Below are 57671 nucleotides of genomic sequence, written 5' to 3'. Positions count from 1 at the left end.
TGGTCGGCACGGGCATCGAGTACCGCGCCGCGGTCGACGCCGGTGACGTCGTCACCGCCGAGGCCGCCGGAGTCGTCAAGGAGGTGTCGGCCGACCTGGTCGAGACCCTCAACGACGACGGCACCTACTCCTCCTACCGGATGGCCAAGTTCCGTCGCTCCAACCAGGGCACCTCGATCAACCAGCGCCCGCTGGTCTCCGAGGGCGACCGCGTCGAGGTCGGCTCGCCGATCGCCGACGGCCCCTGCACCGACGACGCCGAGATGGCGCTGGGTCGCAACCTCCTCGTGGCCTTCCTGCCCTGGCAGGGCCACAACTACGAGGACGCGATCATCCTCTCGCAGCGGCTGGTCCAGGAGGACCTGCTCACCTCGATCCACATCGAGGAGCACGAGGTCGACGCCCGCGACACCAAGCTCGGCCCCGAGGAGATCACCCGGGACATCCCGAACGTCTCCGAGGAGGGCCTGGCCGACCTCGACGAGCGCGGCATCATCCGCATCGGCGCCGAGGTCTCCACCGGTGACATCCTCGTCGGCAAGGTGACCCCCAAGGGCGAGACCGAGCTGACCCCCGAGGAGCGCCTGCTCCGCGCGATCTTCGGCGAGAAGGCGCGCGAGGTGCGCGACACCTCGATGAAGGTCCCGCACGGCGAGTCCGGCACCGTCATCGGCGTCCGCGTCTTCGACCGCGAGGCCGGCGACGAGCTGCCCCCGGGCGTCAACCAGCTGGTCCGCGTCTACGTGGCCCAGAAGCGCAAGATCTCCGTCGGTGACAAGCTCGCCGGTCGTCACGGCAACAAGGGCGTCATCGCGAAGATCCTGCCGATCGAGGACATGCCGTTCATGGAGGACGGCACCCCGGTCGACGTCATCCTGAACCCGCTGGGCGTGCCGCGACGCATGAACATCGGTCAGATCCTCGAGCTCCACCTGGGCTGGCTGGCCCGGCAGGGCTGGGACCTGAACCTGTCCGGCGCCCCGGACGACGCCGCCTGGAAGCAGCGCCTGCGTGGGATCGGCCTGGAGACCTCCGAGCCGAACACCAAGCTCGCGACCCCGGTCTTCGACGGCGCGCTCGAGGACGAGATCACCGGCCTGCTCGGCGCGACGCTGCCGAACCGGGACGGCGACCGTCTGATCGACGAGACCGGCAAGGCCAAGCTCTACGACGGCCGCTCCGGCGAGCCGTTCCCCGAGCCGGTCGCGGTGGGCATGAAGTACATCCTGAAGCTGCACCACCTGGTGGACGACAAGATCCACGCGCGCAGCACCGGCCCGTACTCGATGATCACGCAGCAGCCGCTGGGCGGTAAGGCCCAGTTCGGTGGCCAGCGGTTCGGCGAGATGGAGGTCTGGGCGATGGAGGCGTACGGCGCCGCCTACGCCCTCCAGGAGCTGCTCACGATCAAGTCGGACGACGTGCCCGGCCGCGTGAAGGTCTACGAGGCCATTGTCAAGGGCGAGAACATCCCGGACTCCGGCATCCCGGAGTCGTTCAAGGTTCTCGTCAAGGAGATGCAGTCGCTCTGCCTGAACGTCGAGGTGCTCAGCCAGGACGGCTCGCAGATCGAGCTCCGTGACGCGGAGGAGGACGTCTTCCGCGCCGCCGAGGAGCTCGGCATCGACCTGTCCCGCCGCGAGCCCAGCAGCGTCGAGGAAGTCTGAGCCGGTGAGGTGCCGGGCGGGTGAGACTCCCGCCCGGCACCACCCTCAGTCCCCTTCACCCAGCAACATTCCGTTCTAACGAAGGACATCAGCCACCGTGCTCGACGTGAACTTCTTCGACCAGCTCCGGATCGGCCTGGCCACCGCCGACGAGATCCGCCAGTGGAGCCACGGCGAGGTCAAGAAGCCGGAGACCATCAACTACCGCACGCTCAAGCCCGAGCGTGACGGCCTCTTCTGCGAGAAGATCTTCGGTCCCACCCGGGACTGGGAGTGCTACTGCGGCAAGTACAAGCGCGTGCGCTTCAAGGGCATCATCTGCGAGCGCTGCGGCGTCGAGGTGACCCGTTCCAAGGTGCGTCGCGAGCGCATGGGCCACATCGAGCTGGCCGCGCCCGTGACCCACATCTGGTACTTCAAGGGCGTCCCGTCGCGCCTGGGGTACCTGCTCGACCTGGCCCCGAAGGACCTCGAGAAGGTCATCTACTTCGCGGCCTACATGATCACCTCCGTCGACGAGGACGCCCGTCACCGCGACCTGACCTCCCTCGAGGGCAAGGTCGGCCTGGAGCGTGAGCGTCTCGAGCGCCGGCGCGACCAGTCCCTCGAGGACCGGGCCGCCAAGCTGGAGACCGACCTCGCGGCCCTCGAGGCCGAGGGTGCGAAGTCCGACCAGAAGCGCAAGGTCAAGGACGGCGCCGAGCGCGAGATGAAGCAGCTCCGCGACCGGGCGCAGCGTGAGCTCGACCGCCTCGAGGAGGTCTGGGACACCTTCAAGAACCTGAAGGTCCAGGACCTCATGGGCGATGAGCTGCTGTACCGGGAGATGAAGAACTGGTTCGGCAAGTACTTCGAGGGCCACATGGGCGCCGCGGCGATCCAGAAGCGCCTCCAGGACTTCGACATCGCGGCCGAGGTCGAGAACCTCCGCGAGACCATCGCGACCGGCAAGGGCCAGAAGAAGGTCCGCGCCCTCAAGCGCCTCAAGGTCGTCGACGCCTTCCGCAAGACCGGCAACCAGCCGATCGGCATGGTGCTCGACGCCGTCCCGGTCATCCCGCCGGACCTGCGTCCGATGGTGCAGCTGGACGGTGGCCGCTTCGCGACCTCCGACCTCAACGACCTGTACCGCCGCGTGATCAACCGCAACAACCGCCTCAAGCGGCTGCTCGACCTCGGTGCGCCCGAGATCATCGTCAACAACGAGAAGCGGATGCTCCAGGAGGCCGTCGACTCGCTGTTCGACAACGGTCGCCGCGGTCGTCCCGTCACCGGCCCGGGCAACCGGCCGCTGAAGTCGCTGTCCGACATGCTCAAGGGCAAGCAGGGTCGCTTCCGTCAGAACCTGCTCGGCAAGCGCGTGGACTACTCGGGCCGCTCGGTCATCGTGTCGGGTCCGCAGCTGAAGCTGCACCAGTGCGGTCTGCCCAAGCAGATGGCGCTGGAGCTGTTCAAGCCGTTCGTGATGAAGCGCCTCGTCGACCTGTCGCACGCGCAGAACATCAAGTCGGCCAAGCGCATGGTCGAGCGCGCCCGCCCCGTGGTGTGGGACGTGCTCGAGGAGGTCATCACCGAGCACCCGGTGCTGCTGAACCGTGCGCCCACGCTGCACCGCCTCGGCATCCAGGCCTTCGAGCCGCAGCTGATCGAGGGCAAGGCCATCCAGATCCACCCGCTCGTCTGCGGCGCGTTCAACGCCGACTTCGACGGTGACCAGATGGCCGTCCACCTGCCGCTCTCCGCGGAGGCGCAGGCCGAGGCCCGCATCCTGATGCTGTCGACGAACAACATCCTCAAGCCGTCGGACGGCCGTCCGGTGACCATGCCCTCGCAGGACATGATCATCGGCCTGTTCTGGCTCACCTCCGACCGTGGTGAGCAGAAGGGCGACGGCCGCGCCTTCGCGTCGCCGGCCGAGGCCGTCATGGCCTTCGACCGCGGCGAGATCTCCATGCAGAGCACCATCAAGGTCCGCCAGGACGACGTGGTGCCGCCGGAGGGCGTCGAGGGTCAGCTGGGCGAGGCGGTGGTCTTCCCGACCACGCTCGGCCGCATCCTGTTCAACGACCTGCTCCCGATCGACTACCCGTACGTCAACGGCGAGGTCGGCAAGAAGAAGCTGGGCCAGATCGTCAACGACCTGGCGGAGCGCTACCCCAAGGTCGTCGTCGCGGCGTCCCTGGACGCGCTGAAGGACGCCGGCTTCCGCTGGGCGACCTTCTCCGGCGTCACCGTCTCCATCGACGACGTCACGACCCCGGACGACAAGCCGGGCATCCTCGCGGGCTACGAGAAGCAGGCCGCGAAGGTGCAGAAGGACTTCGAGCGCGGTCTGATGACCGACGACGAGCGCCGTCAGGAGCTCGTGGAGATCTGGACCGAGGCCAGCCGCCGCGTCGGTGACGCGATGGAGAAGGCCTTCGACCCGACGAACCCGATCTACATCATGGTCCACTCCGGTGCGAGCGGAAACATGAACCAGATCCGTCAGGTCGGCGCCATGCGTGGTCTGGTGGCCAACCCGAAGGGCGAGATCATCCCGCGCCCGATCAAGGCGAACTTCCGTGAGGGCCTCTCGGTCCTGGAGTACTTCATCTCCACTCACGGTGCTCGCAAGGGTCTGGCCGACACCGCCCTGCGTACCGCGGACTCGGGCTACCTGACCCGTCGTCTGGTGGACGTCAGCCAGGACGTGATCATCCGCGAGGAGGACTGCGGCACCGAGCGCGGCCTGCCCAAGGTCATCGCCGAGCGCACCGAGTCCGGGGCCCTGGTCGCCACGGAGAACGTCGACACCTCGGCCTACGCCCGGTGCTCGGCCACCGAGATCACCCACCCCGAGACCGGCGAGGTGCTGGTCGAGGCGGGCGGCGACCTCGGCGACGTGAAGATCGACGAGCTCATCGCGGCCGGCGTGGAGAGCGTCAAGCTCCGCTCCGTCCTCACCTGCGAGGCCCGCACCGGTACCTGCGCGAAGTGCTACGGCCGCTCGCTGGCCACCGGCAAGCTCGTGGACATCGGCGAGGCCGTCGGCATCATCGCGGCCCAGTCCATCGGTGAGCCCGGCACGCAGCTGACCATGCGTACCTTCCACACCGGTGGTGTCGCGTCGGCGTCCGACATCACGCAGGGTCTGCCCCGCGTCGTCGAGCTGTTCGAGGCCCGGTCCCCCAAGGGCCGTGCCCCGATCACCGAGGCCGCCGGTCGGGTCGAGATCGAGGAGACCGACAAGGCCCGCAAGGTCCTGGTCACCCCGGACGACGGCTCGGAGGTCCAGGAGTACCCGGTCTCCAAGCGTGTGCGTCTGCTCGTCTCCGACGGTGACCACGTCTCCGTCGGCCAGATGCTCACCGTCGGTACCCCGGACCCGCAGGACGTCCTGCGCATCCTCGGTGTCCGTCGGGCCCAGGAGCACCTGGTGGGCGAGGTCCAGCAGGTGTACCGCTCGCAGGGCGTGTCGATCCACGACAAGCACATCGAGATCATCGTGCGGCAGATGCTGCGGCGCGTGACGGTCATCGAGTCGGGCGAGACCCACCTGCTCCCGAGCGACCTGGTCGACCGGACCCTCTTCGAGGAGGAGAACCGTCGCGTGGTCTCCGAGGGCGGCAAGCCGGCCTCGGGCCGTCCGGTCCTCATGGGCATCACCAAGGCCTCGCTGGCGACCGAGTCGTGGCTCTCGGCGGCTTCCTTCCAGGAGACCACCCGCGTGCTCACCGACGCGGCCATCAACGGCCGCAGCGACTCGCTGCGCGGTCTGAAGGAGAACGTGATCATCGGCAAGCTGATCCCGGCGGGTACCGGCCTCGAGCGGTACCGCAACGTCCGGGTGGAGCCCACCGAGGAGGCGCGTGCCTCGGCCTACTCGGTCACCGGGTACGACTCCTACGACTACGAGTTCGGCAGCACCGGCGGCCAGGCCGTCGCGCTGGACGACTTCGACTTCGGCTCCTACCAGAACTGACGTCACTCAGAGCGGCCCCGCTCCCACTCCGGTGGGGGCGGGGCCGTTCCGCGTCCGGAGCCCTGTGCGGGCGCGGACGTCATCCATCCGAGGGAGTGGACGTCCGCCCCGTCTGACGTCCCGCCCCGTATGACCTCCCGACTGGGGGCACCTGCCAGAATCGGGGGCGTGAGCAGCGCCGCCGTGACCGCCCGCCCCACCGAGACCGACGTGCTGGTGGTCGGGGCAGGTCCGGCGGGCTCGGCGGCGGCGGCCTGGCTGGCCCGCGCCGGCGTGGACGTGGTGCTCGCTGACGCGGCCACCTTCCCGCGGGACAAGACCTGCGGTGACGGCCTGACCCCGCGCGCCGTGCACGAGCTGGCGCAGCTGGGGCTCGAGGACTTCCTCCGCGGGCGCACCGTGAACCAGGGCCTGCGGGCGCACGGCTTCGGCCAGACCCTGCACCTGCCGTGGCCCGGCGGCCACCTGCCCGACTGGGGCAGCGCGGTGCCGCGCACCGAGCTCGACGACCGCCTGCGCCAGGTGGCGGTGGACGCGGGCGCGGTCGACGTCCAGGACGCCCGCGCCGTCGACGTCCGCATGAGCGGGAGCCGGGTGGCCGCGGTGGTCCTCGAGCGACGAGGGGACGGCGGCCGTGCCGAGGCCGAGCGCTTCGAGATCGCCTGCCGTCGCCTGGTGGTGGCCGACGGTGTCCGCTCGCCCCTGGGCAAGGTGCTGGGCCGCGAGTGGCACCGCGACACCGTCTACGGCGTGGCCGGGCGCAGCTACGTGACCAGCGAGAAGCACGACGACCCCTGGATCAGCTCCCACCTGGAGCTGCGCGACGAGCAGGGGCAGGTGCTCTCCGGCTACGGCTGGGTCTTCCCGCTCGGCACCGGGGAGGTCAACCTCGGCGTCGGCACGCTCGCCACGGCCAAGCGGCCCGCCGACATCGCGGTCAAGCCGCTGATGGCCTTCTACGCCGAGCAGCGTCGGGCGGAGTTCGGCCTCGGTGAGGAGCTGCGGATGCCGACCTCCGCCCTGCTGCCGATGGGCGGCGCGGTCAGCAACGTCGCCGGCCCGAACTGGGCGCTGATCGGCGACGCCGCCGGCTGCGTCAACCCGCTCAACGGCGAGGGCATCGACTACGGCCTGGAGACGGGCCGGTTCGTGGCGTCCCTGCTGGGCGACCTGGGCCCCGACGCCCACGGGCTCGCGTCGGCCTGGCCGGCGCTGCTGCGCGAGCACTACGGCGAGGCCTTCTCCATCGCCCGCCGCCTCGCCGGCTTCGTGACGGTGCCGTGGGTGCTGCCGCGGATGGGTCCGGCCGGCATGCGGTCCACGGCGCTGATGACCCTGGCCCTGCGCTGGATGGGCAACCTGGTCACCGAGGAGGACCGCGACGCCGCGGCCCGGCTGTGGCGAGTGGCCGGCAAGGGCTCCGTCCGCCTCGACGACCGTCCGCCCTTCTCCTGAGCCCGCGCGATGACCACACGAGCGGGCCGCACAGTGCGCGCCGACGCCTGCCCGGTCGCCGGCGGCCGCGCCGGCGGCGGTGAGCGGGTCTACGACGCCGTCACCCGCACCGGGCACCGCCTGCTGGGCTCCCTGGCGGTGCAGGAGCGCTGGACCGGGCTCGAGCACGTGCCCACCAGTGGGCCGGTGGTGATCGCCGGCAACCACCACGCGTTCCCGGACTTCGCCGTCGCCGGCCACGCGCTGCTCCAGCGCGGCCGCTACGCCCGCTTCCTGTGCCGGGGCTCGTTCTGGGGCTGGGCACCGCTGGGCCGGGCGCTGGACACGATGGGGCACGTGCCGGTCGACTTCGCCGCCCCGGCGGCCGCCCTGCTCGCCGCCCGCAGGCTCCTGGACGACGGCGAGGCGGTCGTCGTCTTCGGGCAGGCCGGGTTCGGCCACTCCTACACCGTCGAGCGGCTCATGCCGGGCGCCGCGGCGCTCGCGCGGCTCACCGGCGCCCCGCTGGTGCCGCTGACGCTGTGGGGCACCCAGCGCCTGTGGCCGGTCAAGCGGCACCCCGAGGACCGGCCGGCGCTGCCGCGTCCGCGCCGCCACGCCGTCGTCGACGTCGTGCTCGGGGAGCCCCTCGCACCCGGCGCCGACGACGCGGCCACCACCCGGGCGCTCGGCGCCGTGCTGGATGGCACCCTCACGCGGCTCCAGCGGCTGCCCTCGCACCGGCCGCGGCCGGGCGAGAGCGACCCGACCTACCCGGCCCACCTGGGCGGCGGCGGGCTCGGCCCGGCCGAGGCCACGCTGCTGGACCGTCGTCCGCCCGGGGTCGTGGACCGCGGGTGGGGCACGCGCTGACGCCCGCGCCCCGTAGGTTTGGGCGCGTGAGCGATCAGCAGCACGACGAGCCCGACGACCAGGGGCAGACACCGCCGCAGACGCAGCGCCTGGCCGCCTACGCCCTGGTGGTCCGCGACGAGCAGGTGCTGCTCAGCCTGGTCGCGAGCCACATCCGGCCCGACGACCTGTGGACGCTGCCCGGGGGCGGGGTGGAGCACGGCGAGCACCCCCGCGAGGCCGTGGTCCGCGAGGTCCACGAGGAGACCGGGCTGTCGGTGACGGTCGGGGAGACGAACCGGGTGATCAGCCAGCACCGGCCGGACGCCACCTGGGCCGACGGTCGGCGCAGGGACTTCCACCACGTGCGGATGGTCTTCGAGGGCTGGGTGCCCCGGGACTCGCCCGCCCCGCGCACGGTCGAGGTCGGGGGCAGCACCCGGGACGCGGCGTGGCTGCCGCTCGCCGACGTGCTGGCCGGCCGCGTGCCCGTGGACGCGCTGGTGCGCGAGGCGCTCGCCGGCCACGCCGTCGTCCGGCACCAGCGGCTCTCGGCCTACGCGCTGCTGCGCCGCGACGACCGGGTGCTGCTGACCCGCGTGTCCGCGCGCGGCGCGCACCCGGGTGCGTGGACGCTGCCGGGCGGCGGTGTCGAGCACGGGGAGGACCCGGCCGCGGCGCTGGTGCGCGAGGTGGGGGAGGAGACCGGCCTGGAGGTGGCGCCGGCGGGGCTGCTCACGGTGCACGACACCCACTTCACCGGCACCGCGCCGAGCGGGCGCACCGAGGACTTCCACGGCGTCCACCTCGTCTACGCCGCCACCCTCACCTCCGGCGACGAGCCCGCCGTCGCCGAGGAGGACGGCACCACCGACGAGGCGGCCTGGCACCCCGTCACCGACGTGCTCGACGGCGAGGTGGGGGTGCTGGACGTGGTGCTGGCGGCCCTGCGCGCCGACGCCGGGCCCGCCTGAGCAGACGCCGGGCCGCCGGTCAGAAGCGGGCCGCCGCGACCTCGCACAGGTTGAGGGCGGGGTCGGTGTCGTTGACGATCCAGTAGCTGGAGACGATCAGCGTCCGCACGGCCCCGTCCGCGTAGTACCAGATCCGCAGCATGCCGTTCTCGGGCAGCTGGACGGGCGGCACCAGCCCGGCGACGGGGTCGTACTCCGCCTCCTCGACGACCACGTGGTCGCGCACGTCGCCCTCGGCCTCGATCCGCTCGACGTAGGTGCCGACCCACGGGCCGTCGGTGTCGGGGTCCTCGTCGGCCAGCGCCTCGGAGATGGCCGCCGCGGTCTCCTCGGAGGGGTAGAAGGTGACCTCCTGCACCGGGTCGGAGCCGTCGACGGACTCGCGGCAGGTGAACCGGACGCTGCCGGCGGCGCCGAGGTCGACCACCTGCCGCCGCGGGGCGCCGTCGTCCTCGCCGTGCCAGGAGAGACCCAGCGCCTCGTCGGTGCGCGTGGTGACGGTGGCCTTGACCCGGCAGTACTGCCGCTTCACGTCCTTGCGGCGAAAACCCTCCCAGTACCACTCCAGGTAGAGGGACGAGACGGGCAGCGTGTTCGACCGGCCGACCGCGGCCTGGCGGCCACGCCGCTGGCTGATGACGCCGTGGGCGAAGCCGGAGGAGCGTCCCTCGACGGGCGTGGCCCGGTTGAGGCCCTCGTGGGACTGCTTGCCGGTGCCGCCGGTGCCGTCGTCGTCCGCGGTGGCGTAGCGGTAGATCCGCACGGTCTTCACCGCCACGGTGTCCTTGCCGCGCTTGTCCTGGTGCTTGGCCAGCCACATCTGCGTCTCGGGGCTGCGGTGGTAGGGCCGCAGCCGCAGGATGGTGTTGTTCGGCCGGCACACGGCGGTCAGGACGCCGATCCCGGGCACGGTCACGGAGTCCTGTCGCTCGCCCCGGTTGCCGCGCCAGCGCACGAGCAGGGTGGAGGTGCGCAGGTCGCGGCGCGCGGCGGTGCGGGCGGAGGCGCCGTCCGTGGCGCTCGCCGCCGAGGTGGCGTCGGTGGTGGCCTCGGACGAGGCGTGGGCCTGCGCCGCGGGGCTGAGCGTGCCGTCGGCGCCTGCCGCGGCGCCGCCGCCCAGGCCGCCGAGGAGCGGCAGGAGGACGGCTAGGACGAGCGCGACCAGCCCCGGCGCCGCGGGGCGGCGTCGGGGGTGGTCGGTGCAGCGGTGGTGCATCACGGTCGGGCGGGTCGGCTACTGGCCGGCCGACCCCGTCGCGGTCGCGGACGGCGAGGCGGTGGTCGTCGCCGAGCTGGTGGCGTCCGCGGCGGCCCCGTCGCCGGAACCGGACCCGGACCCGGTGGTGACGGTGTCGCCCTCGAGCTCGAGGTACTCCGGCTCCTCGCGGCCCGTCACCCAGCGGCGCTGGGTGGCGATCTGGTCGTCGGTGACGACGACGAGCTGCCCCGCCTCGTCCAGGCCCGTGTTCTGCTGGGTGGTCTGGAGGTCGGCCTTGGCGTTGTCGAGGTAGTACAGGAGGAAGTCCTGCACCTCCTCGCGCTCGAGGGAGCGCTGCGTGGTGGTGAGCAGGTACGGCCGCGACAGCGGGTACTCGCCGCTGGTGATCGTGACCGGGCTCGGGAACACGCAGTTCTCGGTGCCGTCGAGGGTCACCTCGAACGGGCGGAGCTCGTTCTCGAAGACCTGGTAGTAGGAGAACCCGAAGTAGCCCACGCGCCCGGTCAGGGCGTCGATCCGCTTCTGCGCGGCCTTGCTGACCGTGAGCTGCCGCGCCGCGGTGCGCTCCTGGGCCTTGAGGCTGAGCAGGGAGGCCTCGGCCTTGGCCAGCGAGCGCTTGGCCTCCGCCAGGCGCGCGCGGTCGGCGGCCCGGGTCTCGGCGTCGCGGCCGGTGCGGATGCCCTTCTTCACCTCGAAGCGGGCGGTGCGCAGCTCGGCACGGGCGTCACGGACGACGCCGGTCTGCTGCTTGATGTAGGTGGCCAGCTGCTGGCGCTGCCGGGTGTAGGTGCGCTCCTGCGAGGCGAGCCGCTCGTCGCGGTCGTTGCCGACGATGCTGAGCCGGGTCTCGCGGTCGGTGTCGTAGCTGACGTAGTCGGAGCGGACGGTGACCCTCGCCGGGTTGGTCGTGTCGAGCACCGCCTGGCCGAACCAGGTGAAGCGGGAGTCGCCGTAGGGGGCGCCCAGCGCGGTGAGGTCGACGTCGTCGAAGTTGTCGCCGACCTGGGCCCAGCTGGTCACCGGCGAGCCGGCCCGGTAGATCTCGGCCAGCTGCTCGAGGCTGACGCAGTCGCCGCCGACGTCCGTCTCGTTCTTGATGGCCACGACGAGGGCGTTGGCGGCGACCTCGATCTGGACCAGGTCCAGGCCGTTGGCCGCGCAGGCGTCGTACTGGGCCTGGGTGAGCGTCGTGTAGGAGTCGACGACGTCGATCTGGCCCGAGCAGAGCCGCTGGAAGGCCAGGTCGGTGTCGCTGACCTTGCGGTCGACGATGGTGTCGGTGTCGTTCTCGCCGCCGGTGTCGGTGTTGAACGCCAGCCGCTCGAAGTTCGTCAGGCCGTTGTCGATGCCCTCCACGGTGACCGTCTGGTCGGGCAGCGTCGGGAGCGCCTCGTAGGCGGCCTCGGTGGGGTTCACGGGCGTGGACGGGGCGACCGTCACGGTGGCGGTGGCCTGGGCGTCGGCGACGAGGTCGGTGCTGCCCGAGTCGGTCGAGCACGCGCCGAGGAGGCCGGCGCCGGCCAGGAGGGCGGAGGTGGCGGCGACGGTGCGGGTCGTGCGGCGGCGCATCAGTTGCTCCCGGCGGACTCGGTGGTGGACGCGTCCGCGGTGGCGGAGGCGGTGGCGCCCTCGGTGCCGGCCGCGGACTCCGCGACCTTCTCGGGGGTGGGGTAGCGGTACTTCTTGCCGACCGTGGTGACCTCGAAGTCGTCCAGGGTCAGGCCCTGGAGCTCCTGGCCGGTCAGCAGGTCGGCGGTGACGTCGCGCTGGGCGTAGAGCGTGGGCACCTCGGCCCGCTCGACGACGATCGCGCCGTAGGTGCGCAGCGCCAGGACCAGCGCGTCGGCGTACCGCTTCTGGTCCGCGGTGAGCGTGATCCGGTTGCCGTCGGCGTCGCGCGGGGCGCGGAAGGTGACGTCGCCCTTGAGCCGGATGCGCGCACCGATGGGCAGCGAGGCCGCGCGGCCGTTGCCGTCGGTGGACGAGGCGGGGCTGACGTAGAAGTCGGACGACGGGGCCGGCACCGCGATGGCGAGGGCGTGGTCGATCGTGCCCGTCTCCAGCTCGGCGGGCCGGATGAGGCCCGCGAACAGCGGCAGGCCCGAGCCGCGAGCGGAGACCTCGCCGGCGGTCTGCCAGCCGGAGCCGTCGAGGTTCCACTTCTTCATGTAGTGGTACGAGATCGACCCGTCGTCCTCGCGGCGTGCGCGCCACAGGTCGTAGGCCACCGAGTTCTGGGTGTCCAGGATCGTGTACCAGCCGTCGTACTCCGGGTAGGGGTCGACGTCCTCGGGGATGTCGAGCGTGATGGTGTCGTCCCCGTCGCCGCAGGTCTTCTGCCGGCAGGTGACCTCGGTGGGCGTGCCGCCGGCGACGACCGGGACGGTCCACTCGACGGTGTTGATCCACAGCGGGTCGGTGACCTCGTTGACGACGCGCACGAACTGGCCGTTGCGCTTCTCCTCCCAGCCGATGCGGGTCATCGCCAGGCTGAGCATCCGGTCGCTGCGGGGGTCGACCGCCAGGTCGTCGGCGCGGGTGTTCCACACGGAGGCGTCGTTGAAGAAGCGCTGCTCCGTGGTGGCGTCGCCGCCCGTGGTGTCGGAGTCGTCGCTGCTGGCCGCCGCGGTCACCGTGACGGTGGCGTCGGGGGAGGCAGCGGTGTCGGAGTCGCCGTCGCCGCAAGCGGCGGCGACGAGGGCCAGGGTCACGATCGCGGCGGCGGCGCCGGTGCGGCGGCCGGGGCGGGTGAGGGTCTTCATCGCTCCTCGTCCAGGTCGGTGGGGTCGAGCTGCTCCAGGTGCTCGGCGAACCGGGCGGAGACCGCGCCGAGGTGGCGCAGGGTGGCGTCGTCGGGACGCGGGCCGCGGACGGGTCCGCGGCGGGGGCCGTTGAGGAGCGCGTGCGCCTCCCGGCGGGCGTTCAGGCGGATGAGCTCGGCGTCGAGCTCGGCCTGCGCGGTGACCAGCTCGCAGCGGCGTGCCGCCTCGAGCTCGATGGCCTCCAGGTGGAGCTGGGTGGCCTGCTGGGCCGCCTGCATGCGGGCGATGACCGAGCGGGCCACGTCGTCGACGCTGACGTCGATGGAGGTCTCGCCCATCCCCAGCCCGGCCAGGGTCGCCGAGACGAACGCCTCGCCGGCGGCGGCCGCCTCCGCGGCGGCCTGGCGGCTCGCGCGGGTCGCCTCGCGCTGGGCCTGGCGGGCCTCGACCACGCTGTGGTGGGCCCGGGTCGGCTGCTGGGCGGCCGGGGCCGGCGGGGCCGGGTGGGCGGCCGGCGTCGCGGGGGCCTCGGGGGCGTCGGTGTCGAACGCGGCGTAGCCGGTGTCCTCGGCCTCCTCCCACGCGCCGTCGCGTGCCCCGTGGCCCGTGTCGTGGCCCGTGTTGTGGCCCGTGTCGTGGCCCGCCTCGTCGTCCACGGACCACCAGGGGTCGGCCTGGCCGGGCCGGGTGCGGGCGGTCTCGTCGAGCAGGGCGCCCCACGGGTCCGCCGGCAGCGGACGCTGGGCCGCGCGGCGGGTGTCCTCCCAGGTGCTGGGCACGGGGCGGAGGCGTCCGGCGGGTGCGGTCTCCTCGGCGGGCCGCGGGTCCCTGTGCTCCTCGTGGGTCCTGTGCTGCTCGTACACCGTGTGCTCCGGCGCCGGGACGCCCACGGGACGCTCGGTCGGCTGCTGGAACGCCTGCGCGTCGGTCCGGGCGGCGGCGCGCGGCGGCACCGGGCGGGCGGACGTGGCGGGGCGCTCCGCGGCGCGCGGTGCCGTGCCGGCGGGGGCCGCGGGCCAGGGCGCTCGGGGGCCGGCGGGGGCGGGCCGCGGCTGGTCCGTGCCGGGGCCGTGCTCGACCTCCGCCTGCACCTCGGTGGGGGCGGGCTGGGCGGTCTTCTGCGCGGCCGTGCGCTGGGCGGCGGAGCGGCGCAGGGCCGCGGCCGTCGGGGGCTTGACGTCGCCGGCCTCCACGGGCCGCCCGGCACGGGGCGCGGGACGGTACGGGTGCGCGACGCTCTGGGCCCGCGCGACCGCCTGACGGCGGTTCTCCTCGGCGAGCGCACGGCGCTCGGCCTCGGCGTCGTGGTCGACCGCGACCGACTTCGGCTCCGGCCGCGGGACCGGGCGGCGCGCGGCGCGCACGGCGAGGCTCGGGCGCTCGACCACCGGCACGGCGACCGGCGCGGCGACCAGGGTCTCGGCCTCCGGGGCCGGGACGGCCTCGAAGGACACCTCGGCAGCAGGCTCGACGGACACGTCGGCCTCCGTCTTCACCGTCTCGACCGACTCCTGGGCGGCCCGGGCGGCGGGCGCCCAGACGAGGTCCTCCTCGACGGCGGAGACCGGCTCGGGCGCGACGTGCTCGGCCACCGGCCCCGGCCAGGTGGCCGCCTCCAGGAAGTCGGCGGGCCCGGCGATCGCCAGACCCTCCGGCACGACACCGCTGCGGGGCGCCTCGACGGCCTCGACGGCCTCGGCCGCGGCCTCCACCGGCTCGACGGCCCCGACCGGCTCGGCGGCCGCGGTTCCAGCCGGCTCGACCGTGGCCGGCTCGGCCCGACGGGCCACCGGCGCGGCCTGGAACAGCACCCGCGCGGAGTCCTCCACGACGGACGCGGGGCTCGACGCGGGGCTCGACGCGGGGGCCGGGGCAGCAGCCTGCACGGACCCGGTCCGCTCGCCTCGTCCGCGACCCCGGCGCCGCTGCACCGTCACGGGCTCGGCGTCGACCGACACCTCGCGCGGCACCTCGGGCGAGGGGGCGGGGACCGCCACGGGCGCGGCGAAGAGATCCACGTCGGGGGCGTGGAGCAGCGGGCCGTCGGCCGGACTGGTGACGGGGCCGGCGACGGGCGCCGCCACCGCGACGGACCCGGCGGGCCCGGCGGGCTCGGCGACCTCGGCGTCGGCCACCTCGGAGGCGGCCTCGGCCTGCTCCCTCGCCTGGGCGAGGCGCAGGGTGAAGTCGACCTGACCGATGCGGTCCGCGCGACCCACGGACAGGATGTCCTCGAGGGTCGGCGGCGGCTGGATGCGGGCGCGGTTGTCGATCATGTCAGCTCCCGACGGTGGTCAGTCCGGTGAAGCCCTCGGGGACGGAGTACAGGCGGTACTCGTCGTTCTCGTGGTAGAGCGTCAGGCCCTCGAAGCCGACCTCGGAGTACTGCTCGGTGAGCAGGTCGTCGCCGTCGGTGGTGACCAGCAGCCAGTCGACGTCGGAGGCGGCGGGGTCGCGGGCGGCCTCGAGCCACGGGCCGTCGGACTGGTCGATCCGGTCGAGGAACAGCTCCGGCTCGCCGCTGAACAGCATCACGGCGTAGGTGGCGGCGTTGTCGGTGAGCACCGCGCCCTCCGGGACGTCGAGGTCCTGGATGAACTGGCCCATCTCCAGGGACGGGTCCAGGGCGACGGTCTGGCCGCCGCGGGTGGTGGCGCCCTCCTGGCTCTCGCCGGTCAGCACCGCGTCGGTGAAGACCATCTCGAGGGCCTGGTACTTGTAGGTGCGCATGCCCTGGAACGTCCACGGGATGCTGGCCACCAGCGCCAGGACGACGAGGCCGCTGATCGCGGTCACGCCCTCGCCGGCCGAGCGGGCCAGCCACAGCGCGCCGATCACGGACATCACCAGGATCGGGACGGCGTTCTCCATCGCCATCGGCGAGTCGGTGAGCCCGAGCAGCACGGTCATCGCCGGGGTCAGCACCGAGAGCGTCAGCATGAGCCCGAGCAGCACCGCGAACGGGTTGTTCTTGCTCAGGCCGACGAAGAACAGGGCCGGAAGCACCACGATGGCCAGCGGGGCGCCGTAGAGCACCAGCTCGCCGGTCCAGCGCAGCAGGCCGAGCACGGTGAACTGCTCGATCGCGTCGCTGGTCGGGGCCGCGGAGGTGATCCAGTGGATCGGGTTCTTCAGCAGCAGCAGGTTGAAGCCGGTCCACAGGGCGACCACGTAGATCGCCGGGGCCGCGAAGCCGACCATCGTGCCCTCGACCTCGTCGCCGTCCGCGCCGAGGTGGGCGAGGATGGCGCCGATGCCGATGGCGGCCAGCAGGAAGTACATCAGCGTCGTGTAGCCGGCCAGGCCGGCGACGGCGAAGCCCAGCCCGCCGATCATCACGAAGCGGACGTCCGCGGTGATGTACCAGGCGTAGACCGCGCCGACCGAGGCCAGCAGGAAGGCCAGCCACATCATGAGCGGCCCGCCGGTGGAGGCGTACAGCGCGAACAGCGGGTTGAGGCCGAGCGCGGCCAGGCCGCCAATGCGGAGCATGGCCGGGACGCCGGTGCGGCGCATCATCGTGTTCAGGAACATCATCAGCAGGCCCGCGAAGAACGCGGACGCCACCGGGATGACGGCCAGGAAGTCGACCCCGAACCGGTAGATCGCCAGGGGCGAGACCAGGAGGGTCTGCAGCGGCGGGTAGTCGAAGCCGATCGCGGAGAGCTTGGCCGGGTTGTTGTGCCAGATCATCAGCGCGCGGTTGAGGCGGTCGAGCACCTCGTAGCTGACGACGTGCTGCTGCGCGACGACGCGGAAGCCGAACCACGAGTAGACGATCGTGGTCACGGCGAGGACCAGGACGCTCTCCCACCGGCGGCGGGGGACGTCGAGGGAGCGGCGGCCGACGGCCTGCACGATCCCGGCGAGACGGGCGGCGTTCGTGACGATCGCCGGCTGCACGGTGGCGCTCATCAGTGCACCTCCTCCTCGTCGAGGCCGTGCTCGGTCTTCTCCCAGTAGAAGGGGTTGGTGAAGAGCTGGAGGAAGCCCTTCCAGGCCGCCCAGCTCATCAGGCCCCAGTACAGCGGCGAGAGCAGCGCGGTCCTGGTGATGCCGAACTCACCGCGCTGCAGCGAGCCGGCGAGGTTGAGGTAGATGAAGACGAAGTTGCCGACGAAGAGCATCGCCGAGGCCACGTAGAAGACCAGGCCGGGGAACAGGGCCTGGATGAAGCTGGCCTGGGTGAACACGAACAGCGTGGTCAGCGACCAGAAGATCGGGTTCATCAGCAGGACGTAGGCCGAGCCCATCGTCAGGTTGAAGGAGATGAAGTCCTTCAGGCCGATCTTGGCGATGAGGCCGATCGGGTTGCGCATGTGGACCAGCCACGTCTGGTAGTAGCCCTTGTTCCAGCGGCTGCGCTGGCGGATCCAGTTCGGCACCGAGGAGTTGGCCTCCTCCAGCGTCGTGGAGTCGATCATCGCCGTGCGGTAGCCCTCGCGGTGCAGGCGGATGCCGAGGTCGGCGTCCTCCGTGACGTTGAAGGGGTCCCAGGCGCCCAGCTCGCGCAGGATCGAGGTCTTGAAGTGGTTGGAGGTGCCGCCCAGCGGGATCGGCTGCTCCGCGGCGCCCATGGCCGGCAGGACGAGCTCGAAGTGCATCGAGTACTCGTTGGCGAACCACGCGGTCAGCAGGTTCTGGTCCTGGTTGAAGTGGTTCAGCTTGCCCTGCACGCAGGCGACGTTGTCCGCGGTCTGCCGGAAGGCGATGATCGCCTTCTTCAGCTGGTCGGGGTCCGGCCGGTCCTCGGCGTCGAAGATGACGCAGTACTTGCCGCGGGCCACCTGGAGGCCGAAATTGCAGGCCTTGGGCTTGGTCTTCGGCAGGGAGTCCGGCACCACCACGCAGTGGAAGTGCGGCGGCAGCTCCATGCTCTTGATCATGTCGATCGTCTCGACGTCGTCCTCCTCGCAGAGGAGCTTCACGTCGAGGCGGGTGCGCGGGTAGTCCAGGGCGTTCATGTCGCGCACGAGGCGCTTGACGATGTTGCCCTCCTTGTAGAGCGGCACCAGGATCGTGTAGATCGGCAGCGTCCGCTCGTCCAGCGCCGCGATCTCCTCCGGCGTGGCCTCGATCTCCAGGTGCGTGCCCAGGGCCCGCAGGGTCAGGCGGAACTTGTAGACCGAGACGACCAGGTAGATGGCGCTCGCGAGGCCCACCAGGGCGATCAGGGTGTTCATCGGGCTGACGACCATGAACACGGCGACCAGCACGAGGAAGCCGATGCCGACGACCTTCTGGCCCGTGGAGAACACCTTGTGCGCGGAGATCTCGGGCGCGTTCTCCATCAGGAAGGACGTGGCCAGCTCGGAGTAGTGGTCGCCGTGGACCTTCTGGATCAGCTCGTCCAGGTCGACGCGGTTGGCCAGCAGCTGGCGCACCGGCTGCTGGACGGCCTCCTCGACCTCCTCGAGCAGCTCGGCGTCCATGGGGCGCTGGACGGCCACGAGCAGCGTGCCGTCGGCGTCCGCCACCGGCAGCACCTGGTGGCGCTGGGCGATCGGCTCGGGCAGCCGGCGGGCCACCTCCATGTCGGGGGTGAAGTCGCGCAGGCCGACGCGCTGCATCTGGTGGATCTCGGAGAGCGCGGCCACGAGGATGTCCTCGGAGATGGCGCTGTTCGCGACCAGGATCTCGCCCAGGGCGTCGCCGCTGCGCGCGTGCTGGAGCATCGCGTCCTGCAGCTGCTCGTTGGTGATCAGCCCGCTGCGGGTGAGCATCTGGGCCATCTGGACGCGCGTGCGGCGCTCCTCGACCGTCTCCAGCTCGTCCTCGACGGGCGGGTAGGTCTCGTCGATGGCGGCGACGATCTCGTTGGCGGTGTGCCGCACGAGCACGACGGGGGCGTCGATGCGCTCGGAGACGACCTGGAGGGTGATCTCGTCGTCGGCGTCCGCGGCGGCGACGAGGACCTCGCCGTCCTGCGAGGCGTACGGCATGACGCGGAAGGTGCGGCAGATGCCCTCAGGCAGCAGGGTGGCCGCGGCGCTCTCGAGGCCGTCGGTCAGACGACGGCTCCCGGTGCGGTGGATGGAGGTGGTCACTGGGCACCCGCCCCGAACCCGGCGCCCACGCCGGAGCCGGCGGTCGACGTGCGGCCGGACCTCGCCTTCGACCTGGCCATGATCAGCGTGTGCACGAGGAGGGCCCCGAGCAGCATCGCGATCGGGGCGATGAGGAAGAACGCGAAGGACGCCACGAAGATGAGCAGCGTCGTGAGCACGCCCAGCCATGCGGAGCCCACGGACTTCCGCTTCCGCTGGCTGTTGGTCACCTGAACAGTCATCTGGTCCAAACCCTTTCCGATGCCTGAGGCGAGGGGTGACCCCAGGATTTCGTCAACCTGAAGGTAGTGACCGCGGATGCCCCGTCCGGCAACAGCAGGTCCACGCTTCGGTAACAGCGGCACAGGGGCTGTCAGGTTTCGCGGAATCGCAGGTCAGACCGCGTGTCGAGGGTGTTTCCGACCGGTCACGAGCAAGGGTTCCGGGTACACCTGAAGCCTGAGCGGCTACGCGGTCACGGGTGTTCCGAGCCACCACTCCGGCAACGTCGCACGGAGACCGCTGCACCCCCGCTGACCAGGTATTTCGGTCCACGTGGGTGTCGCTCGCGCAGCAACATACCGACCGGGGTATGGCACGTCCCGCAAATGGGGTAATCCGCGCCCTGGTGCCACCGAGGTGTCCAGACCCCGGCCTACGCTGCGACGGACGCCTCAGCAGGAGTCCGGCCCGGAGGGGTCCGGCCGGCCGCCCGCAGGGGCGTCAGGGTGGTCCCGTCGTCGCGCAGCCGTCGTCACGGGCCGCCGGGGCGGGGCACCGCCGGCACGGGTCGCCGACAAGGGGGCGACCGGCGTCGGCAGCGCCCGCCTGCCCGGCACCGGCCCCGGACGGGGCTCGCAGCACCAGGGCCGGCAGGACGGTCAGGACGCGGTGGCGAGCAGGTCGCGTCCCAGGCGTCCCCACGCGGTGGGGGTGCCGTCGACGTCCGTCACCAGCGAGCCGGCGTCCGCCGTGCCCGCGCGCCACCAGCCCAGCAGCACCCCGACGCCCCGGTCCCGGGCGAAGGCGGTGAAGGCCCGGGCGGTGCGCACCTCGGCGCCGTCCTCGCCCGCGCTCACCTCGGTGGCGAGCACCGGCACCACCTCGGCCAGGGCGGCCACCGTGCCGCGCCAGCAGGCCGCGTCGTCGCAGGCGCCGCCCGGGGTCGGGCTGAACGTCGCGACCAGCTGGTCGTCGGCGGGGGCGACGCCGAGCCACGAGCCCAGGTCCTCCCCGCGCAGCCCCGGCAGCAGCACCGGCTGGGTCGCCCCGCGGCTGCGCACGGCACCCAGCAGGTCGCTCATCCCCACGCCGGTCGCTCCCGTGCCGTCGCGCCAGCGGCCGCCGTCCTCGGCCCAGGACACGTCCCCGTCCTCGCCGCCGGGGTGCGCCCACAGCTCGAACATCACCGACGGGTCGTCGGCGAAGTCCTCGGCCAGGTTCTGCCAGAACGCGTACGCGGAGGAGTCGGGCCACGCCTCGCGCACCGCGGTGGTCGCCCCACCGGCCGCGCGGGTGTCGAGGGCCAGGACGACGGCGAGGCCGGCCTCGTGCAGCGCGTCGACGAACGTGGCGACAGCGGCGCGGTAGCCCTCCGCCGTCCGGGCGTGGAAGGCGTCGCTGGCCGGGGCGCCGCGGTACGTGGCCGACCAGCAGTCGAGGTTGAGCGTGAGCCGCACCGTGTCGATGCCCCACGAGGCCAGCAGCGCGGCCTGGTCGCGCGGGCCGTCGTCGCCGAGCGGGTCCAGCGGGCTGTAGCCCCAGCCCTCGGCGCAGGCGGAGGCGAAGCCGGTCCAGGTGACGCCCTGCGGCACCCACGGGCTGCCGGTGCGGGCGTCGACGAGCGTCCGCCCCACCACCTGCGGACGCGGCGGGGCGACGTCCTGGTCGAGACCGAGCACTCCGGCGGCGTCGTCGGCGCCGCGCCACACCACCAGCACCCCGGCCACGAGCGCGACCACGAGGAGCGCCGCGCCGACGGCGTACCAGCGCGCGTGCGGTCCGCGGGCCGGGGCGTCGTCGGGGGCGTCCGCGGGCTCGGCAGGCTCGGCCTCCGGGCCGTCGAGCAGGGACGTGCGCGTCACCGCGTCCTCCTCCGGCCCGTCCCGCCCGCGGGAGCGCGACCCTCCCGGTCGCGGGGGCGCACGCCCGTCCTGCGTGCCTGGCGATGGTAGGCCGCTCGCGCGCCGCGCCGGGGCGGTTCGCCCGATCCGTGCCGCCGGTGGACGCCGCGTGACCGCCTGCCGGGGCGCGCGCGACAATGGGGGAGTGTCGTCTGCTGCTCCCGCTCCCCGGACCACCCCCGGCCCCGCCGCGGCCGCTCCTGCGGCGCCCGACCTCGTCGCGTCGCTGCGCGGCGCGGGCCTGGACGACGTCGACGACTCCCCGCTCGCCCGGGCGCTCTACTCGAGCGACGCCTCGCTGTACCGGGTGCCGCCGCAGGTGGTCGTGCGCCCCCGGCACCGCGACGAGCTGCTGGGCGCGCTGAGCGTCGCCCGGGAGACCGGCGTGCCCCTGACGATGCGCGGCGCCGGCACCTCGATCGCCGGCAACGCCGTCGGCCCCGGCATCGTGGTGGACACCGCCAAGTACCTCAACCGGGTGCTCGCGGTCGACCCCGAGTCCCGCACCGCCGTCGTGGAGCCGGGCACCGCCCACGCCGTCCTCCAGCGCGCGGCGGCTCCGCACGGGCTGCGCTTCGGCCCCGACCCCTCGACCCACCCCCGCTGCACCATCGGCGGGATGATCGGCAACAACGCGTGCGGCTCCCGGGCCCTGGGCTACGGCCGCACCGCCGACAACGTCACCGCGATGGACGTCGCCTTCGGCACCGGCGAGGTGTGGACCGGCGGCACGGGCGCGGGCGCCGACGCGCTCGCCGGCATCGTGGACGCCTCGCTGGGCCACGTCCGCACCTCGTTCGGACGCTTCACCCGCCAGGTCAGCGGCTACTCGCTGGAGCACCTGCTGCCCGAGAACGGCCGCGACGTGGCGAAGTTCCTCGTCGGCTCCGAGGGCACGCTCGGCGTGGTGCTCGGCGCGACCGTCCGCCTGGTCGACGACCGGGTCACCCGCCGGCTGCTGGTCTTCGGCTACGCCTCGATGACCGAGGCGGCCGACGCCGTCCCCGCGCTGCTGCGCGCCGCGGGCGCCAGCACCGACGCCGTCGGCGGTCGCTCCACCGCCGACCACGGCCTCACCGCCTGCGAGGGCCTGGACGCCCGGATCGTCGACCTCGTGCGCGCCGGCGGCTCGCACGTGCCCGACCTGCCCCGCGGCGGCGGCTGGCTCTTCGTGGAGTTCACCGACCCGTCCCTGGAGTCCGCCCTGGTCGCCGCCTCCGACGCCCTGGGCCACCGCCTGGTCACCGACGACGCGGAGGCCGCGGCCCTGTGGCGCATCCGCGAGGACGGCGCCGGCCTGGCCGCGCGCTCGCTGGAGCGGCGCGCGCTCTCCGGCTGGGAGGACGCGGCGGTGCCGCCGGAGAAGCTGGGCACCTGGCTGCGCGAGTTCGACTCCCTGCTCGAGGCCCACGACCTGCACGGCGTCCCCTACGGGCACTTCGGCGACGGCTGCGTGCACGTGCGCATCGACTTCGACTTCTCCGACCGCGACACCGACCCCGCCGCCGGGCCGCGCCGCTTCCGGGAGTTCCTCCTCGACTGCGCCACCACGCTCGGCAAGCACGGCGGGTCGCTGTCCGGCGAGCACGGCGACGGCCGCGCCCGCTCGGAGCTGCTGCCGCTGATGTACGACGCGGAGTCGCTGCGGCTCTTCGGTGCCGTCAAGCACGCCCTGGACCCCGAGAACGTGCTCAACCCCGGCGTCCTGGTCGACCCCGCGCCGCTGGACGCCGACCTGCGCCCGGCCCGGCCGGTGCACGCCCCGCGCCCGCTGCTCCGCTTCGTCCACGACGGCGGCTCGATGGGCGAGGCCGTGCACCGCTGCACCGGCGTCGGCAAGTGCGTCGCACCCGACTCCAAGGGCGGGGTCATGTGCCCCTCCTGGCAGGCCACCCGGGACGAGAAGGACTCCACCCGCGGTCGCTCCCGCGTGCTCCAGGAGGCCCTCGACGGCACCCTCGTGCACGGGCTCTCCGACCCGGCCGTGGGCGAGGCGCTCGACCTGTGCCTGGCCTGCAAGGGCTGCGCGAGCGACTGCCCGACCGGTGTCGACATGGCGACCTACAAGTCCGAGGCGCTGCACCAGCGCTACGACGGCGAGGGCGCCACCGAGCGGAGGCCGATGAGCCACCTGACCCTCGGGCGGCTGCCGCTGTGGTCGCGCCTGGTCGCGCCCGTCGCCGGGCTGGCCAACGCCTCCCTGAAGGTGGGGCCGCTGGCCAAGGTCGCCAAGAAGGTCGCGGGCGTCGACCAGCGCCGCTCCATCCCCTCGTTCGCCACCACCACGGTGCGCGCCGGCGAGCGCCGCGGGCCGCGGGCCGCCGACGCACGCGTGCCCGACGTGTGGGTGTGGGCCGACTCCTTCACCGACCACTTCCAGACGGGCTCCGCGCACGCGGCCATCGCCGTGCTCGAGGCGGCCGGGCTGCGGGTCAAGGTGATCGACGAGCGGGCCTGCTGCGGCCTCACCTGGATCACCACCGGCCAGCTCACCACGGCGCAGAAGATCATCGCCTCCACCGTCGAGACGCTGGAGCGCTACGTCTCCTCCGGCGTCCCGGTGGTCGCGCTCGAGCCCTCGTGCCTGGCGACGCTCCGCTCGGACGCAGTGGAGCTGACCGAGGACCCGCGCGCCGGGACCGTCGCCGCCGGGGTGCTCTCCTTCGCCGAGCTGGTGGAGCGGCTCGAGGCCGACGGCCGCGACCTCGGCCTGCCCGACCTCACCGGCGTGCAGGTCGTCGCGCAGCCGCACTGCCACCACCACGCGATCATCGGCTGGCGCCGCGACCGCGCGCTGCTGGAGCGGCTCGGGGCCGAGGTCACGCAGGTCTCCGGCTGCTGCGGCCTGGCCGGCAACTTCGGCATGGAGGAGGGCCACTACGAGGTATCGGTGGCCGTCGCGGAGACCAACCTGCTCCCCGCCGTCCGCTCGCACCCCGAGGCCGTGGTGCTCGCCGACGGCATGTCCTGCAAGGTCCAGCTCGACGACCTCGCCGACGTGCGGGCGCTGCACCTCGCCGAGCTGCTGGCCTCCCGGCTGCCCTCCCGCACGGCGGCGGACGGGGCGGCGCGATGAGGTTCGTGGACAACCCCAAGTACCGCCGCTGGGTCATCCCGGCGGCGCTGGCCGCCCTGCTCCTGGTGGTGCTCGTCGCGGCGATCGTGAACTGACCGCCGGTGCGACGTACCGTCGCACCGACCACCACGGGCCTGTGCCCGGAGCCGAGCGGAGAGGAACCGCACCGTGGCCGAGCCCCTGCTGCGCGCGCTGAACCGGCTGCGCGAGGACCTGCTCTCCGACGAGCGGCTGGTCCGCGCCGTCGCGTCCGGCAAGCGTCGCTCCGACGTGCCCCGCTGGCGCCGCGTCGAGCTGCGCTACGTCGACCTCAAGGCCGGCCGGCACCTCCAGGTGACCGCCTACGACGACCGGCAGGCCCACACGAGCAACCACCTGCTGCGCTCCGCGGCCGGCGAGGTGTCCACCGACGCGCGGGACGCCCTCGACGACCTGCTCGACGAGCCCTTCGGCAACTGGCACGTGGAGACCACCACCCACAGCCACCAGCTGCGGGTGACGAAGAAGGGCGAGGCCCTGGTGCACTCGGCGGAGCGGACCGAGGCGGTCGAGCCCGACCGCGGCCACGACCAGGAGAAGAAGCGGCTGCTGGAGGAGTCCGACCCCGTCTTCGCCGCGCTCGGGATCACCGACGCGCAGGGGCGGGTGAAGCCCACCCGACGCGCGAAGCTGCGGCAGGTCGAGGAGTTCCTGCGGCTGCTGGACGCGACGATCAGCGAGGCGCTGGAGAAGAAGCACCTGCGCACGCCGACCCCCGAGGACCCGCTGCGCATCGTCGACCTCGGCTGCGGCAACGCCTACCTCACCTTCGCCGCGCACCGGTTCCTCACCCACGTCCGCGGCCTGCCCGTGCACGTGGTGGGCGCGGACGTGAAGCAGCAGTCCGCCGACCACAACAGCGAGGTGGCCCGCAGCCTGGGCATCCCCGAGGGCGAGGCGTCGTTCGTGGTCGGCTCGATCGAGGGCGTCGCGCTCGACCCGGCCCCCGAGGTCGTCCTCGCCCTGCACGCCTGCGACACCGCCACCGACGACGCGCTCTCGCGGGCCGTGTCCTGGGGTGCGCCCGTGGTGCTCGCGGCCCCGTGCTGCCACCACGACGTGGCGGCGCAGCTGCGCAAGGCCCGCACGCCCGGCCCGTACGCGATGCTCACCCGGCACGGCATCCTGCGCGAGCGGTTCGCCGACACCCTCACCGACGCGCTGCGCGCCTCGCTGCTGCGGATCGAGGGCTACCGGGTCGACGTCGTGGAGTTCGTCGAGTCCGAGCACACCCCGCGCAACACGCTGCTGCGCGCCGTCCGCACCGGTGCGCCCGTCAAGGGCGGCGGCGTGGTCAAGGAGTACGACGAGCTCGTGGGGGAGTGGGGCATCACCCCGCGGCTGTCCGAGCTGCTGGGTCGGACGCCGGCGGGCACCTGATGCCCGGTCGCGGGCCCGGTCGCGGGCCCGGCCGGCGGGCAGCGTCCGGGGTGTCGGCGCCGTTCTTCGCCGCCGTCCTGCGTGGGGGCCTGTGCGTGCTGCTGGGGCTGGTCCTCGCCCTGCCCGTCAGCCTGGCCGGGGCCCCGCCTGCCGGGGCCGCCGGCGACGGCAGCGGGAGCGTCGTCCTGGTCTGGGACGACCCGCGGATCATCGAGTCCTCCGGCCTGGTCGACACGGGCCGGTACCTGGTCACCACCAACGACTCCGGGGACTCCGGCCAGGTCTTCACCGTGGCCGCCCGGGGCGAGGACGCCGGGGAGACGGTCGGTGTCACCACCTGGAGCGACGACCCCACCGACGTCGAGGCGCTGGCCCCGGCCGGGCGGGGTCACGTGTGGGTCGGCGACATCGGCGACAACAACGCCGTGCGCGACTCGATCCAGGTCGCGCGGGTGCCGGTGGGGGCGGGTGACCGCACGGTCTCGCCCACGGTCTACGACCTCGTCTACCCCGACGGCGCGCGCGACGCCGAGACGCTGCTGCGCCACCCGCGGACGGGGCGGCTGTTCGTGGTCTCCAAGGAGCTGCTCGGCGGGTCGGTCTACGCCGCCCCCGCCACCCTCGACCCGGACGGTCCCAACGAGCTGACCCGGGTCGGACCGGTGCTGCCCATCGCCACCGACGGCTCCTTCGGCCTCGACGGACGCTCCGTGGTGGTGCGCGGCTACTTCTCCTCCGTCGTCTACGCCTGGCCCTCGCTGCGGCGGGTGGCGGAGGTGGCGATGCCCGACCAGCAGCAGGGCGAGGGCATCGCGGTCGACCGCCGCGGCCGGCTCCTGGTCTCCACCGAGGGCCGCGGCACCGAGGTCCTGCGGGTCGCGACGCCCGTGCGGGTGCGGGCGATCCTGCGGGGGGACGAGGGGGACGGCACCGCCGGCGGGTCGGACGCGGACGAGGCGGAGCCCGGCGACCTGCCCGACCCCGACGCCTTCGACCCGGAGGTCGCCGCGGACCCGGCCCGCGCCGTCCCCGACACCGTGCCGAGCTGGATCCTCGCCGGCCTGACCTCCCTTGCCGCGCTCCTGCTGGCCGGCCTCGCGGTGCTGGGCCTCCGCGGCCTGCTGCGCCGCCTCCGCCGCCTCCGCCGCCTGCGGTGATCGAGGTGCGACGAGCGCCGGCGAGGAGCCTCGAGATCGCCGCACCCGACCGCATCCGGTGGTCGTGCTGCGACCCTCGCGAGACCAGGCCCCGGTGGTCGAGCAGCGAGCCTGCGAGCGCACGTCGAGACCTCCGCACCCGTCCGGGCGAGCCCGCCGGGGTGGGACGCCCGGGCCCGGAGGCTGCCTAGCCTCGCGACATGCGCCTGCGCCGGACCTCTCCCGACCAGCCGGGCTGGACCCGTCGCCGGTCCGGCAAGGGCTGGACCTACCTGGACGCCGACGGCCGCCGGCTGTCCGGCGAGGCCCGTGACCGGTGCGAGGCGCTGGTGATCCCGCCGGCCTGGGCGGAGGTGTGGATCACCCCGCACGCCCACGGCCATCTGCAGGCGGTCGGAACCGACGCGGCCGGTCGTCGCCAGTACCTCTACCACCCGGAGTGGCGACGCAAGCGCGACGAGGAGAAGTTCGAGCGGGTGCTGACGTTCGGCGCCGCGCTCGCCTCGGCCCGCACCCAGGTGCTCACCGACCTGGGCGGCAGCGGGATGCCCCTGGAGCGCAGCTGCGCCGCCGCCGTCCGCCTGCTCGACCTGGGGTGCTTCCGGATCGGCAACGACGTCTACGCCGACGCCCACGGCTCGTTCGGACTCACCACGCTGGAGCGCCGGCACGTGCGTCGCAAGGGCGAGGGACTGGAGTTCCACTTCATCGGCAAGTCCGGCGTCGAGCACCGCATCGTCATCGACGACGTCGGCGTGATCGAGGCGCTCGGCGTGATGCGACGCCGGCGGGCGGCCGAGGACCCCCGGCTGCTCGCCTACACCGAGCGCCGCCGCTGGCACGGGCTGCTGCCCGACCTGGTCAACACCTACGTCCGCGAGACCACGGGTCTGCACGCCTCCGCGAAGGACTTCCGCACCTGGCACGCCACCGTGCTCGCCGCGAGCAGGTTGGCGGACGCGGCGGGGAACGGCGAACTGGGTGCCACCGCGGCCTCGCGCAAGCGCGCGGTGAGCGCCGCGATGAAGGACGTCTCAGGCTTCCTCGGCAACACCCCGACCCTCGCGCGGACCTCCTACGTCGACCCCCGCGTCGTGCACGCCTACGAGGAGGGCCGGACGATCCTCACCACCGCCGACCTCGACCACCTCACGCCGGACGACCGGCAGGCCGCGCTGGAGAAGGCGACGCTCGAGCTGCTCGGTGGGCCCGAGCAGCTGGCGCTGGCGTCCTGACCGGCGTCTCGACCTGTGCTGCTCGACCACCCAGGTGGCGTCAGAGCCGCTCGAGCACCCAGTCCAGCGTGCGGGTGAGCGCGGCGACGTCGGCCGGGTCGACGGAGGGGAACATCGCCACGCGCAGCTGGTTGCGGCCGAGCTTGCGGTACGGGTCGCAGTCGACGACGCCGTTGGCCCGCAGCACGGTGAGGACGTCCTCGAAGTCGAGGCCCTCGGCCAGGTCGAGCGTGCCGACGACCAGCGAGCGGTGCGCCGGGTCGGTGACGAACGGGCTGAGCCGCTCGTGGTCCTCGGCCCACGAGTAGAGCGTCGAGGACGACGCGGTGGTCCGCTCGACCATGCCGGCCAGGCCGCCGTGGCCGTTCATCCAGTCCAGCTGCTCGGCGAGCAGGAAGAGCGTGGAGACGGCCGGGGTGTTGTAGGTCTGGTCCTTGGCCGAGTTCGAGATGGCCGTCGGCAGGTCGAAGAACGCAGGCACGTGCCGGTCGGTCGCCGCGATCCGGGCCGCCCGCTCCAGGGCACGGGGCGAGAAGAGGCCGATCCACAGGCCGCCGTCCGAGCTGAAGCCCTTCTGCGGCGCGAAGTAGTAGACGTCGGTCGCGGAGATGTCGACCGGGAGCCCGCCGCCGCCGGAGGTGGCGTCGATGAGCACCAGCGCGTCGTCGTCCGCCCCCGCGGGCCGGACGACGGGGGCCATGACGCCCGTCGAGGTCTCGTTGTGCGCCCAGGCGTAGGCGTCGACGCCGGTCTCGGCGACCGGCGTCGCCAGGGAGCCGGGCTCGGCCCTGCGCAGGGACGGCTCCGCCAGCCACGGCGCCATCTGTGCCGCCTTGGCGAACTTGGAGGTGAACTCGCCGTAGGTGCAGTGCTGGCTGCGGGTCTCGACGAGGCCGTGCGTGGCGACGTCCCAGAACGCGGTGGACCCGCCGTTGCCGAGCACCACCTGGTAGCCGTCGGGCAGGTCGAACAGGTCGGTGAGGCCCTCGCGCACGCGGCGGACGAGGTTCTTCACCGGCGCCTGGCGGTGCGAGGTGCCCATGAGGGAGGTGCCCGTGTCGGCGAGCGCCTGCAGGCGGCTCGTCGGGATCTTGGACGGACCGGAGCCGAACCGCCCGTCGGTGGGCAGCAGGTCGGTGGGGATCCGAAGATCGGGCACGGTCACGGGGCAACCTCTCGTGCGGGCTCGCGCGTCAGTGGGGCAGGACGATCATCCCAGCCGCCCGGCCCGCGGGTCGTGCGAGGCCCAGAGGGTGGGCCGCCCCGCGCAGGGGTAGGTTGACGTCACCCCAGGACGAGGAGACCCGATGACCCGCACCGCTCACCCCCTGCCGCAGACCGGCCGCACGCGCACGACCTTGCGGGTCGTCGGTGGGCTGCTGCTCGTCGTCGGCCTGTGCGTCGCCGGGCTCGGCCTGTGGGGCTTCGTGGCGGACGCCAACGGGATGACGAGCGCGCAGCCGTCCATGGAGTGGAGCGAGGGTGGCTTCGTGGACGAGGCCGACGAGGGGTTCACCCCGCCGGGTGGCTTCGCGGCGATGGGGCTCCTGGCCGTCGGCGGGTTCATGACGATCGGCGGGCTCGCGGCCCTCAGCTTCGGGACGCTGGGCGCGCAGTCCCGCTACGTCGCCGGCGAGACCATGCCGACGGTCAAGCAGTCGGCCGCCTACCTCAGCGACGGACGCGGCGTGCTCGGCATCGGGCAGGACGTCGACCAGCGGCAGGAGTCGGCGACCGGCCCGTACTGCCGCCAGTGCGGCACCCGCAACGACGAGGCAGCGCGGTTCTGCGACTCCTGCGGCACCTCGCTGGCCTGACCCGGGTGTCGCGCGTCGGCGCCGGGCGGTCATGATCGGGTCGTGACCAGCACCCCCTTCCCGCGTGAGCACACCGTCGCCACCTGGGACGACGGCTTCGTGCTCGTCCGCGTCGGCTACGGCCACCCGGACGCGGTGCGCCTGGTCGAGGAGGTGCAGGCCGTCTACGTCGAGCGCTACGGCGGCCCCGACGCCACGCCGCTCGACCCGGCGATGTTCGTCCCGCCGACCGGCTCGTTCCTGGTCGGTTACCTCGGCGGCGACCCGGTCGCCACCGGTGCCTGGCGTCGTCAGCCGGACGTGGCCGCGAGGGCCGGGTTCGCCGGGCTCGACGTCGCGGAGGTCAAGCGGATGTACGTCGCCCCGCGCGCCCAGCGCCGGGGGCTGGCCCGCCGGGTGCTCGCCACCCTCGAGCAGGACGCCGGCGCCGCCGGCGTCCGGGCGATGGTGCTGGAGACCGGCCAGAAGCAGCCCGAGGCCGTGGCGCTCTACGACTCCGCGGGCTGGTCACCCGTGCCGGGGTACGGCCACTACGCCGACGACCCGCTGAGCGTGTACCGGGGCAAGCGCCTGGGCTGAGGTGGCAGTCAGGGAGCCCTGCCTACCCGCCGGGGTGGGTTCCTCCGGGTGAGACGGGGGGTACCGCTGTCCATGTGACCGAGAAGACCGACCCCGAGGCCCACACCCGCGCCGAGCTGATGGACCAGGCCCGCGAGGCCGACATCAGCGGCCGCAACTCGATGTCCAAGAAGGAGCTCGCCGAGGCGCTGGACATGCGCGCGGCGGCCGCCAAGGAGGGTGACGCGGACACCGACTCCGACCTCGACCCCACGGACGAGGCGCCGGTGGTGACGCCCGAGGCGAAGCCGGACACCGCGTCCCGCGTGGAGGCGTTCCGCGACCTCTCGCGCGCCCGGGCCCGCGGTGAGATGGTCTTCCTGCCGCGTCACCTGACGGGCCACGAGCGCCGCATCCACGTGCGCCAGACGATCCGCGAGGACCACGAGACCCGCATCGCCCGCCCCAACAGCGACGCCCGCGAGAAGTTCGCCAAGCTGCACGACTCGGTCTTCAGCTTCTTCCGGGGCACCTCGCTGCTGTTCTACCGCGACCTCGCCGGCGAGGACGCGCTCATGCCGACGGTGCTCACCCTCGGCGACGTCCACCCCGAGAACTTCGGCGTCATGCCGAGCGCCGACGACGTGCCGATCTTCGGGGTCAACGACTTCGACGAGGCCTTCTACGCCCCCTTCACCTGGGACCTCAAGCGTGGCGCGGTCGGGTTCATGATCGCCGCCGAGGCCGAGGGCGGCATGGACGCGGACAAGCAGCGCCGGGTCGCCGAGGAGTTCGTCCGCGGCTACGTCGACGCGATGCGCCGCTACGCCACCGACGCCACCGAGCAGCAGGGGCAGATGCGGCAGGACAACGCGCCCAAGGTCATCCGGCAGCTCATCGAGGACAAGACCGAGGAGGGCCGCGACGCCTGGCTGGCGCGCAAGTACCACGACGAGCAGCGCCGCCGCTTCCGCGCGGACGACGAGCACGTGCCGATCTCCTCGCGCACCGAGGAGTTCCAGGCCCTTTTCGAGCAGTTCATCGCCGACAACGACATCGAGCTGCCCGACCGCGCGCTCTCCGGCGAGACCGGTGCGCTGAAGGTGAAGGACGTCTGCCAGCGGCTCGGCCAGGGCACCGCCTCCCTCGGCCTGCCGCGCTACTACCTGCTGCTCGAGGGCCCGGCCGCGGACGGCAGCGACGACCTCATCATCGAGTTCAAGCAGGCCCGCCGCTCGGCGCTGGCCGGTCTCGCGCCGCCGTCCGAGTACGTCATGGACGGCAGCGCCGAGCGCATCACGCACGCCCAGGGCGTCCACCTCGTGCGCGGCGACCGCTTCTACGGCGCCATCGAGCTCGACGGCAAGTCCTTCATGGTCCGCGAGCGCGCGCCCTACCGCGGCGACATCGACCTCGACGACCTCTCCAAGAAGGAGTGGCGCAAGTACGCCCGCACCTGCGGGGCGTCCCTGGCGCAGAGCCACGCCCTCTCGGACGAGGCGGGCCTGGTCGACCACGACGTGGAGCCGGACGTGCTGGAGGCGATCGAGCCGGAGGAGCTGTTCGTCTCCGACCTGCTGGCGTGGTCCGAGGCCGCCCTGGCCCGGGTGAAGGCCGACCACGAGCACTTCAAGGCCGACCACGACCTCGGTGCGTTCACCAGCGTCGACCGCGTCTTCCGCTGAGGGGGCCTCGCCTCCGCCCGGGTCCCGACCGCACCGGTCCGTGACGCGGGCGCGTCCGTGTCGTTGAGGGGGCGTGACTCCCGAGACGGCCGTGCGTGAGGCGACCCGGCGCCTGTCCGCGGCGCTGGTGCGCCGCGACCTGGCGGCCGCGATGGCCTGCTTCACCGACGACGCCGCGGTCTTCGGCGACGCCGGCGGGGAGGAGGCCCGCGGCGGCCCCGAGGTGGCCGTGTTCCTCGAGGAGGTGCTCGAGGAGCCCTGGGTCCTCGGCTGGGAGGTGCTGGACGTCCACGCCCGGGCCCGGCAGGGCTGGGTCTGGTTCGTGGCCGACGCGGACGCCGTGCAGGCCTGGCCGGACGGGCTGGTCGAGCGGGTGCCCGTGCGCCTGGACGGGCTGCTCAGCGAGCCGCTCGCGGACGGCACCCGGCGCTTCGAGGTGCTGACCGTGAACCAGCCGGTGGGCCTGGAGACCACTCCCGGCTGAGCGTTCCGCACGGGTTCTTCACCCCGAGTCCTCAGAAAGCCGGGACGGTTCCCGAACGTGCTTCCTAGCCTGGTCCAGTCCGGCTGACGGAGCCGACGCACCTGTTCTCGGGAGGAACACCCCCATGCACCACCGCACCCCTGCCCCCTCGTCCGCGCCCGCGCGGGCCCTGCTGCCGGCGCTCCTCGCAGCACTGGCCCTCGTGCTCGGCACGCTCGTGCTCGCCCCGGCCGCCTCGGCCGCCCCGGTCGAGGGCTACGCCCGCTACGACGGCGCCGACGAGTGCAAGCCGAAGGCCAAGCGCGGCACGACGTTCGCCCTGACCTGGACGGTCAAGCACTACGGCGGCGTCGCCGGAGGCATCTCGCGCGACTGCAAGCGCGACAAGGACGTCTACTCCGAGCACCAGGAGGGGCGCGCCTACGACTGGATGGTCGATGCCCGCACCACCTCCGGCGCTCGCAAGGCCAAGCGGTTCATCCGCGCCCTCACCAAGAAGGACCCCCGCGGCAACGCCGACGCCCTCGCCCGCCGCATGGGGATCATGTACTTCATCTGGGACGACCACATCTACAGCGCCTCCGGCGGCTTCGAGCCCCGCTGGTACCAGAACTCGGCCTGCCCCGAGCGCAAGAAGGCCTACCTGAAGAAGTGCTCGGCCACCCTGCGCCACCGCGACCACGTGCACGTCTCGCTGTCGTGGAAGGCCGCCCGCGGCAACACCAGCTTCTATGTCAAGCGCATCGGCTCCCTGGCGGACGCCCGCGCGAAGAAGGGCTGAGCCCCACTTCTCCACCGACGGGGTCGTGACACGTTCGGACGGTCGATCAGCTCGATTCACCGTCCAGACGTGTCACGACCCCGTCGTCGTGGGGGCGACGGGGGTCCAGCGGGGGCGTCCCGGCCCCGTGTGGCAGGAGGCGACGACCTCCTGGCCGGGCCCGCGGGCCACGGCGGCGAGGATGCGGGAGGCGAGCAGGCGTCGGGCGACCGGTGTCCGCACGTCGGCCGCCACCGCGGTGACCGACGGAAGCCCCAGCCTGGCGAGCGAGTCGGCGCGGAGGACGTCCCGCCGCTGCCGCGCCGGCGTGCGGTGCTCACCTCCGTCGTACTCGCCCACGGCGCCCGACCGAGGGTCGAGCAGGTCGACCACGGCCACCGCCCGACCCGACGTGTCCACGATCCTGCGGTTGCGCAGCGGGCGTGGGAGGGCGGCCTCCACCTCCCAGACCAGTCGCATGCGGGTCTCGCCGGGGGACCACGAGTCCTCCACCGCGAGCGCCACCGCCGTGCGGAGGCGACGGCGGCCCGGATCGGGGCCCGGTCCCAGGGCTTCGAGCGCCCGTCGCTCGACGGCAGCGAGGTGGACGACCCCGGCGGCGAGGGCCATGTCCACGCCCACCACGAGCTCCCGGACGTCCGGGACCAGGCGCGCTTCGTCCAGGAGAGCCCGGGCGGGGTGGGTCACCCGGAGCCCGTGCACCGTCAGCACCTCGCTCGGTGCGACGGCGTGCCGGAGGGGGAGCACGTCCTGCCCCTGTCGGGGGCGGTGACCGTCGACGCAGATCAGGGGCACCGGTAGTCGGCGTCCATGGAGGTCCTTTCCGTCGTGGAACGCCGACCCCAGGACGTGGAGGGCGGCCCACCCGGTGAGGATGCCGTGCGGGGCCCGGGCGGCGACGTCGACGATGCGCTGCGCCGGGGTCTCGGGCGTGTCGGCCGGCAGGTGCAGGCCAGGCCCGGCACGACGCCAGCCTCGACCAGCCGCTTGCGCCTTGGTGGGGCCGGCGAGCCCTGCTGGGTCGACCCGGCAGGGCTGCACGACGGCGTGCGACGGCCACGGTCGTGGTGGCTGGAACATGCTCACAGGGTGTTTCTGCCCCGTGGCGACGTCGCCCACCGGAGGGCCATGGCTGCCTGTGGAGAACGAGTCGTGGCACGTTCGGACAGCAGATCAGCCCCGTGGGGCGTCCGAACGTGTCACGATCCCGGCGAGCCGAGGACGGCTCAGCCCCAGGCGGCGTCCCAGCCCTCGATGGTCTCCGGGCCGCGCGCGGCGGGGCCGGTGTAGACGGCGGAGGGCCGGATCAGTCGCCCGGTGGTCCGCTGCTCGAGGATGTGCGCCGACCAGCCACCGGTGCGGGCGCAGGTGAACATCGAGGTGAACATCGGCGCGGGCACCTGGGCGAAGTCGAGCACGATGGCGGCCCAGAACTCCACGTTGGTCTCCAGCACCCGGTCGGGGCGGCGCTCGCGCAGCTCGGCCAGGGCGGCCTGCTCCAGCGCCTCGGCGACCTGGTACCGCGGGGCGTCCAGCTCACGCGCGGTCCGGCGCAGCACCCGGGCGCGCGGGTCCTCGGCGCGGTAGACACGGTGGCCGAAACCCATGAGCCGCTCGCCCCGGTCGAGGATGCCCTTCACGTAGGCCCGGGCGTCGCCCGACTTCTCCACGTCCGCGATCATCCCGAGCACGCGGGAAGGGGCGCCGCCGTGCAGCGGGCCGCTCATCGCGCCGACGGCGCCGGAGAGCGCTGCCGCCACGTCCGCGCCGGTGGAGGTGATGACGCGGGCGGTGAAGGTGGAGGCGTTCATGCCGTGCTCGGCGGCGCTCGACCAGTAGGCGTCGATCGCCTTGGCGTGCTTGGGGTCGATCTCGCCGCGCCAGCGGAGCAGGAACTTCTCGGCCAGGGTCGTGCCCTCGTCCACCACGTGCTGAGGCACCACGGGCAGCCCCACGCCGCGGGCGGACTGGCCCGCGTAGGAGAGCACCATGACGGCGGCGCGCGAGAGGTCCTCGCGGGTCTGCTCGGGGCTGATGTCGTACGTCTGGCCCAGGCCCAGCTGCGGCGCGAGCATGGCGATCGCAGCCTGCACGTCGACCCGGACGTCGCCGGTGTGCACCGGCAGCGTGGCGGCCTCGGCCGCGGGCAGGCCCGGGGTGAACGAGCCGTCGACCAGCAGGCCCCAGATGTGCTCGAACGGCACGCGACCGACGAGGTCCTCGATGTCGACGCCGCGGTAGCGCAGCGCCGAGCCCTCCTTGTCCGGCTCGGCGATCTGCGTCTCGAACGCGATCACTCCCTCGAGACCGTGCATCACCTGCGGCATGTCGGACATGGCGACTCCTTCGTCGAACGTGCGGTCCTGCGCATCATGACAGTGACGCCCGCCACGTCCGCCAGGGCCCCGGGTCCCGGCCGTGGGAGTGAGCCGTCCTCGACCTCCGAGGGCTAGCGTGGAGGGGTGAACGAGCAGCACCTGGACCTGCGCTCCCTGCGGCACGACTACGCGGCCCGCGGGCTCGACGAGTCCGAGCTGACCCCGGACCCGCTGGACCTCTTCGACCGCTGGTTCGCCGAGGCGCTCGAGGCGGGGCTGGGGGAGCCCAACGCCATGGTCGTCGCCACGGTGGACGCCGGCGGGCGACCGTCCGCCCGCACCGTGCTGCTCAAGGAGCGCCGCGAGGGCGGGCTCGTGTTCTTCACCAACCACGCCTCGCGCAAGGGCGAGGAGCTGGCCGCGAACCCGCACGTGGCCCTGCTGTTCCCCTGGCACGACCTGGAGCGCAACGTCCGGTTCGAGGGCGTCGCCGAGCCGCTGCCCCGCGCCGAGGTGGAGGACTACTTCGCCGTGCGCCCGCGCGGCTCCCAGCTGGGCGCCCACGCCAGCCGCCAGTCCAGCGTCGTGGCCGACCGGGCCGAGCTCGAGCGCTCCTACGCCGACGCCGAGGAGCGGTTCGCCGACCAGGACGTGCCGCCGCCGGCGTCCTGGGGCGGCTACCTCGTGCGCCCGGACGTCGTGGAGTTCTGGCAGGGGCGGCCCTCCCGGCTGCACGACCGGCTCGTCTACCGCCGCGAGGGCGGCGCGTGGCGCACGGAGCGCCTGGCACCCTGATCACTGAGTGAGCCCTCACTCACTCCTTGCTGAGTGAGCGCTCACTCATCTACTCTCGACGGGTGACCGAGACACGTCGTCGCGCCCGACCCATGGCGCCGGAGGAGCGGAAGGCCGCCCTCGTCACCGCCACGCTGCGGCTCCTGCGCGAGCACGGCCGCGCGGTGACCACCAAGCAGATCGCCGAGGCCGCCGGCGTCGCGGAGGGCACGATCTTCCGCGTCGTCGACTCCAAGGAGGAGCTCGTCGACCTCGCGATCGCCAAGGCCTTCGAGCCCGGCGCCCTGCCCGAGCGGCTCGCCGAGATCGACCGCGAGCAGCCACTGCGCGACCGCCTCGTCATCGCCGTCTCCATCCTGCAGCAGCGCTACCGGGCCACCTTCTTCCTCATGCAGAAGGTCGGCATGGTCAAGCCGCCCATGCGCGACACGGACGGCGCACGTCGGTGGGTCGACGAGCGCAACGGCCTCGTCGCCGACCTCGTGGGGCCCGACGCCGCCGCGCTGGCCGTCGAGGTCGACGACCTCGTCCACCGCCTCATGCTGCTGACGTTCGCCGGCAGCCACGCCCTCATCGCCGACGGTCGCCTCCTCACGCCCGAGCAGATCGTCGACACCGTGCTGCACGGCTGTCTCGCCGGCGCCCCCACCCAGGAGATGCCCTGATGCTGGTCCGACTGCTGCGCGAGCACCTCGCGCCCTACCGTGCGTGGCTGGCCGGAGTCGCCGTGCTCCAGCTGGTCGGCGTGCTGGCGATGCTCTACCAGCCCAGCCTCAACGCCCGGATCATCGACGAGGGCATCGTCCTGGGTCAGACCGCCACGATCTGGCGCCTCGGCGGCGTCATGCTCGCCGTCTCGGTGCTGCAGATCGTCTGCTCGATCGGGGCCGCCTACCTGGGTGCCCGCACCGCGATGGCCCTGGGTCGCGACCTGCGCCGCGCGCAGTTCGCCCGGGTCCAGGCCTTCTCGGCCCAGGAGCTCGGACGCTTCGGCGCGCCCTCCCTGCTGACCCGCACCACCAACGACGTGCAGCAGGTGCAGATGCTCGTGGTGATGGGCGCGACCATCGCCATCACCAGCCCGATCATGATGGTCGGCGGCATCGTCATGGCGCTGCGCGAGGACCTCGGCCTCGGCTGGATCCTCGTGGTCGTCGTGCCGGCCCTGTTCGCCTCGGTCGGCTTCGTCATCTCCCGGATGGTCCCGAGCTTCCGGGCGATGCAGGTTCGCATCGACAAGGTGAACCGGGTGCTGCGCGAGCAGATCAGCGGCATCCGCGTCGTCCGGGCGTTCGTCCGCGAGCCCCGCGAGGTCGAGCGGTTCGAGGTGGCCAACGACGCGCTCACCGACGTCGCGATCCGGGCGGGCCGCTGGATGGCCACGCTCTTCCCGCTCGCCATGGTGGTCGTCAACGTCTCCAGCGTCGCCGTCATCTGGTTCGGCGGCCTGCGGGTGGACGCGGGGGAGACCGAGATCGGCGCCCTCACCGCGTTCCTCTCCTACCTCATGCAGATCCTCATGAGCGTCATGATGGCGACGTTCCTCTTCATGCAGATCCCGCGGTCGGCCGTGTGCGCCGACCGGATCAGCGAGGTGCTGGCCACCGAGTCCTCCGTGCGTCCTCCGGCGGCACCCACGGTGCCCGACGTGAGCAGGCGCGGCCACGTCGACCTCGAGGCCGTCACGTTCGGCTACCCCGGTGCCGACGAGCCCGTCCTGCACGAGGTCGACCTGGTCGGGCGCCCCGGGCAGACCGTCGCCGTCATCGGGTCGACCGGTGCCGGCAAGACGACGTTGCTCAACCTCGTCCCGCGGCTCTTCGACGCCACCGGCGGAGTCGTGCGGGTCGGCGGGGTCGACGTCCGCGACCTCGACCCCGAGGCCCTGTGGGCCGAGCTCGGCCTGGTGCCGCAGCAGGCCTACCTCTTCTCCGGCACCGTCCGCTCCAACCTCGCCCACGGCAAGCCCGACGCGACCGAGGAGGAGATGTGGGCCGCCCTCGAGGTCGCCCAGGCCCGCGACTTCGTGGCCGCGCTGCCCGAGGGTCTCGACGCGCCCGTCACCCAGGGCGGCACCGACTTCTCCGGCGGTCAGCGGCAGCGGCTGGCGATCGCCCGGGCCGTCGTCCGCAGGCCCGCGGTCTACCTGTTCGACGACTCCTTCTCCGCGCTCGACCTCGCCACCGACGCCCGCCTGCGCGCCGCGCTGAGGCCGGTCACCACCGACGCGCTCGTCCTCGTGGTCGCCCAGCGGGTCTCCACGATCCGCGACGCCGACGTGATCGTCGTCCTCGAGCACGGTCGGGTGGTCGGACGCGGCACCCACGACGAGCTCGTGGCGACCTGCGAGACCTACCAGGAGATCGTCTCCTCCCAGCGCAGCGCCCAGGAGGCAGCGTGAGCACCCAGCAGCCCGCCCGCCCGGCGTCCGCCCAGGCCACCGTCCGCATGGGCCCGCCCGGCGGCGGGCGCGGCGGCCCGATGGGTCCCGGTGGCGGCATGGGCATGGGCGGCAAGGCGCAGTCCTTCGGCCCGTCCGCCCGCCGCCTGCTGGCCCGCCTGCGGCCCGAGCGCACCGCGACCCTCGGCGTGGTCGTGCTGGTCGCGGTGTCGGTGGGGCTGATGAGCGTCGGGCCGCGGCTGCTCGGTCACGCCACCGACCTCGTCTTCCGCGGCTTCGTCGGCGCCATGTACCCCGCCGGCACGCCCGACAGCGCTCTGCCCGAGGCCGTCCAGGGCCAGGGCGTCGTGCCGGGCCAGGGCGTCGACTTCGGCGCCGTGGGGGAGTGGCTGTTGCTGGTGCTGGGCGTCTACCTCGTCGGCTCGCTGTTCTCGTGGCTGGCCGGGTTCGTGCTCAACGGCGTCGTGCAGCGCACCATCCGCACCCTGCGCGCGGACGTGGAGGAGAAGCTGCACCGGCTGCCGCTGTCCTACGTCGACCGTTCGGCACGCGGCGAGATCCTCTCCCGGGTCACCAACGACATCGACAACGTCTCCACCACGCTGCAGCAGACGATGAGCCAGCTGCTCCAGAGCCTGCTCATGCTCCTCGCGGTGCTGGCGATGATGCTGTGGATCAGCCCGCTGCTGGCGCTGGTCGCGTTCGTCTCCGTGCCGGTCTCGCTGGCGCTGACCCGCGTCATCATGAAGCGCTCGAAGACGCAGTTCTCGGCCCAGTGGGCGCGCACCGGCGAGCTCAACGCCCACGTCGAGGAGGCCTTCTCGGGCCAGGCGCTGGTCAAGGTCTTCGGGCGGACCAAGGAGGTCGAGCAGCGCTTCGGCGAGCTCAACGACGGCCTGTTCGACGTCTCCTTCCGTGCGCAGTTCATCTCGGGCCTGGTGATGCCCACGATGATGTTCGTCGGCAACCTCAACTACGTCGTGGTCGCGGTCGTCGGGGCGCTGCGCGTCTCCTCCGGCGCGCTCACCCTGGGCGAGGTGCAGGCGTTCGTGCAGTACACGCGCCAGTTCTCCCAGCCGCTGACCACGGTGGCCTCGATGGCCAACCTGCTGCAGTCCGGCGTCGCCAGCGCCGAGCGGGTCTTCGAGCTGCTGGACGCGCAGGAGCAGAGCGCCGAGCGCACCGACGAGACGCTGCCTGAGCGCGACGTCACCCACGGCGAGGTTCGCTTCGAGCACGTGCGGTTCTCCTACGAGCCCGACCGCGAGCTCGTCCGCGACCTCTCGCTCGTCGCCCGCCCCGGCCAGACGGTCGCCATCGTCGGCCCCACCGGCGCCGGCAAGACGACGCTGGTCAACCTCGTCATGCGCTTCTACGACCTCGGGTCCGGTCGGATCACCCTCGACGGCGTGGACGTCGCCGCGGTGCCGCGCCGCGACCTGCGCTCGCGCATCGGCATGGTGCTCCAGGACACCTGGCTCTTCGAGGGCACGATCCGCGACAACATCGCCTACGGGCGGCCGGGCGCCACCGAGGAGCAGGTGCTCGAGGCCGCACGCGCGACGTTCGTCGACCGGTTCGTCCATGCGCTGCCCGACGGCTACGACACCGTCGTCACCGAGAACGGCGGCAGCCTCTCGGCCGGCGAGCGACAGCTGGTCACGATCGCCCGCGCGTTCCTCACCGACCCCGCGCTGCTGATCCTGGACGAGGCGACGAGCTCGGTCGACACCCGCACCGAGCTCCTGCTCCAGCAGGCGATGACCGCGTTGCGTGCCGATCGCACCAGCTTCGTGATCGCGCACCGGCTCTCGACGATCCGCGACGCCGACCTCATCCTGGTGATGGAGCACGGCGACATCGTCGAGCAGGGCACCCACGAGGAGCTGGTGGCCGCCGACGGCGCCTACGCCCGGCTCTACCGCAGCCAGTTTGAGGGGGCGGTGACGGACGGCATGACGGGCGCCGAGGGCGCGGCGCCGGTGTCCTGAGATCCCCCTGCCTGCGTTTCCTCTGATGAAACAGCGTCTGCTGTGATGTGACGTTTACACGCGGTGGTGGTCGCCGGAAACCTGGCGTGGATCGAATGGCTCCACAGCCACCGCGGCCCCACCTCCCGGGGCCCGCCCGAGGAGCAGGAGCCAGTCATGACCACCGAGGCCACCACCGAGGCGAGCACCGGCACCACCCCGTTCCGCGTCACCACCGACGCCTGGAAGGGCCTCCCCTTCATGGAGGAGCACCCGGACAACAAGGGCTACATCGGGGACGTCTACGAGAACCCCAAGGGCAGCCGCATGTGCAGCGGCTACTTCGAGCTGCACCACACCGACGAGCCGCTCGTCTACGACTACGGCTACGACGAGATGAAGATCGTCGTCGAGGGCGAGTTCCTCCTGCGCAACGTCGACACCGGTCAGGAGATGGTCGCCAAGGCCCGCGACGCGATCTTCTTCCCCAAGGGCTCCAGGATCGCCTTCTCCACGCCCTCCTACGCCCTCGCCTTCTACGTCGGCGACCGCGACTCCACCCTGCTCTGACCTGAACCCCGACCAGGTCAGGAGCCGACCATGACGCTCGTGGACGACGCCCCGGTCATCGAGGCCGGCGCCGAGGCCGCCCCCGTGGCCGAGCCGCCGCTCGGCGTGCCCCGCTGGCTGCGGGAGCCGGAGCCGCTGGACGCCCACGCCACCGTGCACCTCGTGGTGGCCTGCGGCAGCGACCCGCGCACCGCGGACGTGGCCGCCGGCTGGGCCGCGCAGGCCACGGCGGCCGCGCCCGTCCGCGTGCTCGCGCTGCCGCAGGGCCCCGTCGCCGGCCGCGAGGTGCTGGACGAGGCCCTCGCCTCGCTCCGCACCGGTGCCCGCGTCCTCGTGGCCGGTGACCGGCACGACGTCCTCGTGACACTGTCCGCGGCCCGCGCCGCCGGGGCCGGCCCCGACGAGCTGCGCTGCTTCGCGGTGGACGCCTACGACGGGACCGGCCCGTTGCCGGTCTTCTGCGCGCACTGCCGCGCGACCCGTCGGATGATCGTCGAGCCCGGCGGCGAGGTCGCCTGCCCCGGCTGCGCGCGCCACCTCGAGGTGCACCCGCACCACTCCGCGGCCCTGGGCGCCTTCCTCGCCTCCGACGCCCGCGCCCGGGACCTGGCGTGAGCGCCACGCTCGAGCGCTACCCGGCGCACCTGCACCCGGGCTACCGCACGCAGGCCCGCGCGCTGCGCGTCGCGGCCGTGGCGCCGGTCGCCGAGGACGTGGTGCACGTGACGCTCGTCGACCCCGCCGGCGTCCCGCTGACGCCGTACGAGCCGGGCGCGCACCTGGTGCTCACCGTCGGCACGGACGCGGCCGGCGAGAAGCAGCGCAACGCCTACTCGCTCACCGGCGACGGGGTCGTGCCGCGCACCTACGAGATCTCGGTGCTGCTCCAGCGTCCCGAGGACGGCGGCGCGGGCGGCTCCGCCCGCGTGCACGCGTTGGCCGTCGGCGACCTGGTCGAGGTCGAGGGGCCGCGCTCCTCCTTCGCCCCGCGCCACGACCAGCGGCACACGCTGCTGGTGGCGGCCGGCATCGGCGTCACCCCGGTGCTCTCCCACGCCCGCGCCGTCGCCCGGTGGGGCGGCTCCGCGGAGATCCTCTACTCCTACCGGCCCGGCCGCGGCGCCCACCTCGAGGAGCTGCGCGCGCTGGCCGAGCAGCCGGGCATCACGCTGCACGAGGTCGTCGGCCGCGAGGCCAGCGCCGCCCTGCTGGCCGAGCGCCTCGCCGACCAGCCGCTCGGCACGCACGCCTACGCCTGCGGTCCGCCGTCGTTCCTGGAGGCGTACGAGGCCGCCGCCGAGCGGGCCTGCTGGCCGGCGTCCCGCGTGCACCTGGAGCGGTTCGCCGCGCCCGAGCTGGACCCGGGCGTCCTCTTCTCCGCCGTCCTCGCGGACGGCACGAGCCTCGAGGTCCCGCCCGGCACGAGCCTGCTCGAGGCGCTGCTGGCCGCTGGTCGTCCGGTGCCCAACCTCTGCCGTCAGGGCGTGTGCGGCGAGTGCGTGGTGCCCGTCCGGTCCGGCGAGGTCGAGCACCGCGACCTCGTCCTCTCCGACGCCGAGCGCGAGGCCGGCGACGTGCTGCTCTCGTGCGTGTCCCGGGCCGCCTGCGAGGGCGGCGTGATCGAGGTGGAGGTCTGATGACGCTGGCTCCCGAGAACCCGCTGGCCCCCGAGACCCCGGCGGCGTTCCCCGTCCGCGGGCACACCGCGCGGCTGCCCTGGCCGTTCCCCGACGACCTCGAGGCCTTCCGGTACTCCGTCAACGTGGAGCCCGCCCGGCTCGTGCGGCAGACCGCCGCCGGCAGCTGGGGCGGCACCATCGTCGACCTCGGTGGCGAGGAGTACGGCGCGATCATGGCCGATCGCCGGCGCATCCTGGACGCGGACCCGCACCGCGTCCGCCTCATGCCCGGCATGGGGCCGGCGTGCTGGGACCTGCTCGTCTACTACCTGCGCGACCTGGCGATCTCCTACCCGCACGTGATGGAGCTGAGCGAGCACGGCGACGTCTTCCACTGGCGCAACCACGCGCTCGGCACCGACCAGCGCTTCGTCGTCGGCGACGCGAGCACGCTGCCGTACGACCCGATGACGTTCCTCGGTCGCGAGATCCCCGACGACCTGCTGCTCGTCAAGGAGCGCGACGGGCACCTGTGCTTCGACGCCGGGCTGGTGACGTTCGCGGCCGCCTGGTCGGTCTCCTTCGACGTCGGCATGACGATGACCGAGATCCACAACCCGGTGCCCCGGCTGACCCGCGAGGGCGTCACCTCCCGCGCCGAGCAGTTCCTGCGCCGGCTGCCCGCGGACCAGGTCTACCGCCGCGTGAACTGGACGCTGTCGGCGTCCGGCTCGCGCAAGCTCGACGTCAGCCTCGAGGAGCTGCCGGAGTGGGGCACCGACATCCCCGCGCTGGTGCGCGACGAGGACTGGGCCCGACTGCAGCTGCGGATCGAGGTCGAGCACTTCATCCGCCTGCCCATGACGGGTGCCGTCACCTTCAACATCCGCACCCACATGACCTCGCTCGAGGAGATCCGGCAGATCCCCGCCTGGCGCCGCCAGCTCGCGCAGGTCGTCCTGGAGCTGCCCGAGGACCTCGCCGCCTACAAGGGGTTCCTCGACTACCGGGAGCCGGCGATGGCCTGGCTCACCGCGCCCGACCGCACCGACCCGGACCGCACCGCCTCGGAGAAGGAGCTCGCGTGAGCACCCCCGCCCCACCGCACTACACCTCCGTCCCGCCGTGGACGCGCGAGCCCGTGGTCGAGTCCCCGGACGCCACCGGCACCGCCTTCACAGTGCTGGCGGTCGGCACGGGCAGCGACGCCACCGGCGCGGCCGCGATCGTCGACGCCTGGCTGCCCACCCTGCCCGTCGGCGCCCCGGTCCAGGTCCACACCAGCGAGGACGTCGCCGGCGCGATCGCCGCGATGCGGACCGACCTCGCGGGTGCCCGGGTCGGCCACCGCGTCCTCGTCGCCGGGTCCGCCACCGACTGCCTGGCCGTCCGCGCCGCCGCGCTCGGCTCGTCGCTGATGGACTCCGAGCTCACCGTCGGCGTCACCTCGGTCGCCACCCGCGCCGTGTGGTGCGTGCACTGCTCGGCCACCACGATCGCCGAGGCCGGCCTCGAGGACGTCGTCACCTGCCCGTCCTGCCGCAAGGACCTCGTCGTCTACCCGCACGTCTCGCGCCGCACCGGAGCGCACCTCGGCTTCCAGGTGGACGCGGAGACCCTGCCGGCGGGGGTGACGGCATGAGCGCCGAGCGCATCGCCCTGGTCGTCACTGGTCTCACCGCGCTGACCCCCTCGATCCGCGAGGTCGTCCTCGCGCCGATCGACGGCGGCTCCCTGCCCTCCTACGCCCCGGGCTCGCACCTGGTGCTCGACGTGCCCGTCGGCGACGGCCGCGAGCGGGCCCTGGCCAACGCCTACTCGCTGACCGGCGAGACGGTCGAGCCGACCGAGTACCGCATCTCGGTGCTGCGCTGCGACCCCGCCGACGGTGCTGCCGGTGGTTCGGCCTGGGTGCACACGCTCGCCGTCGGCGACAAGGTCGAGGCGCTGCCGCCGCGCAACCTGTTCGCCCCCGTCCGGCACGCCACCAAGCACCTGCTCGTGGGCGCGGGCATCGGGATCACGCCGCTGCTCTCCCACCTGCGCAGCCACGTGCGGTGGGACGCCGACGTCGAGCTCCTCCACGTCTGCCGCGAGGGCGAGGGCGCCCACGTGGACGAGGTCGTCGCACTGACCGGCGGCGCCGCCACCGTCGTCCACGACCGCGCGACCTTCGCCGCCCTGCTCGCCGAGCGCGTGCGGGACCAGCCGCTCGGCACCCATCTCTACACCTGCGGGCCGACCGGGTTCATGGACCTCGTCCACCTCGAGGCCGCCGCCGCGGGCTGGCCCGCCGAGCGCGTGCACGCGGAGGCGTTCGGCGCCGCCGACCTCGACCCGGGCGCGCCGTTCACCGTCGGCGTCGCGGGGGAGGAGATCGAGGTGCCCTCCGGCGTCAGCCTGCTGGAGGCGCTCGAGGAGGCCGGGCACGAGGTGCCCAACCTGTGCCGCCAGGGCGTGTGCGGCGAGTGCCGGGTGCCCGTGGCGTCCGGAAGCACCCCGGTCCTGCACCGCGACCTCTACCTCACCGACGAGGACAAGGCTGCGAACGACTGCCTGATGGCCTGCGTCTCGCGCGCCCTGCCCACCGACGACCGACCCGCCCACCTCGAGGTGACCCTGTGACCACCACCAGCCTGCCCCGCACCGGCCTGACCACCGACGGCCTCGACCTCACCACCGCCGACCCCGAGCGCCGGGCGGCGCTGGTCGCCGGCTTCCCGTTCCCCTTCCCGAACCCGACCTACCGGTACTCCACCAACGTGGAGCCTGCCGGCAGCGCCGTCGTCACGCCGGCCGGGCAGTGGGGCGACTGCGTGGTCGACGTGGACGTCGAGTACACCGCCGAGCTGGCCGAGCGGGCCGAGATCCTGGAGCGGGACCCGTCTCGCCACGCCGTCCTGCCGCACATGCGGGTCGCCTGCTGGGACGCGATGCTCTGCCTCATGCGCGAGCTGGCGGCCGCCAACCCCGCCACGATGGAGCTCACGCTGCTCGAGACCGGCAGCCGGCCCCGCTACCGGTGGCGCAACGACGTGCTCGGGATCGACACCGCGTTCACCTACGGGCTGGAGTCGACCCTCCCCGCGGAGCCGCTGGCCTGGATCGGGCAGCAGGTCCAGGAGGACGTGGTGCTGCTCGACCAGCGCGAGGGCGAGCTGTTCGGCGACGCCGGCGTCGTCACCTTCGCCGCCGACTGGTCCTTCGGGTTCGACGTCGGCATGAGCTTCCTCGAGATCCACGGACCCGTCCCGCGGCTGCACGCCGAGGGCGTCATCACCCGCGCCCAGGCGTTCCTCACCCGGCTCCAGCCGGGCGAGGTGTACCGACGCACGAACTGGACGCTCACGATCGGCCGCCGCCTGGACGTCTCCACCGAGCTCTACGACCAGTGGGGCCCCGACCGGGAGAGCATCCAGCTGCTCGACGACACCGCCTTCGGTGCCCTGGTGCACCTGCGCACCGAGGTGCAGCACCTCATCCGGCTGCCCGAGTCCGGCGCCGTCATGTTCCTGATCCGCAGCTACATGCTCCCGCTGGAGGAGGTCGCGCGCGTCGAGCACTGGCGCACCCGCGCCGCCGACGTGCTGGAGGAGCTGCCCCAGGACATGGCCGACTACAAGGGCATCGCCAAGTACCGCGACCGCGCCGTGGCGTGGTTGCGCGCCGCCGGCTGAGCCCGCCCCGCACTCCTCCGGGCGGTCGTCACGACCGTCCTGTCACCTCGACGTCACGGCAACGGCGCCGTCACGCGGGGGGTGCCACGGACACGCAGTCGTCACAGACCTGTTCGTCCGCGGCAACCCAGCCTGGGTTTCCCCCCACGAGACTACGTTCACTCTCGTACTACCCCTTTGCAGGAGGACCTGTGACCCCCGAGGACACACTCGCAAGCATGGAAGCGGTCATCACCGACCTCTTCTACTGGGTGTCGATCGCCCTGATGATCTGCATCCACGCCGGCTTCCTCGCCTACGAGGTCGGCGCCTCGCGCTCCAAGAACGTGCTCGCCGCGGCGATGAAGAACCTCCTGACCTTCTCCGTGGTCATCGCGACGTTCTTCTTCTTCGGCTGGTGGTTCTACAACGCGTTCTACGCGTTCCCCGTCGGTGCGATCGACTCCGCCACGGCTGCGCTCCCCTGGAGCGACGACATGGGCCCGAACTCCACCTCGGTCACCGGCATCTTCTGGGGCGCGTTCGCCCTCTTCGCCGCCACCACCGGCTCGATCATGTCCGGCGCGGTGCTCGAGCGCATCCGCACGAGCTCGTTCCTCATCCTGACCACGGTGCTCGGCTCCGTCGTCTGGATCATCGGCGCCGCCTGGGCCTGGCACGGCTCGGGCTGGCTGCTCACCGAGTGGGGCTGGCACGACTTCGGTGCCGCGGGCTGCGTCCACCTCATCGCGGGTGCGTTCACCCTGGGCGTGCTGATCAACCTCGGCCCCCGCGCCGGTCGCTTCATCGACGGCAAGGCGATCACCATCCCGCCGCACAACCTGCCGCTGACCATGCTCGGCCTGATGCTGATCTTCGTCGGCTTCTTCGGCTTCCTCATGGGCTGCGTCGTGTACACCAACACCGGCTACTTCTCGATCTTCGGCAACGAGACCAACCTCTCCGCCATCGCCTTCAGCACGCTGATGGGCCTGGCAGGCGGCATCCTGGGCGCCTACGTCTCCTCGAAGGGCGAGCCGTTCTGGACGATCTCCGGCGGCCTGGCCGGCGTCATCTCGGTGGCCCCGGGCATGGACCTCTACCACCCGGCCCTGGCCTTCATCATCGCCGTCGTCGGCGGCCTGATCGTCCCCTCGATCGGCAAGCTCATCGAGAAGTTCGGCATCGACGACGTGGTGGGCGCGGTCTCCGTGCACGGCGGCTGCGCGGTCTACGGCCTGGTCGTCTCCGGCTTCGTCCTCTGGGGCTACCCGAACCTCGAGGGCATGCCCGCCATCAACCCGCTGGGCCAGATCGGCGGCATGCTCGTCCTCACCGCCCTCGGCTTCATCCCCGGCTACCTGATCTCGCTCGCCCTCAAGAAGGCCAAGATGCTGCGCATCCCGGCCGAGGTCGAGCTCGCCGGCCTCGACCTCTCCGAGGTCCCGGCCACCCCCTACCCCGAGGGCATCCCGGTCACCACCCTCAAGTCCGACGCGGAGGTCTGAGAAGCATGAGCCCGATCGACTCCTGGGGCGGCACGGCTGCCGTCTTCACCGGGGCCGGCACCGCCTGGCCCGTCATCTTCACCATCGTCGCGGTCGCCCTCTTCGTGGGCTTCCTCGTCGTGATGATCAACCACGAGAAGCACGCCTACGTCTCCATGCTCAAGCACGAGCCCGTGGAGAAGGGGCCCGCCGTCGAGGGCGAGCCCCGCGCGTACTGACCCGCGGCACCACCTGCTCCACCCGCACCGCCCCCTCCCGCCCCCGGGAGGGGGCGGTGCGGCATTTCCGCTGCACCCGCTGGTCGAGGAAGGGCGAAGTCCTGTTGCGAGACCGAGGGGGCGGTGCGCCACGTCCCGCCCTCGGCGGAGCCGCAATCGGAACCGTGCTTTAACGCGGCCGACACATCCACCATGTCTACTATCCGTAGACGGTGATTCACCAAAGTAGACACACCAGGAGATCGCATGACCTCGACCGAGCTGCCCACGGCGACCACGGACCTCGCGACGCTCTGCGAGCAGACCGGCACCACGTTCGTCCTCGCGCTCTTCGTCGACCTGGACGGCAAGCCGTGCGCGAAGCTCGTCCCGGTCGAGGCCGTGGACGCGCTGGCCACCGAGGGCGTCGGCTTCGCCGGCTACGCGGTGGGCTCGATGGGCCAGGAGCCCAAGGACCCCGACCTCATGGCGATCCCGGACGTCTCCTCCTTCACCCCGATCCCCTTCGTGAAGGAGGGGCTGGCGATCGTCCACTGCGACCCGCACGTGGAGGGCAAGCCGTGGCCCTACGCCCCGCGCGTGATCCTCAAGTCGATGCTGGAGAAGCTCGGCAGCACCCAGGGCCTGGACGCCTTCGTCGGCGCCGAGGTCGAGTACTTCCTGCTCAAGCGCACCGAGGACGGCGGCCTGGTGACCGCGGACCCCGGCGACAACGCCGCCCGCCCCTGCTACGACGCCCGCGGCGTCACCCGGATGTACGACCACCTCGCGGCGGTCTCCCGGGCGATGAACACGCTGGGCTGGGAGAACTACGCCAACGACCACGAGGACGGCAACGGCCAGTTCGAGCAGAACTTCGCCTACGCCGACGCGCTGACCACCGCCGACCGCGTGGTCACGCTGCGCTACCTCATCACCATGCTGGCCGAGGAGCGCGACATGGTCGCGACCTTCATGCCCAAGCCGTTCGCCGACCGCACCGGCTCCGGGCTGCACCTGCACCTGTCGCTCTGGAAGGACGGCGAGGCGGCGTTCAGCTCCGACGACGACGCGCGCGGCCTCGGTCTCTCCGACCTGGCCTACTCCTTCACCGCCGGCATCCTCGAGCACGCCTCGGCCCTGCAGGCGGTGCTCGGCCCCAGCGTGAACTCCTACAAGCGCACCGGCGCCGTCTCCACCACCTCGGGCGCCTCCTGGGCCCCGCGGTTCCCCACCTACGGCGGCAACGACCGCACCCACTTCGTCCGCGTGCCCGAGGGCAACCGCGTCGAGCTGCGCGGCGGGGACGGCTCGGCCAACCCCTACCTCGCGATCGCCGCCGCCCTGGGCGCCGGCCTCGACGGCATCGAGAAGTCGCTCGACCCGGGCACCGTCGGCGGCGACAACGGCGCTCAGCGCGACGCGCTGCCCCGCACCCTGCTGCACGCCGTGGACGCCCTCGACGCCGACCCGGTCGTCTCCGGCGCGCTCGACTCCGCCGCCGTCACCCACGGCGAGGGCCACGCCGTCGCCGCGTACTTCGCCGAGGCCAAGCGCGAGGAGTTCTTCGCATGGCACTCCCAGGTCAGCCCCTGGGAGACGGCCCGCTACCTCACCGCCTACTGAGCGGCCCACCGACCACCCACGACCCGGACCCCCGGACGAGAGGAGCCGCGCATGTGCGGCATCGTCGGGTTGCACCTGCGCAACCCCGAGCTGCAGCCCCGCCTCGGCGAGCTGCTCACCACCATGCTGTGCGAGATGCAGGACCGGGGCGCCGACTCCGCCGGCGTCGCCGTCTACGGCGACCCGCGGATGTCGCCGCCCGGCCGCACCACCGTCTCCCTGCTGGAGACCGGCACGGACGCCGCGACCCTCGGTGACGCGGTCGCCGCCGCGCTCGGCGGCCCCGCCGACGTCCTCGCCGTCGGCGAGACGCTGCTGGTCTCCGCCGAGGCCGACGAGGACGCCCTCCTCACCGCGTGCCGCGCCGCCGCCCCCGACGCGCTGGTCGCCGGGTTCGGCGCCGACCTCGCCGTCCTCAAGGGCGTCGGTCACCCGCGCGCCCTGGCCGACGGCTGGGACCTGGCGAAGGCGCAGGGCTGGCAGGGCGTCGGCCACACGCGGATGGCCACCGAGTCGGCCGTCGACGCGTCCGGCGCGCACCCCTACGCCGTCGGGCCGGGCCAGTGCATGGTCCACAACGGCTCGTTCTCCAACCACGCCACCGTGCGCCGCGAGCTGGTGCGCAACGGCGTGAGGTTCGACAGCCAGAACGACACCGAGGTCGGCGCACGCTTCGTCGCCCACCAGCTGGCCGAGGGCCGCGACGTGGAGACCGCCCTCAAGGAGCTGTGCACCACGCTGGACGGCTTCTACACGCTGCTGGTCAGCAACCGCGACTCCTTCGCGGTGCTGCGCGACGCGATCGCCTGCAAGCCGGCCGTCATCGCCGAGACCGACGACTGGGTCGCCATGGCCAGCGAGTACCGGGCGCTCGCCGACCTGCCCGGGGTCGAGAACGCCCGCATCTGGGAGCCCGAGCCGGAGGTCGTCTACGCATGGACACGCTGACCAGCACCACCACCAGCACCACCTACGACCTGGGGGAGACCCCGCTGCGCGAGGTGAACGCCGCCCTGCACGCCCCGGGCCTGTCCGGTGACTTCGTCATCACCGGCCCCGCCGGCGCGCACAACGTCGCCTGCGGCCTGAACGCCCCGGTCAAGGTCACCGTCGCCGGCCACGTCGGCTACTACGCGGCCGGCATGAACCAGCAGGCCGAGGTCGTCATCGAGGGCAACGCCGGCACCGGCGTCGCCGAGAACATGATGAGCGGCTCGGTCGTCGTCACCGGCAACGCCTCGCAGTCGGCCGCGGCCACGGCGCACGGCGGCCTCCTCGTCGTCCACGGGGACGCCTCCGCGCGCTGCGCCATCAGCCTCAAGGGCGCGGACGTCGTCGTCGGCGGCAACGTCGGCCACAACAGCGCCTTCATGGCGCAGGCCGGTCGGCTCGTCGTGCGCGGCAACGCCGGCCACGGCCTCGGCGACTCGCTCTACGAGACCCGGATCTACGTGCGCGGCGAGGTCGCGAGCCTCGGCGCCGACTGCGTCGCCAAGGAGATGGGGCCCGAGCACCTCGAGGAGCTCACGGGCCTGCTCAAGGCCGCCGGCTACGACGACGACCCGGCCACCTACACCCGCTACGGATCGGCGCGCAGCCTCTACCACTTCCACTCCGACAACGTCTCGGCGTACTGAGCCGGGCAGGAGACACCCACCATGAGCACCCCCAGCAGCTGGGCCCTGCGCGAGTCGGCCACCTTCGACCGCGCCGCCATCGCCGCCATCGACAACGCTGCCGAGACCGGCCTCTACGACATCCGCGGGTGGGGCGCCAAGCGCGCGCTGCCGCACTTCGACGACCTGCTCTTCCTCGGCGCCTCGATGAGCCGCTACCCGCTCGAGGGCTACCGCGAGAGCTGCGGCACCGACGTCGTCCTCGGCGCCCGCAACGCCAAGTACCCGCTGCACCTCGACATCCCCGTCACCATCGCCGGCATGTCCTTCGGCGCCCTCTCGGGCCACGCCAAGGACGCCCTGGGCCGCGGCGCCTCCGAGGTCGGCACGTCCACGACGACCGGCGACGGGGGCATGACCCCCGAGGAGCGCGGCCAGTCCAAGCACCTCGTCTACCAGTACCTGCCCTCGCGCTACGGCATGAACCCCGACGACCTGCGCAAGGCCGACGCGATCGAGGTCGTGCTCGGCCAGGGCGCGAAGCCCGGTGGCGGCGGGATGCTGCTGGGCCAGAAGATCTCCGACCGCGTCGCCGGGATGCGCACCCTGCCGCCGGGCATCGACCAGCGCTCGGCGTGCCGGCACCCCGACTGGACGGGCCCCGACGACCTCGCCATCAAGATCAACGAGCTGCGTGAGATCACCGACTGGGAGAAGCCGATCTACGTCAAGGTCGGCGCCTCGCGGCCCTACTACGACGTGAAGCTCGCGGTGCACTCCGGCGCGGACGTCGTCGTCCTCGACGGCATGCAGGGCGGCACGGCCGCCACGCAGGAGGTCTTCATCGAGCACGTCGGCATCCCGACGCTGGCCGCGATCGCCCCCGCCGTCCGCGCGCTGCAGGAGCTCGGCGTGCACCGCCGCCCCGACGGCGTCCAGCTGATCGTCTCCGGCGGCATCCGCACGGGCGCCGACGTCGCCAAGGCCCTGGCCCTCGGCGCGGACGCCGTGGCGATCGGCACCGCGGCGCTGATCGCGCTCGGCGACAACTCGCCCAAGCACGAGGCCGAGTACGCCAAGATCGGCTCGGCCGCCGGCTTCTACGACGACTTCCAGGACGGCCGCGACCCGGCCGGCATCAACACCCAGGACCCCGAGCTGGAGAAGAACCTCGACCCGGTCGAGGGCGGCCGGCGCCTGGCCAACTACCTGCGCGTCCTGACGCTGGAGGCGCAGACCATCGCTCGCGCCTGCGGCAAGGCGCACGTCACCCACCTGGAGCCGGAGGACCTCGTGGCCCTCACGGTCGAGTCGGCCGCCATGGCGCGCGTGCCGCTCGCCGGCACCGAGTGGATCCCCGGCGCACCCGTGACGGGGTACTGAGGTGGCCGCGTCCCCGGAGCTCCCCGCCTCCGCCGAGGTCGTCATCGTCGGCGGTGGCCTCGAGGGCTGCTCGGCGGCCTGGCAGCTGGCGCTGCGCGGCGTCGACGTCCTGGTGCTGGAGAAGGGCACCGTCGGCTCCGGCATGACCGGCAAGTCCTCCGGCATCGTCCGGTGCCACTACGGCGTCTCCTCCCTCGCGGCGATGGCCGCCGACAGCCTCACGGTGCTCGAGCAGGCCGAGGAGGTCTTCGGCGTCGACATCGGGTTCCGCCAGACCGGCTACGTCGTGGGTGTCGGCGAGCCCAACGTCGACGCCCTGCGCGCCAGCCTCGCGGCCCAGCGGGCGGTCGGCGTCGACACCGTCGAGATCGGCGTCGGCGAGGTGGCCGCGATGTGGCCGCACGCCGACCTCGAGCCCTTCGCCGCGTTCGGCCACGAGAAGCGCGGCGGGTACGGCGACGCCTACCAGACCGCGCAGGCCTTCGCGGCCGCCGCGCGCTCGCACGGAGCCGTGGTCAAGCAGGGCGTCGAGGTGGCCGGGCTGGTCACCGACGGGGACCGGGTCACCGGCGCCGTCACGACGGACGGCACCCGGGTCGCCGGCGGCACCGTGGTGGTGGCCACCGGCGTCTGGTCCCGCCCGTTCCTCGCGCCGCTCGGCATCGACCTGCCGCTCCGCGTGCACCGCGAGGAGATCGTCATGGTCAGCCCGGGCCTCGACCTCGGGCCCGTCCCGGTCTTCTCCGACCTGGTCTCGCTCCAGTACGTCCGGCCGGAGGTCGGCGGGGACATCCTCTTCGGCAACTCCGACCTGGCCGAGCTCGCCGACGCCGATCCCGACGACTACTCCAACCGCCCGACCGAGGAGATCCTCGACGTGGCGGTGGAGAAGATCGGCACCCGGTTCCCGGGGCTGGAGGACGCCTCCATCGCCGGCGGCTACGCCGGCTGCTACGACGTCACGCCCGACTGGAACCCGGTCATCTCGCGGATGCCGCAGGACGGGCTCGTCGTCGCCGCCGGCTTCTCCGGGCACGGGTTCAAGATCTCCCCGGCCGTGGGTCGGCTGGTGGCGGACCTGGTCGTCGACGGCGTCAGCTCCGACCCGCGCATCCCCGAGACCGACTTCCGCTTCAGCCGGTTCGCCGAGGGCGACCTGCTGCGCAGCCCGTACCCGTACAAGGGTGCGGGGGAGATGCGCTGAGACGTGCGCCACGACGGACGAGGCGGCGCGCTGCGTCCGCGGGTGGGCCCCGCCCGGGCCGGCCACGACCCGGTGTCTCCTATGCTTCACCCATGGCCACCGAGGGGAAGCAGCCGGAGTCCGACCTGCTGCGGAACCGGGCCGGCACGGCTCGGGACCGTGACCCCGCCGCGCCGCTCGACGAGCTCGAGCTGGTCGAGGCCATCGCCCGCAACGTGCGCGTCCTGCGCCAGCAGACGGGCCTGTCGGTGGGGGAGACCGCCGAGCGCGTCGGCATCTCCAAGGCGATGCTGTCGAAGATCGAGAACGCCCAGACGGCCTGCAGCCTCGCGACGCTCTCCCGGCTCGCGGTGGGCCTCGACGTCCCGGTCACCTCGCTCCTGCGCGGGACCGAGTCCGAGCGCCCGGCGTCCTACGTCGCCTCCGGCACGGGGGCCAGCATCGTGCGGGCGGGCTCGAAGGAGGGCCACCTCTACGAGCTGGTCGGCTCCCTGCGTGGCGAGCACAAGCGGCTGGAGTCGCTGCTGGTCACGCTGACCGCGAGCTCGGGGACCTTCCCGATGTTCCAGCACCCCGGCACCGAGTTCCTCTACATGCTCGACGGCGTCATGGACTACGCCCACGGCCGCTCGGTCTACCGGATGAGCCCCGGCGACTCGCTCCAGCTGGACGGGGAGGGCGCCCACGGCCCGGTCGAGCTGGTGGAGCTGCCGATCCGCTTCCTGTCGGTGATCGCGTTCCCCGACAGCGCCGTCTGAGCCCCGTGCGCCTCCGCCTTCGGCCTGGAGCGGTCCGAGAAGGTCGGCGCAGTGGACGACGTCACCGCTCGTGAAACATGCCTGTGACCCCCGCGGGCTAGCCTCGACGTCGTGACCTCGTACCACGCGCTGGTGGCGGGCCGGTCCTACCGGTTCGGCCACCTCGTCGACGTCCTGGCCAAGGCCAGCCCCCGCCGCTCGGGCGACGAGCTGGCGGGCTGCGCCGCCGAGACGGACGCCGAGCGCGCGGCCGCGCAGGGGGTCCTGGCCGACATCGACCTGACGACCTTCCTCAGCACCCCGGTGGTGCCGTACGAGACGGACGAGGTCACCCGCCTCATCCTCGACACCCACGACGCGCAGGCGTTCGCGCCGGTCGCCCACCTCACCGTCGGCGGTCTGCGGGACCACCTGCTGGAGGTGGCGGCCCTGCCCGACGCCGGCCGGCGGCTCTCCGCGCTCGCCCCGGGGCTCACCCCCGAGATGGTCGCCGCGGTGAGCAAGCTGATGAGCAACGGTGACCTGGTCTCCCTCGCCCGCGCCACCGACGTGACGGCGGCGTTCCGCTCGACCGTCGGCCTGCCGGGCCGGCTGGCGACGCGACTGCAGCCGAACCACCCGACCGACGACCCCCGCGGTGTCGCCGCGGCCACGCTCGACGGCCTGCTGCTCGGTGCGGGCGACGCCGTCATCGGGATCAACCCCGCCACCGACTCCCCGCGCGCCGCCGCCGACCTGCTGCACCTGCTCGACGACGTCCGCCTGCGCTACGACATCCCGACGCAGTCCTGCGTGCTGGCCCACGTCACCACCACCATCGAGCTGATGGAGAAGGGCGCCCCCGTCGACCTGGTCTTCCAGTCGGTCGCCGGCACCGAGGCCGCGAACAAGGGCTTCGGCGTGGACCTCGCGGTGCTGGGCGAGGCGCACCAGGCGGCCCTCGCGCTCGACCGCGGCACCGTCGGCACCCAGTGCATGTACTTCGAGACCGGGCAGGGCTCGGCGCTCTCCGCGGATGCCCACCTCGGCGTGGACGGGCGCCCCGTGGACCAGCAGACGCTGGAGGTCCGCGCCTACGCGGTGGCCCGCGCGTTCGACCCGCTGCTGGTCAACACGGTCGTCGGCTTCATCGGCCCGGAGTACCTCTACGACGGCAAGCAGATCATCCGGGCCGGGCTCGAGGACAACGCCTGCGGCAGCCTGCTCGGCCTGCCCATGGGCGTCGACGTCTGCTACACCAACCACGCCGAGGCCGACGCGGACGACATGAGCACCCTGCTCACGCTCCTGGCGGCCGCAGGCGTCGGCTTCGTGATCACGGTCCCGGGCGCCGACGACCTCATGCTCGGCTACCAGAGCCTCTCCTTCCACGACGTGCTCCAGGTGCGCCAGACCCTCGGCCTGCGGCCGGCCCCGGAGTTCGAGGCCTGGCTCGAGCGCGTGGGCCTCATGGACGACGGCCGCGTGCCGCGGCTGGACGCCGGGTCGAGCCAGCTGCGTGCCCTGGTGGCCGGCCGATGAGCGGCGAGACCCCGGTGGCCGGTGACTTCTGGTCGCCGCTGCGCACCGCGACGCGGTCCCGCATCGGCCTCGGTCGGGCCGGCGACGCGCTGCCCACCAACGAGGTGCTCGCCCTGCGCGGAGCCCACGCGGTGGCGCGTGACGCGGTGCACCTGCCCTGGGACGCGGAGGCGATCGAGGCCGGTCTCGGCGCTCGCGGTCTCGAGGTTCTGCACGTCCACAGCGCGGCGGCGGACCGGGCGGAGTACCTGCGTCGTCCCGACCTGGGCCGTCGACCGGAGACGCTCGAGCACCTGCCCGCACCGGAGGCCGGCACTCACGACGTGGTGCTCGTCCTGGCGGACGGGCTGTCGGCGCGGGCCCAGGACCAGCACGGCGTGGCGCTCACCGCGGCGCTCGTCGACGCGCTGCACGGGGCCGGACTGTCGGTGGGGCCGGTGGTCCTCGCGGACCAGGCCCGAGTCGGCATCGGGGACCACGTCGGCCAGCGGCTCGGCGCCACCGCGGTGGTCGTCGTCATCGGGGAGCGCCCCGGCCTGAGCGTGGCCGACTCCCTGGGCCTGTACCTGACCCACCACCCGCGCGTGGGTCGCCGCGACTCCGAGCGCAACTGCATCTCCAACGTGCACCCGCCCGACGGACTCACCTACGAGCGGGCGGCCCAGGTGCTCACGGCCCTGGTGCTCGGTGCCCGGCAGCTGGGGGAGTCCGGCGTCCGTCTGAAGGACGTGGCCCAGGCCGTGGACTCCGGCCAGGCTGAGGCGGACGCGGCACTCCTCTGAGCCGTCGCCGACGCTCGAGCCGCTCGCAGGCCGCTGACCTGCGTCTTCCCTGACACGTGCGCGCCGATTCGTCGTCGTGCACCCTGGTCTGTAATGTTCTCTCTCGCCGCCGGACGCCCGGTGAGCCGCCTCGGAGGCCCAGCCTCGAACGAAGCGGTTCGTCATGTCCGGCAGCGGGAGCGAGCGGAAAACGCGCCGAGTTGACACTCGGAAAGCGAATCCGTAAGTTTCTGCAGGTTGCCTCGGCAGCGGAGCGGAGACGCGATGCGCCGGGTGCGTGTGATTCTTGAGAACTCAACAGTGTGTCATTGATAGTCGACGAATTAGTTTGTTTATGCCCCTCTCGTCGGCATGATCGCCGGTTGGTGGTTGTGTTGGTGGGTGGGTTTCTTTGACGATGATTCTGACAAGTTTGTCAGGTTCTTTCTGTCAGTGATTGATTTTGCATCATCTCACACTGTGTGTGGGTTTTCGATGGAGAGTTTGATCCTGG

46 protein-coding genes (1 of these 46 running past the window's edge) are annotated in these 57671 nt (G+C 72.9%); 35 read left to right on the top strand and 11 right to left on the bottom strand.

Going from position 1 to position 57671, the window contains the following annotated elements:
- The 5 genes from rpoB to M8330_RS21980 all read left to right on the top strand — a co-directional run.
- On the top strand, positions 1–1667 hold the 3' end of the coding sequence (rpoB, locus tag M8330_RS10885; protein ID WP_250052274.1) for a DNA-directed RNA polymerase subunit beta. It extends 1798 nt beyond the left edge of the window; 1667 of the gene's 3465 nt are visible here — the last part of the coding sequence; its start codon lies off the left edge, out of view; its stop codon occupies positions 1665–1667.
- Between the two features lie 97 nt (positions 1668–1764).
- Positions 1765–5631 (top strand): DNA-directed RNA polymerase subunit beta', encoded by a 3867-nt coding sequence (locus tag M8330_RS10880; protein ID WP_250052276.1) that lies wholly within the window; start codon positions 1765–1767, stop codon positions 5629–5631.
- A gap of 168 nt (positions 5632–5799) precedes the next feature.
- Entirely contained in the window at positions 5800–7086 is a 1287-nt protein-coding gene (locus tag M8330_RS10875; RefSeq protein WP_250827338.1) for a geranylgeranyl reductase family protein, read from the top strand.
- A gap of 9 nt (positions 7087–7095) precedes the next feature.
- Entirely contained in the window at positions 7096–7938 is an 843-nt protein-coding gene (locus tag M8330_RS10870) for a lysophospholipid acyltransferase family protein (protein ID WP_250052280.1), read from the top strand.
- Between the two features lie 26 nt (positions 7939–7964).
- Positions 7965–8891 carry an NUDIX hydrolase gene (locus tag M8330_RS21980; RefSeq protein ID WP_308196275.1) on the top strand — a complete coding sequence of 309 codons (927 nt, stop codon included), beginning with the start codon at positions 7965–7967 and terminating at the stop codon, positions 8889–8891.
- Positions 8892–8910: 19 nt separating this feature from the next.
- On the opposite strand, the gene M8330_RS10855 is transcribed toward M8330_RS21980, so the two are convergent.
- The 8 genes from M8330_RS10855 to M8330_RS10820 all read right to left on the bottom strand — a co-directional run bounded on the left by M8330_RS10855 (position 8911) and on the right by M8330_RS10820 (position 21003).
- The gene (locus M8330_RS10855) at positions 8911–10110 is read right to left on the bottom strand and encodes a hypothetical protein (RefSeq protein WP_250827337.1); all 1200 of its coding nucleotides are present in this window, start codon (positions 10108–10110) and stop codon (positions 8911–8913) included.
- 15 nt (positions 10111–10125) lie between these two features.
- Complete coding sequence (locus M8330_RS10850) at positions 10126–11679, bottom strand: PstS family phosphate ABC transporter substrate-binding protein (RefSeq protein WP_250827336.1); 1554 nt, start codon at positions 11677–11679, stop codon at positions 10126–10128.
- Complete coding sequence (locus tag M8330_RS10845) at positions 11679–12872, bottom strand: hypothetical protein (RefSeq protein WP_250052286.1); 1194 nt, start codon at positions 12870–12872, stop codon at positions 11679–11681. The genes M8330_RS10850 and M8330_RS10845 overlap by 1 nt, the downstream gene beginning before the upstream one ends.
- Positions 12869–15148: a hypothetical protein gene (locus M8330_RS10840; RefSeq protein ID WP_250827335.1), complete on the bottom strand. Its 2280-nt coding sequence runs from the start codon at positions 15146–15148 to the stop codon at positions 12869–12871. Before M8330_RS10840 ends, M8330_RS10845 begins: the two co-directional genes overlap by 4 nt.
- A gap of 1 nt (position 15149) precedes the next feature.
- A complete protein-coding gene (locus M8330_RS10835; RefSeq protein ID WP_250052288.1) occupies positions 15150–16787 on the bottom strand; it encodes a hypothetical protein in 1638 nt (545 codons plus the stop codon).
- Positions 16787–18919, bottom strand: a complete 2133-nt coding sequence (locus tag M8330_RS10830) for a glycosyltransferase (RefSeq protein WP_250052289.1) — start codon at positions 18917–18919, stop codon at positions 16787–16789. Before M8330_RS10830 ends, M8330_RS10835 begins: the two co-directional genes overlap by 1 nt.
- A complete protein-coding gene (locus M8330_RS10825; RefSeq protein ID WP_250827334.1) occupies positions 18916–19161 on the bottom strand; it encodes a hypothetical protein in 246 nt (81 codons plus the stop codon). The genes M8330_RS10830 and M8330_RS10825 overlap by 4 nt, the downstream gene beginning before the upstream one ends.
- Positions 19162–19800: 639 nt before the next feature.
- Positions 19801–21003: a cellulase family glycosylhydrolase gene (locus M8330_RS10820; protein WP_250827333.1), complete on the bottom strand. Its 1203-nt coding sequence runs from the start codon at positions 21001–21003 to the stop codon at positions 19801–19803.
- 184 nt (positions 21004–21187) lie between these two features.
- Between M8330_RS10820 and M8330_RS10815 the strand changes: the two genes are divergently transcribed.
- The 4 genes from M8330_RS10815 to M8330_RS10800 all read left to right on the top strand — a co-directional run bounded on the left by M8330_RS10815 (position 21188) and on the right by M8330_RS10800 (position 27929).
- The gene (locus M8330_RS10815; RefSeq protein ID WP_250827332.1) at positions 21188–24118 is read left to right on the top strand and encodes an FAD-binding and (Fe-S)-binding domain-containing protein; all 2931 of its coding nucleotides are present in this window, start codon (positions 21188–21190) and stop codon (positions 24116–24118) included.
- Between the two features lie 168 nt (positions 24119–24286).
- Positions 24287–25537: a class I SAM-dependent methyltransferase gene (locus M8330_RS10810; protein WP_250827331.1), complete on the top strand. Its 1251-nt coding sequence runs from the start codon at positions 24287–24289 to the stop codon at positions 25535–25537.
- A gap of 50 nt (positions 25538–25587) precedes the next feature.
- Positions 25588–26694: a hypothetical protein gene (locus M8330_RS10805; RefSeq protein ID WP_250827330.1), complete on the top strand. Its 1107-nt coding sequence runs from the start codon at positions 25588–25590 to the stop codon at positions 26692–26694.
- 200 nt (positions 26695–26894) lie between these two features.
- A complete protein-coding gene (locus M8330_RS10800) occupies positions 26895–27929 on the top strand; it encodes a DNA topoisomerase IB (protein ID WP_250827329.1) in 1035 nt (344 codons plus the stop codon).
- Positions 27930–27969: 40 nt separating this feature from the next.
- Here the strand turns inward: M8330_RS10800 and serC are convergent, their stop codons facing one another.
- Entirely contained in the window at positions 27970–29088 is a 1119-nt protein-coding gene (gene serC / locus M8330_RS10795; RefSeq protein ID WP_250827328.1) for a phosphoserine transaminase, read from the bottom strand.
- A 148-nt stretch (positions 29089–29236) separates the two neighbouring features.
- Between serC and M8330_RS10790 the strand changes: the two genes are divergently transcribed.
- The 5 genes from M8330_RS10790 to M8330_RS10770 all read left to right on the top strand — a co-directional run bounded on the left by M8330_RS10790 (position 29237) and on the right by M8330_RS10770 (position 33254).
- Positions 29237–29746, top strand: a complete 510-nt coding sequence (locus tag M8330_RS10790) for a zinc ribbon domain-containing protein (protein ID WP_250827327.1) — start codon at positions 29237–29239, stop codon at positions 29744–29746.
- 42 nt (positions 29747–29788) lie between these two features.
- Positions 29789–30325 (top strand): GNAT family N-acetyltransferase, encoded by a 537-nt coding sequence (locus M8330_RS10785; protein ID WP_250827326.1) that lies wholly within the window; start codon positions 29789–29791, stop codon positions 30323–30325.
- Between the two features lie 74 nt (positions 30326–30399).
- On the top strand, positions 30400–31989 hold the full coding sequence (locus M8330_RS10780; RefSeq protein ID WP_250827325.1) for a DUF2252 domain-containing protein: 1590 nt from the start codon (positions 30400–30402) through the stop codon (positions 31987–31989).
- A gap of 73 nt (positions 31990–32062) precedes the next feature.
- Positions 32063–32473: a YybH family protein gene (locus tag M8330_RS10775; RefSeq protein ID WP_250052305.1), complete on the top strand. Its 411-nt coding sequence runs from the start codon at positions 32063–32065 to the stop codon at positions 32471–32473.
- 124 nt (positions 32474–32597) lie between these two features.
- Positions 32598–33254, top strand: coding sequence for a VldE C-terminal domain-containing protein (locus M8330_RS10770; RefSeq protein ID WP_250827324.1), 657 nt, complete (start codon positions 32598–32600; stop codon positions 33252–33254).
- Between the two features lie 72 nt (positions 33255–33326).
- On the opposite strand, the gene M8330_RS10765 is transcribed toward M8330_RS10770, so the two are convergent.
- Both M8330_RS10765 and M8330_RS10760 read right to left on the bottom strand, forming a co-directional pair.
- On the bottom strand, positions 33327–34334 hold the full coding sequence (locus tag M8330_RS10765; protein ID WP_250827323.1) for a hypothetical protein: 1008 nt from the start codon (positions 34332–34334) through the stop codon (positions 33327–33329).
- 146 nt (positions 34335–34480) lie between these two features.
- The gene (locus tag M8330_RS10760) at positions 34481–35581 is read right to left on the bottom strand and encodes a citrate synthase 2 (RefSeq protein ID WP_250827434.1); all 1101 of its coding nucleotides are present in this window, start codon (positions 35579–35581) and stop codon (positions 34481–34483) included.
- A 135-nt stretch (positions 35582–35716) separates the two neighbouring features.
- On the opposite strand from M8330_RS10760, the gene pdxH reads away from it, so the two are divergent.
- From pdxH to eutC, 21 genes are all read left to right on the top strand, one after another.
- On the top strand, positions 35717–36367 hold the full coding sequence (gene pdxH / locus M8330_RS10755) for a pyridoxamine 5'-phosphate oxidase (RefSeq protein WP_250827322.1): 651 nt from the start codon (positions 35717–35719) through the stop codon (positions 36365–36367).
- A gap of 62 nt (positions 36368–36429) precedes the next feature.
- On the top strand, positions 36430–37032 hold the full coding sequence (locus M8330_RS10750; protein WP_250827321.1) for a TetR/AcrR family transcriptional regulator: 603 nt from the start codon (positions 36430–36432) through the stop codon (positions 37030–37032).
- Positions 37032–38768: an ABC transporter ATP-binding protein gene (locus M8330_RS10745; protein WP_250827320.1), complete on the top strand. Its 1737-nt coding sequence runs from the start codon at positions 37032–37034 to the stop codon at positions 38766–38768. Before M8330_RS10750 ends, M8330_RS10745 begins: the two co-directional genes overlap by 1 nt.
- 47 nt (positions 38769–38815) lie before the next feature.
- Positions 38816–40759, top strand: coding sequence for an ABC transporter ATP-binding protein (locus tag M8330_RS10740; protein ID WP_372490200.1), 1944 nt, complete (start codon positions 38816–38818; stop codon positions 40757–40759).
- 156 nt (positions 40760–40915) lie between these two features.
- Positions 40916–41308: a cupin domain-containing protein gene (locus M8330_RS10735; RefSeq protein WP_250827319.1), complete on the top strand. Its 393-nt coding sequence runs from the start codon at positions 40916–40918 to the stop codon at positions 41306–41308.
- Between the two features lie 30 nt (positions 41309–41338).
- Complete coding sequence (locus M8330_RS10730) at positions 41339–41923, top strand: dimethylamine monooxygenase subunit DmmA family protein (protein ID WP_250827318.1); 585 nt, start codon at positions 41339–41341, stop codon at positions 41921–41923.
- Complete coding sequence (locus M8330_RS10725) at positions 41920–42945, top strand: PDR/VanB family oxidoreductase (protein ID WP_250827317.1); 1026 nt, start codon at positions 41920–41922, stop codon at positions 42943–42945. Before M8330_RS10730 ends, M8330_RS10725 begins: the two co-directional genes overlap by 4 nt.
- Positions 42945–44015 (top strand): heme-dependent oxidative N-demethylase family protein, encoded by a 1071-nt coding sequence (locus M8330_RS10720; RefSeq protein ID WP_250052316.1) that lies wholly within the window; start codon positions 42945–42947, stop codon positions 44013–44015. The genes M8330_RS10725 and M8330_RS10720 overlap by 1 nt, the downstream gene beginning before the upstream one ends.
- Entirely contained in the window at positions 44012–44569 is a 558-nt protein-coding gene (locus M8330_RS22445; RefSeq protein ID WP_250827316.1) for a dimethylamine monooxygenase subunit DmmA family protein, read from the top strand. The genes M8330_RS10720 and M8330_RS22445 overlap by 4 nt, the downstream gene beginning before the upstream one ends.
- The gene (locus M8330_RS10710; protein ID WP_250827315.1) at positions 44566–45552 is read left to right on the top strand and encodes a PDR/VanB family oxidoreductase; all 987 of its coding nucleotides are present in this window, start codon (positions 44566–44568) and stop codon (positions 45550–45552) included. The genes M8330_RS22445 and M8330_RS10710 overlap by 4 nt, the downstream gene beginning before the upstream one ends.
- Complete coding sequence (locus M8330_RS10705) at positions 45549–46604, top strand: heme-dependent oxidative N-demethylase family protein (protein WP_250827314.1); 1056 nt, start codon at positions 45549–45551, stop codon at positions 46602–46604. The genes M8330_RS10710 and M8330_RS10705 overlap by 4 nt, the downstream gene beginning before the upstream one ends.
- A gap of 218 nt (positions 46605–46822) precedes the next feature.
- Positions 46823–48091: an ammonium transporter gene (locus tag M8330_RS10700; protein ID WP_250052322.1), complete on the top strand. Its 1269-nt coding sequence runs from the start codon at positions 46823–46825 to the stop codon at positions 48089–48091.
- A gap of 5 nt (positions 48092–48096) precedes the next feature.
- Entirely contained in the window at positions 48097–48309 is a 213-nt protein-coding gene (locus M8330_RS10695) for a hypothetical protein (RefSeq protein WP_250827313.1), read from the top strand.
- Between the two features lie 246 nt (positions 48310–48555).
- Positions 48556–49914 (top strand): type III glutamate--ammonia ligase, encoded by a 1359-nt coding sequence (gene glnT, locus M8330_RS10690; protein ID WP_250827312.1) that lies wholly within the window; start codon positions 48556–48558, stop codon positions 49912–49914.
- Positions 49915–49965: 51 nt separating this feature from the next.
- Positions 49966–50862, top strand: a complete 897-nt coding sequence (locus tag M8330_RS10685) for a class II glutamine amidotransferase domain-containing protein (protein ID WP_250052328.1) — start codon at positions 49966–49968, stop codon at positions 50860–50862.
- Positions 50850–51551: a hypothetical protein gene (locus M8330_RS10680; RefSeq protein WP_250827311.1), complete on the top strand. Its 702-nt coding sequence runs from the start codon at positions 50850–50852 to the stop codon at positions 51549–51551. Before M8330_RS10685 ends, M8330_RS10680 begins: the two co-directional genes overlap by 13 nt.
- 21 nt (positions 51552–51572) lie before the next feature.
- Positions 51573–52913, top strand: coding sequence for an FMN-binding glutamate synthase family protein (locus tag M8330_RS10675; RefSeq protein WP_250052332.1), 1341 nt, complete (start codon positions 51573–51575; stop codon positions 52911–52913).
- 1 nt (position 52914) lies between these two features.
- The gene (locus tag M8330_RS10670; RefSeq protein WP_250827310.1) at positions 52915–54117 is read left to right on the top strand and encodes an NAD(P)/FAD-dependent oxidoreductase; all 1203 of its coding nucleotides are present in this window, start codon (positions 52915–52917) and stop codon (positions 54115–54117) included.
- Between the two features lie 92 nt (positions 54118–54209).
- The gene (locus M8330_RS10665; RefSeq protein WP_250827309.1) at positions 54210–54875 is read left to right on the top strand and encodes a helix-turn-helix domain-containing protein; all 666 of its coding nucleotides are present in this window, start codon (positions 54210–54212) and stop codon (positions 54873–54875) included.
- Positions 54876–54986: 111 nt separating this feature from the next.
- On the top strand, positions 54987–56396 hold the full coding sequence (locus M8330_RS10660) for an ethanolamine ammonia-lyase subunit EutB (protein WP_250052337.1): 1410 nt from the start codon (positions 54987–54989) through the stop codon (positions 56394–56396).
- Positions 56393–57178 carry an ethanolamine ammonia-lyase subunit EutC gene (gene eutC / locus M8330_RS10655; protein ID WP_250827308.1) on the top strand — a complete coding sequence of 262 codons (786 nt, stop codon included), beginning with the start codon at positions 56393–56395 and terminating at the stop codon, positions 57176–57178. Before M8330_RS10660 ends, eutC begins: the two co-directional genes overlap by 4 nt.
- Positions 57179–57671 lie beyond the last annotated feature (493 nt).

Source organism: Nocardioides bruguierae (genome assembly GCF_023656415.1).
Lineage (GTDB): Bacteria > Actinomycetota > Actinomycetes > Propionibacteriales > Nocardioidaceae > Nocardioides > Nocardioides bruguierae.
This window is presented reverse-complemented; position numbering and strand designations above follow the sequence as displayed.

Coding starts and splice junctions, on each gene's coding strand:
- M8330_RS10840 (WP_250827335.1), bottom strand. CDS start 15,148: ATGATCGACAACCGCGCCCGCATCCAGCCGCCGCCGACCCTCGAGGAC.
- M8330_RS10835 (WP_250052288.1), bottom strand. CDS start 16,787: ATGAGCGCCACCGTGCAGCCGGCGATCGTCACGAACGCCGCCCGTCTC.
- M8330_RS10675 (WP_250052332.1), top strand. CDS start 51,573: ATGAGCACCCCCAGCAGCTGGGCCCTGCGCGAGTCGGCCACCTTCGAC.
- M8330_RS10685 (WP_250052328.1), top strand. CDS start 49,966: ATGTGCGGCATCGTCGGGTTGCACCTGCGCAACCCCGAGCTGCAGCCC.
- M8330_RS10870 (WP_250052280.1), top strand. CDS start 7,096: ATGACCACACGAGCGGGCCGCACAGTGCGCGCCGACGCCTGCCCGGTC.
- M8330_RS10700 (WP_250052322.1), top strand. CDS start 46,823: ATGGAAGCGGTCATCACCGACCTCTTCTACTGGGTGTCGATCGCCCTG.
- M8330_RS10680 (WP_250827311.1), top strand. CDS start 50,850: ATGGACACGCTGACCAGCACCACCACCAGCACCACCTACGACCTGGGG.
- M8330_RS10790 (WP_250827327.1), top strand. CDS start 29,237: ATGACCCGCACCGCTCACCCCCTGCCGCAGACCGGCCGCACGCGCACG.
- M8330_RS10770 (WP_250827324.1), top strand. CDS start 32,598: ATGCACCACCGCACCCCTGCCCCCTCGTCCGCGCCCGCGCGGGCCCTG.
- M8330_RS10665 (WP_250827309.1), top strand. CDS start 54,210: ATGGCCACCGAGGGGAAGCAGCCGGAGTCCGACCTGCTGCGGAACCGG.
- eutC (WP_250827308.1), top strand. CDS start 56,393: ATGAGCGGCGAGACCCCGGTGGCCGGTGACTTCTGGTCGCCGCTGCGC.
- M8330_RS10745 (WP_250827320.1), top strand. CDS start 37,032: ATGCTGGTCCGACTGCTGCGCGAGCACCTCGCGCCCTACCGTGCGTGG.
- M8330_RS10720 (WP_250052316.1), top strand. CDS start 42,945: ATGACGCTGGCTCCCGAGAACCCGCTGGCCCCCGAGACCCCGGCGGCG.
- M8330_RS10800 (WP_250827329.1), top strand. CDS start 26,895: ATGCGCCTGCGCCGGACCTCTCCCGACCAGCCGGGCTGGACCCGTCGC.
- M8330_RS10740 (WP_372490200.1), top strand. CDS start 38,816: ATGGGCCCGCCCGGCGGCGGGCGCGGCGGCCCGATGGGTCCCGGTGGC.
- M8330_RS10735 (WP_250827319.1), top strand. CDS start 40,916: ATGACCACCGAGGCCACCACCGAGGCGAGCACCGGCACCACCCCGTTC.
- M8330_RS10710 (WP_250827315.1), top strand. CDS start 44,566: ATGAGCGCCGAGCGCATCGCCCTGGTCGTCACTGGTCTCACCGCGCTG.
- M8330_RS10845 (WP_250052286.1), bottom strand. CDS start 12,872: ATGAAGACCCTCACCCGCCCCGGCCGCCGCACCGGCGCCGCCGCCGCG.
- M8330_RS10760 (WP_250827434.1), bottom strand. CDS start 35,581: ATGCCGCAGGTGATGCACGGTCTCGAGGGAGTGATCGCGTTCGAGACG.
- M8330_RS10765 (WP_250827323.1), bottom strand. CDS start 34,334: ATGTTCCAGCCACCACGACCGTGGCCGTCGCACGCCGTCGTGCAGCCC.
- glnT (WP_250827312.1), top strand. CDS start 48,556: ATGACCTCGACCGAGCTGCCCACGGCGACCACGGACCTCGCGACGCTC.
- M8330_RS10850 (WP_250827336.1), bottom strand. CDS start 11,679: ATGCGCCGCCGCACGACCCGCACCGTCGCCGCCACCTCCGCCCTCCTG.
- M8330_RS10825 (WP_250827334.1), bottom strand. CDS start 19,161: ATGACTGTTCAGGTGACCAACAGCCAGCGGAAGCGGAAGTCCGTGGGC.
- M8330_RS10695 (WP_250827313.1), top strand. CDS start 48,097: ATGAGCCCGATCGACTCCTGGGGCGGCACGGCTGCCGTCTTCACCGGG.
- M8330_RS10730 (WP_250827318.1), top strand. CDS start 41,339: ATGACGCTCGTGGACGACGCCCCGGTCATCGAGGCCGGCGCCGAGGCC.